General features: G+C 52.3%; 51 protein-coding genes and 1 rRNA gene (1 of these 52 only partly in view). 29 read left to right on the top strand and 23 right to left on the bottom strand.

Annotated features, from left to right (window positions below; genetic code table 11):
* The 18 genes in view from ACSBQN_RS15075 to ACSBQN_RS15160 are tightly spaced (at most 31 nt apart) and all read left to right on the top strand, a layout consistent with a single transcriptional unit that may run on beyond the window.
* Positions 1-356 carry the 3' portion of a cobalt-precorrin-7 (C(5))-methyltransferase gene (locus ACSBQN_RS15075; RefSeq protein WP_024472822.1) on the top strand. 256 nt of this gene lie to the left of the window's left edge, so only the last 356 of its 612 coding nucleotides appear in the window; its start codon lies beyond the left edge, outside the window; it ends in the stop codon at positions 354-356.
* Positions 356-925, top strand: coding sequence for a decarboxylating cobalt-precorrin-6B (C(15))-methyltransferase (locus ACSBQN_RS15080; protein WP_337137288.1), 570 nt, complete (start codon positions 356-358; stop codon positions 923-925). The genes ACSBQN_RS15075 and ACSBQN_RS15080 overlap by 1 nt, the downstream gene beginning before the upstream one ends.
* Entirely contained in the window at positions 918-1697 is a 780-nt protein-coding gene (locus ACSBQN_RS15085; RefSeq protein ID WP_024472824.1) for a cobalt-precorrin-4 methyltransferase, read from the top strand. The genes ACSBQN_RS15080 and ACSBQN_RS15085 overlap by 8 nt, the downstream gene beginning before the upstream one ends.
* Positions 1672-2739, top strand: coding sequence for a cobalt-precorrin 5A hydrolase (locus ACSBQN_RS15090; RefSeq protein WP_004236152.1), 1068 nt, complete (start codon positions 1672-1674; stop codon positions 2737-2739). The genes ACSBQN_RS15085 and ACSBQN_RS15090 overlap by 26 nt, the downstream gene beginning before the upstream one ends.
* Positions 2733-3458, top strand: a complete 726-nt coding sequence (locus ACSBQN_RS15095) for a precorrin-3B C(17)-methyltransferase (protein ID WP_024472826.1) — start codon at positions 2733-2735, stop codon at positions 3456-3458. Before ACSBQN_RS15090 ends, ACSBQN_RS15095 begins: the two co-directional genes overlap by 7 nt.
* On the top strand, positions 3455-4243 hold the full coding sequence (locus ACSBQN_RS15100) for a cobalt-precorrin-6A reductase (RefSeq protein ID WP_024472827.1): 789 nt from the start codon (positions 3455-3457) through the stop codon (positions 4241-4243). The genes ACSBQN_RS15095 and ACSBQN_RS15100 overlap by 4 nt, the downstream gene beginning before the upstream one ends.
* Before the next feature lie 17 nt (positions 4244-4260).
* Positions 4261-5043, top strand: a complete 783-nt coding sequence (gene cbiK, locus ACSBQN_RS15105) for a sirohydrochlorin cobaltochelatase (RefSeq protein WP_024472828.1) — start codon at positions 4261-4263, stop codon at positions 5041-5043.
* A gap of 9 nt (positions 5044-5052) precedes the next feature.
* Entirely contained in the window at positions 5053-5778 is a 726-nt protein-coding gene (locus ACSBQN_RS15110) for a cobalt-factor II C(20)-methyltransferase (RefSeq protein ID WP_024472829.1), read from the top strand.
* Between the two features lie 15 nt (positions 5779-5793).
* On the top strand, positions 5794-6528 hold the full coding sequence (locus tag ACSBQN_RS15115; protein ID WP_036408521.1) for an energy-coupling factor ABC transporter permease: 735 nt from the start codon (positions 5794-5796) through the stop codon (positions 6526-6528).
* Positions 6525-6803 (top strand): energy-coupling factor ABC transporter substrate-binding protein, encoded by a 279-nt coding sequence (locus ACSBQN_RS15120; RefSeq protein WP_024472830.1) that lies wholly within the window; start codon positions 6525-6527, stop codon positions 6801-6803. The genes ACSBQN_RS15115 and ACSBQN_RS15120 overlap by 4 nt, the downstream gene beginning before the upstream one ends.
* Positions 6790-7467: an energy-coupling factor ABC transporter transmembrane protein gene (locus ACSBQN_RS15125; protein ID WP_024472831.1), complete on the top strand. Its 678-nt coding sequence runs from the start codon at positions 6790-6792 to the stop codon at positions 7465-7467. Before ACSBQN_RS15120 ends, ACSBQN_RS15125 begins: the two co-directional genes overlap by 14 nt.
* Positions 7464-8312 (top strand): ATP-binding cassette domain-containing protein, encoded by an 849-nt coding sequence (locus ACSBQN_RS15130; protein ID WP_024472832.1) that lies wholly within the window; start codon positions 7464-7466, stop codon positions 8310-8312. The genes ACSBQN_RS15125 and ACSBQN_RS15130 overlap by 4 nt, the downstream gene beginning before the upstream one ends.
* Positions 8309-9844: a cobyric acid synthase gene (locus ACSBQN_RS15135; protein WP_354632944.1), complete on the top strand. Its 1536-nt coding sequence runs from the start codon at positions 8309-8311 to the stop codon at positions 9842-9844. The genes ACSBQN_RS15130 and ACSBQN_RS15135 overlap by 4 nt, the downstream gene beginning before the upstream one ends.
* Positions 9841-10386 carry a bifunctional adenosylcobinamide kinase/adenosylcobinamide-phosphate guanylyltransferase gene (gene cobU / locus ACSBQN_RS15140; protein WP_024472834.1) on the top strand — a complete coding sequence of 182 codons (546 nt, stop codon included), beginning with the start codon at positions 9841-9843 and terminating at the stop codon, positions 10384-10386. The genes ACSBQN_RS15135 and cobU overlap by 4 nt, the downstream gene beginning before the upstream one ends.
* Complete coding sequence (gene cobS / locus ACSBQN_RS15145) at positions 10383-11150, top strand: adenosylcobinamide-GDP ribazoletransferase (protein WP_024472835.1); 768 nt, start codon at positions 10383-10385, stop codon at positions 11148-11150. The genes cobU and cobS overlap by 4 nt, the downstream gene beginning before the upstream one ends.
* Positions 11151-11154: 4 nt before the next feature.
* Positions 11155-11781 (top strand): alpha-ribazole phosphatase, encoded by a 627-nt coding sequence (gene cobC, locus ACSBQN_RS15150; RefSeq protein WP_024472836.1) that lies wholly within the window; start codon positions 11155-11157, stop codon positions 11779-11781.
* 30 nt (positions 11782-11811) lie between these two features.
* Positions 11812-12873: a nicotinate-nucleotide--dimethylbenzimidazole phosphoribosyltransferase gene (gene cobT / locus ACSBQN_RS15155; RefSeq protein WP_024472837.1), complete on the top strand. Its 1062-nt coding sequence runs from the start codon at positions 11812-11814 to the stop codon at positions 12871-12873.
* Positions 12874-12904: 31 nt separating this feature from the next.
* The gene (locus tag ACSBQN_RS15160; protein WP_004236170.1) at positions 12905-13816 is read left to right on the top strand and encodes a LysR substrate-binding domain-containing protein; all 912 of its coding nucleotides are present in this window, start codon (positions 12905-12907) and stop codon (positions 13814-13816) included.
* A 42-nt stretch (positions 13817-13858) separates the two neighbouring features.
* On the opposite strand, the gene ACSBQN_RS15165 is transcribed toward ACSBQN_RS15160, so the two are convergent.
* The 5 genes from ACSBQN_RS15165 to ACSBQN_RS15185 form a co-directional block, all read right to left on the bottom strand.
* Positions 13859-14611: a M48 family metalloprotease gene (locus ACSBQN_RS15165; protein WP_214177367.1), complete on the bottom strand. Its 753-nt coding sequence runs from the start codon at positions 14609-14611 to the stop codon at positions 13859-13861.
* A gap of 179 nt (positions 14612-14790) precedes the next feature.
* Positions 14791-15381, bottom strand: coding sequence for a cob(I)yrinic acid a,c-diamide adenosyltransferase (cobO, locus tag ACSBQN_RS15170; RefSeq protein WP_024472838.1), 591 nt, complete (start codon positions 15379-15381; stop codon positions 14791-14793).
* Between the two features lie 26 nt (positions 15382-15407).
* Positions 15408-17066, bottom strand: coding sequence for a fumarate hydratase (locus ACSBQN_RS15175; protein ID WP_004236173.1), 1659 nt, complete (start codon positions 17064-17066; stop codon positions 15408-15410).
* Positions 17067-17511: 445 nt separating this feature from the next.
* A complete protein-coding gene (locus tag ACSBQN_RS15180) occupies positions 17512-18810 on the bottom strand; it encodes a dicarboxylate/amino acid:cation symporter (protein WP_024472839.1) in 1299 nt (432 codons plus the stop codon).
* A gap of 512 nt (positions 18811-19322) precedes the next feature.
* Entirely contained in the window at positions 19323-20216 is an 894-nt protein-coding gene (locus tag ACSBQN_RS15185; protein WP_036408796.1) for a hypothetical protein, read from the bottom strand.
* 389 nt (positions 20217-20605) lie between these two features.
* Here ACSBQN_RS15185 and ACSBQN_RS15190 point away from each other — a divergent pair, with 389 nt between their 5' ends.
* Positions 20606-21256 carry a LysE family translocator gene (locus ACSBQN_RS15190; RefSeq protein WP_036408511.1) on the top strand — a complete coding sequence of 217 codons (651 nt, stop codon included), beginning with the start codon at positions 20606-20608 and terminating at the stop codon, positions 21254-21256.
* 18 nt (positions 21257-21274) lie between these two features.
* Complete coding sequence (locus ACSBQN_RS15195; protein ID WP_024472842.1) at positions 21275-22216, top strand: alpha/beta hydrolase; 942 nt, start codon at positions 21275-21277, stop codon at positions 22214-22216.
* Between the two features lie 24 nt (positions 22217-22240).
* Here the strand turns inward: ACSBQN_RS15195 and ACSBQN_RS15200 are convergent, their stop codons facing one another.
* Positions 22241-22837, bottom strand: coding sequence for a TetR/AcrR family transcriptional regulator (locus ACSBQN_RS15200; protein ID WP_024472843.1), 597 nt, complete (start codon positions 22835-22837; stop codon positions 22241-22243).
* Between the two features lie 79 nt (positions 22838-22916).
* Between ACSBQN_RS15200 and ACSBQN_RS15205 the strand changes: the two genes are divergently transcribed.
* The 4 genes from ACSBQN_RS15205 to ACSBQN_RS15220 all read left to right on the top strand — a co-directional run bounded on the left by ACSBQN_RS15205 (position 22917) and on the right by ACSBQN_RS15220 (position 26623).
* Positions 22917-23855: a helix-turn-helix domain-containing protein gene (locus ACSBQN_RS15205; protein WP_036408509.1), complete on the top strand. Its 939-nt coding sequence runs from the start codon at positions 22917-22919 to the stop codon at positions 23853-23855.
* Between the two features lie 192 nt (positions 23856-24047).
* On the top strand, positions 24048-25520 hold the full coding sequence (locus ACSBQN_RS15210; RefSeq protein WP_354632946.1) for an anion permease: 1473 nt from the start codon (positions 24048-24050) through the stop codon (positions 25518-25520).
* 115 nt (positions 25521-25635) lie between these two features.
* Positions 25636-25971 carry a hypothetical protein gene (locus ACSBQN_RS15215; RefSeq protein WP_227989136.1) on the top strand — a complete coding sequence of 112 codons (336 nt, stop codon included), beginning with the start codon at positions 25636-25638 and terminating at the stop codon, positions 25969-25971.
* A 172-nt stretch (positions 25972-26143) separates the two neighbouring features.
* Complete coding sequence (locus ACSBQN_RS15220) at positions 26144-26623, top strand: GNAT family N-acetyltransferase (protein WP_024472846.1); 480 nt, start codon at positions 26144-26146, stop codon at positions 26621-26623.
* On the opposite strand, the gene ACSBQN_RS15225 is transcribed toward ACSBQN_RS15220, so the two are convergent.
* The 3 genes from ACSBQN_RS15225 to ACSBQN_RS15235 are packed head-to-tail and all read right to left on the bottom strand — an operon-like array spanning position 26603 to position 29891.
* The gene (locus ACSBQN_RS15225; protein ID WP_152697050.1) at positions 26603-27754 is read right to left on the bottom strand and encodes a DUF4056 domain-containing protein; all 1152 of its coding nucleotides are present in this window, start codon (positions 27752-27754) and stop codon (positions 26603-26605) included. The two genes, ACSBQN_RS15220 and ACSBQN_RS15225, sit on opposite strands and share 21 nt — an antisense overlap.
* Positions 27754-28896, bottom strand: a complete 1143-nt coding sequence (locus tag ACSBQN_RS15230; RefSeq protein WP_152697049.1) for a BamA/TamA family outer membrane protein — start codon at positions 28894-28896, stop codon at positions 27754-27756. Before ACSBQN_RS15230 ends, ACSBQN_RS15225 begins: the two co-directional genes overlap by 1 nt.
* Complete coding sequence (locus ACSBQN_RS15235) at positions 28896-29891, bottom strand: hypothetical protein (RefSeq protein ID WP_024472849.1); 996 nt, start codon at positions 29889-29891, stop codon at positions 28896-28898. Before ACSBQN_RS15235 ends, ACSBQN_RS15230 begins: the two co-directional genes overlap by 1 nt.
* 343 nt (positions 29892-30234) lie before the next feature.
* Here ACSBQN_RS15235 and ACSBQN_RS15240 point away from each other — a divergent pair, with 343 nt between their 5' ends.
* Both ACSBQN_RS15240 and mutS read left to right on the top strand, forming a co-directional pair.
* Positions 30235-30687, top strand: a complete 453-nt coding sequence (locus tag ACSBQN_RS15240) for a hypothetical protein (protein WP_354632947.1) — start codon at positions 30235-30237, stop codon at positions 30685-30687.
* A 381-nt stretch (positions 30688-31068) separates the two neighbouring features.
* The gene (gene mutS, locus ACSBQN_RS15245) at positions 31069-33630 is read left to right on the top strand and encodes a DNA mismatch repair protein MutS (protein WP_214177363.1); all 2562 of its coding nucleotides are present in this window, start codon (positions 31069-31071) and stop codon (positions 33628-33630) included.
* Between the two features lie 90 nt (positions 33631-33720).
* Here the strand turns inward: mutS and rpoS are convergent, their stop codons facing one another.
* From rpoS to surE, 4 genes are all read right to left on the bottom strand, one after another.
* Positions 33721-34713: an RNA polymerase sigma factor RpoS gene (gene rpoS, locus ACSBQN_RS15250; RefSeq protein ID WP_024472852.1), complete on the bottom strand. Its 993-nt coding sequence runs from the start codon at positions 34711-34713 to the stop codon at positions 33721-33723.
* A gap of 49 nt (positions 34714-34762) precedes the next feature.
* Positions 34763-35884 carry a murein hydrolase activator NlpD gene (gene nlpD, locus ACSBQN_RS15255; protein ID WP_337137287.1) on the bottom strand — a complete coding sequence of 374 codons (1122 nt, stop codon included), beginning with the start codon at positions 35882-35884 and terminating at the stop codon, positions 34763-34765.
* A 141-nt stretch (positions 35885-36025) separates the two neighbouring features.
* Positions 36026-36652: a protein-L-isoaspartate(D-aspartate) O-methyltransferase gene (locus ACSBQN_RS15260; RefSeq protein ID WP_004236198.1), complete on the bottom strand. Its 627-nt coding sequence runs from the start codon at positions 36650-36652 to the stop codon at positions 36026-36028.
* Positions 36649-37410 carry a 5'/3'-nucleotidase SurE gene (gene surE / locus ACSBQN_RS15265; protein WP_201893417.1) on the bottom strand — a complete coding sequence of 254 codons (762 nt, stop codon included), beginning with the start codon at positions 37408-37410 and terminating at the stop codon, positions 36649-36651. The genes ACSBQN_RS15260 and surE overlap by 4 nt, the downstream gene beginning before the upstream one ends.
* Positions 37411-37572: 162 nt before the next feature.
* Between surE and ACSBQN_RS15270 the strand changes: the two genes are divergently transcribed.
* Positions 37573-37968: a DUF5329 domain-containing protein gene (locus ACSBQN_RS15270; protein ID WP_354632948.1), complete on the top strand. Its 396-nt coding sequence runs from the start codon at positions 37573-37575 to the stop codon at positions 37966-37968.
* 64 nt (positions 37969-38032) lie between these two features.
* Here the strand turns inward: ACSBQN_RS15270 and truD are convergent, their stop codons facing one another.
* The 5 genes from truD to ACSBQN_RS15295 form a co-directional block, all read right to left on the bottom strand.
* Entirely contained in the window at positions 38033-39079 is a 1047-nt protein-coding gene (truD, locus tag ACSBQN_RS15275; protein WP_024472855.1) for a tRNA pseudouridine(13) synthase TruD, read from the bottom strand.
* Positions 39076-39555, bottom strand: a complete 480-nt coding sequence (ispF, locus tag ACSBQN_RS15280) for a 2-C-methyl-D-erythritol 2,4-cyclodiphosphate synthase (RefSeq protein WP_024472856.1) — start codon at positions 39553-39555, stop codon at positions 39076-39078. The genes truD and ispF overlap by 4 nt, the downstream gene beginning before the upstream one ends.
* Positions 39555-40331: a 2-C-methyl-D-erythritol 4-phosphate cytidylyltransferase gene (ispD, locus tag ACSBQN_RS15285; protein ID WP_052116642.1), complete on the bottom strand. Its 777-nt coding sequence runs from the start codon at positions 40329-40331 to the stop codon at positions 39555-39557. The genes ispF and ispD overlap by 1 nt, the downstream gene beginning before the upstream one ends.
* Before the next feature lie 26 nt (positions 40332-40357).
* The gene (ftsB, locus tag ACSBQN_RS15290; protein WP_024472858.1) at positions 40358-40672 is read right to left on the bottom strand and encodes a cell division protein FtsB; all 315 of its coding nucleotides are present in this window, start codon (positions 40670-40672) and stop codon (positions 40358-40360) included.
* An 81-nt stretch (positions 40673-40753) separates the two neighbouring features.
* Entirely contained in the window at positions 40754-42532 is a 1779-nt protein-coding gene (locus ACSBQN_RS15295) for a diflavin oxidoreductase (RefSeq protein ID WP_318668555.1), read from the bottom strand.
* Between the two features lie 197 nt (positions 42533-42729).
* Between ACSBQN_RS15295 and queD the strand changes: the two genes are divergently transcribed.
* A complete protein-coding gene (gene queD / locus ACSBQN_RS15300; protein WP_024472860.1) occupies positions 42730-43092 on the top strand; it encodes a 6-carboxytetrahydropterin synthase QueD in 363 nt (120 codons plus the stop codon).
* Here queD and queE read toward each other — a convergent pair whose 3' ends face one another.
* On the bottom strand, positions 43093-43764 hold the full coding sequence (queE, locus tag ACSBQN_RS15305; protein ID WP_036408493.1) for a 7-carboxy-7-deazaguanine synthase QueE: 672 nt from the start codon (positions 43762-43764) through the stop codon (positions 43093-43095).
* Between the two features lie 149 nt (positions 43765-43913).
* Here queE and ACSBQN_RS15310 point away from each other — a divergent pair, with 149 nt between their 5' ends.
* Positions 43914-45275 carry an amino acid permease gene (locus ACSBQN_RS15310; protein ID WP_024472862.1) on the top strand — a complete coding sequence of 454 codons (1362 nt, stop codon included), beginning with the start codon at positions 43914-43916 and terminating at the stop codon, positions 45273-45275.
* Between the two features lie 69 nt (positions 45276-45344).
* On the opposite strand, the gene ACSBQN_RS15315 is transcribed toward ACSBQN_RS15310, so the two are convergent.
* The 4 genes from ACSBQN_RS15315 to rrf form a co-directional block, all read right to left on the bottom strand.
* Entirely contained in the window at positions 45345-45740 is a 396-nt protein-coding gene (locus ACSBQN_RS15315) for a hypothetical protein (RefSeq protein WP_036408489.1), read from the bottom strand.
* A gap of 14 nt (positions 45741-45754) precedes the next feature.
* Positions 45755-46942, bottom strand: coding sequence for an NAD(P)/FAD-dependent oxidoreductase (locus tag ACSBQN_RS15320; protein WP_004236210.1), 1188 nt, complete (start codon positions 46940-46942; stop codon positions 45755-45757).
* A gap of 140 nt (positions 46943-47082) precedes the next feature.
* Positions 47083-47868: an endonuclease/exonuclease/phosphatase family protein gene (locus ACSBQN_RS15325; RefSeq protein ID WP_024472864.1), complete on the bottom strand. Its 786-nt coding sequence runs from the start codon at positions 47866-47868 to the stop codon at positions 47083-47085.
* A 158-nt stretch (positions 47869-48026) separates the two neighbouring features.
* Positions 48027-48104 (bottom strand): 5S ribosomal RNA (gene rrf / locus ACSBQN_RS15330); the annotation flags it as partial.

Raw genomic sequence — 48104 nt, forward strand, 5'->3', positions numbered from 1 at the left:
GCGAAACCTTCGCGCCGGAGCAGGTTCAGATAGTGCCGGGCATCAGTTCCGTACAATACCTGTGTTCCCGGGCGGGAATGGATATGAATGATATTTATCTCACCAGCAGCCACAACCGCAGCCCGGATTTTGACTGGCTGCTCGCCCATGAGCGTATCGGTATGGTGACGGACAGTAAGATCGGCCCGAAAGAAATTGCCGCCGAAATCCTTCAGCGCGGCCAGACCCGGCGGATGATCATCGGAGAAAACCTCTCCGGCCGTAATGAACGGATCACTATCCTCAATGCGGACGATGTCAGCGGGGATTACGACATGAATGTGGTGTTAATTGATAAACAAGGCAGTGTGGCCTGATGAAAGACGAACTGTTTCTGCGCGGACAACAGATCCCGATGACCAAAGAGCCGGTACGGGCACTCGCCCTGTCACGGCTGGATTTACAGGGTGCGCAGTGCCTGATTGATGTGGGTGCGGGCACCGGCAGTGTTTCAATTGAAGCGGCACTCAGCCACCCGGCGCTTGAGATTATTGCCATCGAGAAAAAACCGGAAGCCATTGCGCTTATCAAAGAGAACTGCCGTCACTTCCGCTGCCCGCAGATCCGCGTGATTGACGCATATGCGCCGGTGGAACTGGCTGAAAAAGCAGATGCCGTGTTTGTCGGCGGTACCGGCGGAAATCTCACGGAGATTATCGACTGGTCTCTCGATCATCTGCACAGCGACGGCACCCTGGTGATGACCTTTATCCTGCTGGATAACCTGACACAAGCCATTGCGCACCTGAAACAGTGTGCGGTGAGCGAACTGGACTGCTGTGAATTACAGGCCGGAAATATGACCGCGCTCGGACACAGTTATTATTTTAAACCGAATAATCCTACCTATCTTATTTCCTGCCGTAAGGAGGCGCGTTGTGGCTGAACAGTTTGACCGTCAGAAAGTCTGGTTTGTCGGAGCCGGTCCCGGGGATATCAGTCTTATCACCCTGAAAGGCTACCGTATTTTACAACAGGCTGACATCGTCATTTATGCCGGTTCGCTTATCAATACTGATCTGCTGGACTACTGCAAAGACGGCGTCGAAAGCTACGACAGCGCCGCCATGACCCTCGACGACATCATCACCGTGATGGTTGACGGCGTGAAAAGCCACAAACTGGTGGTGCGTCTGCAAACCGGCGACCTCTCCCTGTACGGCTCTATCCGTGAACAGGGCGAAGTGCTGGCAGAACACAATATCGGCTTCAGCGCGATCCCGGGCGTCAGTTCCTTCCTCGGTGCCGCAGCCGAACTGGGTGTGGAATACACCGTACCGGAAGTGTCCCAGAGCCTGATTATCACCCGTATCGAAGGGCGCACACCGATGCCGCCGAAAGAGAGTCTGCGCAGCTTTGCCGCTCACCAGACCTCAATGGCGATTTTCCTGTCAGTTCAGGATATCAAAGGCGTGGTGGAGCAACTGACCGAAGGCGGTTATCCGGAAACCACCCCGGTTGCCGTGGTATATAAGGCGACCTGGCCGGATTGTCAGGTGCTGCGCAGCACACTGGCGGAAATCACCGTCGCCGTGCGCGAAGCAAAAATCCGCAAAACCGCACTGATTCTGGTCGGTCCGTTCCTCGGCGACGAGTATCACTATTCAAAACTGTATGATGCAGGCTTCAGCCATGAGTACCGCAAAGCCTCGCGGTAAGCGCATTGCGCTGTTTTGCCTGACACCGGGCGGCAAAGCGCTGGCGGAAAAAATCCGCCCGCTGCTGCCGGTGACCTGTTACACCAGCGAAAAACTGGTGTCGGATGGCTTTGAGCCGTTCCGTGACGGCTTTGCCGCCACCTTACAGCAGGCATTTGCAGAGAATGACGCCCTGATTGTCATCGGCGCGACCGGCATTACCGTACGGGTACTGGCACCGGTGATTCAGGACAAAATGAGTGACCCGGCCGTGATCGTGATGGATGAGAAAGGACAGCATGTGATCAGTCTGCTCTCCGGCCATCTCGGCGGTGCCAATGAGCTGGCCACCTGGCTGGCGGGCCGGATCGGCGGACAGGCGGTGATCACCACCGCAACCGATGTCAATCAGGTCACCAGTTTTGATCTGCTGGCGCAGGAGATGAATGCCACGTTCACCGATTTCCGCGCCACCGTCAAAACCCTGAACCAGATGATGGTCAGCGGGGATCGTATCGGCATCTGGTGGCATCCTGATATGGCGGCGGAGCAGGATAAATATGCCTTACCGGGGCTTATCCCGGTGGCGGATCTGCGCACTCTGCCGGAACTGGATGCGCTGGTGTGTGTCAGTTACCGCCGCGAGGAAGTTATGCTGCCGGTGCCGGTGTATAAACTGATCCCGCGCCGGATTATTGCCGGTATGGGCTGCCGCAGAGATACCGGGGCAGACGAGGTTCAGCAGCTGTTTGCTGAACAGCTGGCTGAGAACAATCTGCTGCCGGAAGCCGTCCGCGCTATCGGCAGTATTACCCTGAAAGCACAGGAGCCCGCCCTGCTGGCGCTCGCTGCCCGCTATCAGGTGCCGTTTACCGTATTCAGTGCTGAGGAGCTTGCCCCTGTGGCGGCACAGTTCCCCGAATCAGAATTTGTTAAAAAAACCACGGGTGTCGGGAGTGTATCCCGGCCGGTCGCCTGGCTGATGAGCAAAGGCTGTCTGATAGGGCAAACCTGTAAGACCCGGGGGATCACCATTACGTTAGGAGCAGAAACAGTATGTTAACCGTTATAGGCATTGGCCCCGGCAGTGAAGCCATGATGACCGAAGAAGCCGTCACCGCACTGAAAGAAGCGGAAGTGGTCGTCGGGTATAAAACCTATACCCATCTGGTGAAACCTCTGGTGGGCGACAAAGAAGTGATCAAAACCGGCATGCGCAAAGAGATCGAACGCTGCCATCTGGCCATTGAGCTTGCACAGGAAGGGAAAAACGTCGCGATGGTGTGCAGCGGTGACGCCGGGATTTACGGCATGGCCGGGCTTATCCTCGAAATCGTCACCAAAGAGAAGCGCGATATTCAGGTGCGTGTGGTACCGGGTATTACCGCCAGTATCGCCGCCGCGTCTCTGCTCGGTGCGCCACTGATGCACGACTTCTGCCATATCAGCCTGAGCGACCTGCTCACGCCGTGGGAGGTGATTGAGAAACGCATCAAAGCCGCCGCCGAAGCCGATTTTGTTATCTGTTTCTATAATCCGCGCAGCCTGGGCCGCGAAGGTCATCTGGCCCGTGCCTTTGAACTGATGGCACCGTTCAAAGCCGCCACCACCCCGATCGGCGTGGTAAAAGCTGCTGCCCGTAAGAAAGAAGAGAAATGGATCACCACCTTCGGTGAGATGGAATATGACCGTGTGGACATGACCAGCCTGGTGATTGTCGGCAATAAATCCACCTATATCAGTGATGACCTGATGATCACACCACGGGGATACAAACTGTGAATGACGGCAGACTGCTGATTTTCGGCGGGACCAGTGATGCCCGCCTGCTTTGTGAGCGCCTAGATGCACAGGGGGTCCGTTACCGGCTCTCGGTCGCCACCGCCGCAGGCCGTCAGCAGGCAGCCGGATTACAGGGTGAGATCCGGGAAGGCCGGATGGATGCACAGGCGATGGCGGAATACTGCCGCTGTCACGGGATCCGCCTGCTGGCGGATCTCTCGCATCCTTACGCCGCCGTGCTCAGCGACACTATTTTGCAGGTGCAGCGTGAGCTGGGTATTCCGCTGGTGCGTTATAACCGCCCGAGTGATATTGACGCGGTTGATAACCCACTGATTTACAAAACGGACTCCATTGACAATGCCTGTGAGATTGCCATGACACTCGGTCAGCGGATTTTGCTGACAACCGGCAGCAAACAGTTGGCGGATTATATTGCCCGTCTGCCGGGAAAAACCGTGCTGGCGCGGGTACTGCCGACACAGGAGGTGCTGGCGCAGTGCGAATCTTACGGGATGACCATTGACCAGATTTTTGCCCTCAAAGGGCCGTTTTCGGCGGAGTTTAATGAAGCGTTTTACCGCTACTGCGGTGCGGATGTGGTGATCACCAAAGAGTCCGGCACACAGGGCGGATTCAGTGAGAAAGTCGCCCCCTGTCTGGCACTGGGAATTCCCTGCATTGTCGTGGTACGCCCGCAGACCCGGGTGTCCGGTGATGTGACTGAATTGCAGGATCTTTGCGGGGTAGAGCAGTATCTGACATCCCGTTTTTCTGTCTGTTGATTTACTGAGGTTATGAGATGAAAAAAGCGTTATTAGTGATTAGTTTCGGCACCAGTTACGCGGAAACCCGTGAAAAAAATATCGAAAGCTGTGAAAAGCAGCTTGCGGCAGCGTTCCCCGGCCGTGATTTTTTCCGCGCCTTCACCTCCGGCATGATTATCCGCAAATTAAAAGAGCGCGATAACCTGCATATCAATAACCCTGAAGAGGCATTACGCCATCTGCACGAGCAGGGTTATGAGGATGTGGCTATCCAGTCACTGCATGTGATTAACGGGGACGAATACGAAAAGATTGTCGGCCAGGTTGAAAAATACCGTCCGTTTTTCCGCTATCTGCGCGTGGGCAAACCGCTGCTGAGCAGTTTTGAGGATTATTCCCTCCTGATTGATGCCCTGCACTCTCAGATGCCGGAACTGAAAGAAGATGAGCGCGTGGTCTTTATGGGTCACGGTGCCACTCACCATGCCTTCTCCGCTTATGCCTGCCTGGATCACATGATGACCGGCAGCGGCTTCCCGGCACGTGTCGGCGCGGTGGAAAGCTATCCGGAAATCGACCTGATTATTAAAGGCCTGAAAGCAGAAAATGTCCGCAAAGTGCATCTGATGCCGCTGATGCTGGTCGCCGGTGACCATGCCATCAATGATATGGCCTCCGATGAGGAAGACTCCTGGAAAACACAGCTGGAACAGGCCGGAATCGAGGCTACCGCATGGTTACAGGGCATGGGTGAGAACAATATGATCCGTCAGATGTTTGTCGAACACCTGGCGCAGACAATGGATAACGGGGAGTAATATCCGCACATGAGTCAGCAAACAGAAAAACCACAGGGCAGACTTTACGCTATCGGCACCGGTCCCGGTGCCAGTGACCTTATCACGGTACGCGGCGCACGGATTATCAGCGAGCTGGATATCCTGTATGCCCCGGCCGGTAAGAAAGATGCCCCGAGCCTGGCACATACCATTGTCGCCCCGTATATCACCGGTAACACCACGGTGAAAACCTATCACTTCCTGATGAAAGCACCTCAGGAAGCGAAAGAAGCAGTCTGGGATGATGTCGCGAAAGCGATTCAGGAGGATGTGGCTGACGGTAAAAAAGTCGGCTTTATCACCCTGGGGGATTCCATGCTGTTCAGTACCTGGGTTTCCCTGCTGGAGCGTATCGGCAATCAGCCATGGCTGGAAGTGATTCCGGGCGTGACCTCGTTTGCGGCTATCGCGTCACGGGCCGTTGTCCCGCTGGCAATGGAAAACCAGAGCCTTGCTGTCATGTCGTGTACCGCATCTCCCGAAGAGCTGGAGCATGCGATCACGCATCATGAATGCATTGTTTTAATGAAAGTCTATGGTCGTTTACAACAGGTACGCGATCTGCTCCGCCGCCATGATTTGTTTGATCATGCCATCCTGATGGCCGATGCCACACTGGAAACTGAACAGTGCTGGCGGCGCCTGGATGAGATCGACGACGAACAGACACTGCCTTATTTCTCAACGGTATTAATTAATAAAACCCGGAAATAATTCGGTGAGGTTGTTATGCAACAGAAACTCACGCAGTTCTCGTTAACCGGTGCCGCCGTCACTATTCTGCTGATGATTGCACCCCAGGAAGCCTTTGCCATGCATATCATGGAAGGCTTTTTACCGCCGATGTGGGCGATTGCCTGGTGGCTGATTTTCCTGCCGTTCCTCGGCGCGGGGATTGTCCGCCTAAAAGCGATTGTTCAGGAAGATGCCAACCAGAAAGTTCTGCTGGCACTGTGCGGCGCCTTTATCTTTGTGCTTTCCGCGCTGAAGATCCCGTCGGTGACCGGCAGCTGCTCTCACCCTACCGGGGTGGCGCTGGCGGTGATCCTGTTCGGACCATCCGTGGTGGCCGTGCTCGGCTCCATCGTGCTGCTGTTCCAGGCATTGCTGCTGGCACACGGCGGCCTGACCACCCTCGGTGCCAACGGCATGTCGATGGCGGTTATCGGACCGATTGTCGGTTATCTGGTCTGGCGTTTCACCATCAAACTGGGCTGGCGTAAGGATGTCTGCGTCTTCCTTGTCGCGGTGATAGCGGATTTAACCACCTATTTTGTCACCTCGGTGCAGCTCGGTGTTGCTTTCCCGGATCCGCAGATGGGGATGGGTGCGGCGATCCTGAAATTCATGGGTATCTTCTGTCTGACCCAGGTACCGATTGCGATTGCGGAAGGTCTGCTGACGGTACTGGTCTACGATCAGCTGGTGAAACGTAACCTGGTGGGTAACGAGGTGCGGGCATGAAAAAGACACTGATTTTACTGTTTCTGACTGTTGCGATTTTTATCATCCCGTTCTTTATCGATCATGGCGGTGAATACGGCGGTTCAGACGATCAGGCTGAGCAGCAGATCCTGGCCATCGCGCCGGATTATGAGCCCTGGTTTGAGTCTCTGTACGAACCGGCCAGTGGTGAAATCGAAAGTCTGCTGTTTACATTACAGGGCTGTCTGGGCACTGCAGTGATTTTCTACGTGCTCGGTTACTACCGCAGCGGCCGGAAAAATGCAAAGCCTTGATGCGCTGAGTTATCAAAGCCGCTGGCGTCAGCGTGACCCGGGGATGAAGTTTGTCTTCTGGGTCGTGATGATGGTTCTGGCCATGAGCCTGCCGCCGGCAGGCCAGGCGGCTTTATTGCTGTGTATTGCGGCGTTTACCTGCTGGTTACTGCGGGTATCGCCGCTCCGCTATCTTAAATGGCTGCTGATCCCGTTCAGTTTTCTGGCGGTGGGTCTGGTGGCCATTATTATCTCATTTGCCCGCACACCGGACACTCTGCTGTGGGGCATTCAGATTGGTCAGTACTGGGTTGGCCTTGATCCCGCCGGTCTGACAACTGCCAATCAGACCTTCTGGCGCAGCATGGCGGCTCTCGCTGCCACCTTCTGGTTTATGCTCAATATGCCGTTTGAGCAGCTGATTAAACTGATGAAACGCGGCCACCTGCCGCTGGTGCTGATCGAGCAGATCCTGCTGACCTGGCGCTTTATCTTTATCTTTCTGGAAGAAGCCGCCACCATTTATCACGCACAATCCCTGCGCTTCGGCTACCGCAACCTGCGCACCGGCTACCGCTCACTGGCGATGCTGGTCACCATGCTGTTTTCCCGCGTGATGATGCGCTATCAGCAAATGTCCGTCGCACTGAATGTGAAGCTCTATCGGGGAGATTTCCATCTATGAATCATCATCCGCAATTATCGGTCAGCGGTCTCACATTCCGCTATCAGGACGATAATATCCTGAAAAACCTGACGATGGATTTCGGCGCACACCAGGTCACCGGGATTATCGGTGCCAACGGCTGCGGAAAATCCACCCTGTTTATGAACCTGTCCGGTATTCTGAAACCACAGGACGGTCAGGTGAACTGGCGGGGTAATCCGCTGAAATACGACAAAAAATCCCTGCTGGAATTGCGTCAGCATGTGGTGACCGTTTTTCAGGATCCGGATATGCAGATTTTCTACACAGATGTGGACAGTGATATCGCTTTCGCCCTGCGTAATCTCGGCGTGGAAGAGGATGAAATCAAACGCCGCACTGATGAGGCACTGCGTCTGGTGGATGCGCTCGCCTTCCGAGACAAACCGGTGCAGCATCTGAGCTTCGGCCAGAAAAAACGCGTGGCGATCGCCGGGGCGCTGGTGATGCAGTCAGATTATCTGCTGCTCGATGAACCGACGGCCGGGCTGGATCCTGCCGGACGTCAGCAGATGATCGACCTGCTGGCCCGTATTGCCGCCGCCGGTAAACACATTGTGATTTCCAGCCATGACATTGATCTGATTTATCAGGTCTGTGATGGTATTTACGTGATGTCGCACGGCGAAGTGTGCGGCCACGGCACGCCGGAGTCCGTTTTCCTGCAAAAAGAGATGATCACCGCCGCCGGGCTGGAACAGCCGTGGCTGGTCAAACTCCACTGCGAAACCGGACTGCCGCTGTGCAAAACTGAACAGGCGCTGTTTGCACAATTGCAGCAGCAGACAACTCCCGCCGCCGGAACACACGAGGTAATGGCATGACATTTTCACTGATGATCCAGGGTACTGCTTCCGATGTCGGAAAAAGTGTATTAGTTGCCGGATTCTGCCGGATTTTTTCTCAGGACGGCTATCACTGCGCGCCGTTCAAATCACAGAATATGGCACTGAACTCGGGGATCACCCGTGACGGCAAAGAGATGGGCCGGGCGCAGATCTTTCAGGCGGAAGCTGCCGGTACCGAACCGGATGTGCGCATGAACCCGGTTCTGCTCAAACCGACCTCTGACCGCAAATCCCAGGTTATCCTGATGGGGAAAGTCGCGCAGAATATGGATGCGGCGGAGTATCACCTCTACAAACCACAGCTGAAAGCCATGATCCGCGATGTTTACAATGACCTGGCTTCTGAGCACGACATCATTGTGCTGGAAGGTGCGGGCAGCCCGGCGGAGATCAATCTGCGCGACGGCGACATTGTGAATATGGGCATGGCGGAGATGATAGACGCACCGGTGATCCTGGTGGCGGATATCGATCGCGGTGGTGTGTTCGCCTCGATTTACGGCACACTCGCCCTGCTGACAGACGACGAACGCGCCAGGGTGATCGGTGTGATCATCAATAAATTCCGCGGTGATGTCGCCCTGCTGATGCCGGGCATTAAACAAATCGAAGATCTGACCAACGTTCCGGTGCTCGGCGTGCTGCCGTGGCTGGATGTGGATCTGGAAGATGAGGACGGCGTGGCGTTACAGGTCGGCAAATATGACGGCAAAACGGAGGAAGTGCTGGATATTGTGGTGGTTCAGCTGCCGCACATTGCCAACTTCACCGATTTCAATGCCCTTGCCGCCCAGCCGGATGTCCGTCTGCGTTATGAATCAGACCCGCTGCTGGTCGGTGAACCGGATCTGCTGATTATCCCGGGCAGTAAAAATACCCTCGGTGACCTGCTGTGGCTGCGTCAGAAAGGAATGGATAAAGCCATTCTCACCCGCCATGCACAGGGTACACCGGTTGCCGGGATCTGCGGCGGCTATCAGATCCTCGGTAAACATATTTATGATGATGTCGAATCCGGATTATCTGATCTGCCGGGACTGGGGCTGCTCGATATCACCACCCGCTTTTCACCGGAAAAAAATACCACCCAAACCGCCGGAACCGTGTGCGGCGCACTGCCGGGGATCTGGTCTGTCTGTCAGGGTGAACCAATCAGCGGCTATGAGATCCACATGGGTGTATCCGAAACCGGTGCGGATGCCATCCCGTTTGCGCAGATGCATGAGAAAAACCGCGAGCCGTGCAACCATGCTGACGGCGCGGTCAGCCCGGATGGCAGTGTGATGGGCTCTTATCTGCACGGCATTTTTGACCGCAACAATTTCACCCGTCCGCTGCTCAATCAGCTGCGGAAAAAGAAAGGGCTGGAGCCGCTGCCGGAAAGCACGTTTGACTATACGCTGCATAAAGAACAGCAGTTTAATATTCTGGCGCAGCAGATGCGGGAACACCTCAATATTGATGAAATCTGCCGTCTGATGCGTGCACACAAGGAGAAAACAGCATGATTTTAATTACCGGCGGCGCCCGCAGCGGTAAAAGCAGTTTTGCTGAAGAACTGGTGGATAACCGCTGTCACAGTGCGCTCTATATCGCTACCTCAGTGGTGACGGATGATGAAATGGCCGCCCGCGTGGCACGCCATAAGGCCGATCGCCCGCAGCACTGGCGTACGTGGGAAGGTTTTAAAAACATTGCCCGTGCTATCCGTTATGAACGCAAACCGGGCGAGGGAGTGATGCTGGAATGTATCACTACGCTGATTGCCAATCTGCTTTATGATGCCTCGGGCGGCGCGGATCCGGACACGCTCGATTACGCGCAGCTGGAGATCGGTATCAACAGCGAAATCGATCATATTATTGATGCCTGCAAAGAGAGTGAGTGCCCGGTGTATATCGTCACCAACGAACTGGGCATGAGCATCACACCGGAAAACCGGCTGGCGCGTCATTTTGTCGATATCGCCGGACGTATTAATCAGAAACTCGCCCGTCAGGCCGAACAGGTCTGGCTGGTGGTCTCCGGGATCGGAGTTCAGATCAAATGAACCTGAAATACCTGTGGGCGACACTCCAGTTTATTACCCGCATTCCGGTGCCGCAGCGCTGGAGTGAAGGCACGGAGTTTCAGCAGTACGGCCGCGGTGTTCCGTTTTTTCCGGTGGTCGGACTGATTGCCGGGATCATTGCGGTGCTGCTGACGGTGTGGATTGCGCAGGCGGCTCACAGTCCGCTGATCGCCGCGCTGGGCTATGTGCTGGCACTGATCCTGATCACCGGCGGTTTTCACCTCGATGGTCTGGCAGATACCTGTGACGGTATTTTCTCCGCCCGCAAACGCGAAAGAATGCTGGAGATCATGCGCGACAGCCGCATCGGTACGCATGGCTGTCTGGCACTGATTTTTGCCCTGATGGCAAAATCCGCTGCCGCGTATGAGCTTCTCGCCTCCTCTTCCCTTTCCCTGACCGCCGCTGCCGGATTGCTGATTTGCGCTCCGGTCGCAGGCCGCACCTGTATGTCACTGGTAATGTACAACCAGCGCTACGCCCGCGAAGGGGAAGGCATGGGCAATATTTATATCGGCCGTATCACTCTGCGCCAGTTTGTCATCACCCTCGCCACCGGCGCGGTGATTGTCACAGTAGCGGGCGGAATGAAAGCCCTCGGCGCACTGATTATCACCGCCTTTATTATTTACGGGCTGGGGCGTTATTTCCGCCATCACCTCGGCGGACAAACCGGAGACACACTCGGTGCCGCTGAAGAGTGCGGGGAAATTATCTTCCTGCTCGCGCTGTTCTGGGTGTAAGCGGATGAGTATCAGCCGCTTTATTCTTGTCCGCCACGGGGAAACCGCCGGGAACAAAGACGGTTTGTTCTACGGCAGCACCGATTTACCGCTGACGGAACACGGCCACCGCCAGGCCGCCAGCGTGGCCGCTTATCTGCGTGATATTCAGATAGATACTATACTGATCAGTGAATTGCAGCGGGCAAAACAGACGGCGGAATATATCCGTGCCCCGGAAACTCATCACTATCACTGCGACCCGCGCCTCAATGAAATGCACTTCGGCGAGTGGGAAATGCAGCATTACAGTGAGATTGCCGCCCGTTACCCGGCAGACTGGGAGACCTGGATGAATGACTGGCTGCATGCCGCACCGACCGGCGGCGAGCCGTTCCCGCAGTTTGCGGCGAGGGTTCAGGCGGTGGCGGATGAACTGCGCCGGGAAGCATCAGAAACCCCGGCAACCCGGCTGATTGTCGCCCATAAGGGCGTGCTCGGGCTTATCATCACCCGCTGGTTCGGCCTGCCCGCAGAGGCCATGTGGCAGTTCCCCTGTGAACAGGACAGTTACAGTGTGGCGGAATGCCGCGACGGATTTATGACGTTAGCTGTGTTTAACGGGCGATCACGCTTTACGCCTGTTGTTTGATTATAAAAATATAATGTGAGCATAAAAACAATGACAACACTGAAAGACCTGATCCGTGCGATCCCGCCTCTGGATCACGCGGCCATGCAGGCGGCAGAGCAGCATATCAACGGATTGGCCAAGCCGCCGCGCAGTCTCGGCCGCCTGGAAGATCTGGCGGTACATCTTGCCGGAATGCCGGGGATTGACCATCCGGATAATCTGCCGAAAGAAATTATTGTGATGTGTGCGGATCACGGCGTATTTGCAGAAGGTGTCGCCGTCACCCCGCAGGAAGTCACCGCTATCCAGGCCCGCAATATCCAGAAACAGCTGACCGGTGTCTGCGCGGTTGCCCGCAGCAACGGCACCAGCGTACTGCCGGTGGATATCGGCATTGACTGCGATCCTATCGATGACATGATTTCCCTGAAACTGGCACGCGGCTGCGGCAATATCGCCAAAGGCCCGGCAATGTCTTACGCCGATGCGGAGCATCTGCTGGTCGCCAGTGCTGAGCTGGTAAAACAGCGGGTTGCCGCCGGGATCCGCGTTGTCGGCACCGGAGAACTGGGGATCGCCAATACCACCCCGGCGTCTGCGATGATCAGCGTCCTGTGCGGGCTTGATCCGCATGATACCGTCGGCATCGGTGCCAATCTGCCGCTGGATCGCGTCTCACACAAAGAAGCGATCGTCAGACAGGCTATCGCGCTGAACAAGCCGGATCCTGCTGATGCTATTGATGTGCTCGCCAAAGTCGGCGGGTATGATCTGACCGGGATGACCGGTGTGATTCTGGGTGCCGCAGCCTGCGGCATTCCTGTCGTGCTCGACGGCTTTTTATCTTACGCCTGCGCCATCGCGGCCTGCCGTCTGGCCCCTGCTGTCCGGGACTATCTGATCCCGTCCCACTTTTCCGCCGAGAAAGGCGCGGGTATCGCGCTTGAGCAGCTCGGTCTGAAACCTTTCTTATATTTGGATCTCCGGCTGGGTGAAGGCAGCGGCGCGGCATTAGCCATGTCCGTTATTAATGCCGCATGCAGCATGTATTGTCATATGGGGCATCAGGCCGGGAGTGGTTTCACTCTGCCGCCATCCCCCACCCGGTAAAATGGATTATATTTTTAGGGAGTAAAACGCCATGCGAAAGAAGATCCCGAAAACGGATTTACTGATCACCTTCGAAGCTGTTGCGCAGTATGAGAGCTACACCCGGGCAGCGGAAGAGTTATCACTGACCCAGAGTGCGGTTTTCCGTCAGATCGCCGCGCTGGAAGAATTTCTGAATGTGTCGCTGTTTCATCACGTCCGCAAACGTATTTTCCTCAGTGATGCCGGAAAGCATTACCTCGGGCTGGTGCATGACACACTGGATAAGCTGGAAAAAGACACCCAGGATATTATGTCCTGGCAGTCATCACAGCAGCTGTTTGAGCTGGCGGTAACACCGACCTTCAGCACACACTGGCTGATCCCGAACCTGCAGAGCTTCCGTGAGAAACATCCGGAAATCGCATTAAGTATCAGCGCATTAACCACACCGGCGGACTTTACCAGCCTGAAATACGATGCGGCAATCATGCGTGAGGATTTCTGTAATCCGTGGCCGGATTTTGAATATCTGTTTGAGGAAGAGCTGGTACCGGTCTGCAGCCGCATGCTGTGGCGGGATGACAGTATCAAACTCACCACCAGCCAGGTGCTGGAAGAGTTTACTCTGCTGCATCAGACCACCCGCCTCGATGCCTGGAGTGACTGGTTCCAGCTCTCGGGCATTCACAACCCGAAAACCCGGGTCGGTCCGCGCTTTGATCTGCTTTCGATGCTGATCTCCGCCATCCGCTCAAATCTCGGTGTGGCGCTGCTGCCGCGTTTTGCCATCCAGAAAGATCTGGAAAACGGCGATCTGGTGATCCCGTGCGACCTGCCGATGAGCACCGGCAACCGCTTTGTTCTCACCTATAAAGAGGACAAGAAAGGATCACTCAACCTGCGGAAATTCAGTGACTGGATCCACGAGAAATCGCGGGAAAAAGAACTGATTCTGTCTTAATAAAAAAGGTGGCTGAGCCACCTTTTTTATTATCCGGAATACTTACTGTTTATCTGCCGCGATCCGATTGCGGATATTCTCTGCGCGCTCTGCGGTCGGCGGGTGAGAATCAAATATGCTGTTCTGCCCTTTATCCATTTTCGCAAGCTTTTCAAACCCGGTGGCCAGACCTTCCGTTGAAATGCCGCGTTTTTTCAGCAGATCATAGGAATAATTGTCCGCTTCCGTTTCCTGACGCTGTGAGAACTGCGCATTAACCAGTTTGATACCCATATCAGCAAACTGAGAATTACTCAGTTCAGACGCCAGACCGCCCGCTGAACCCGCCGCGGTTTTTGCCGCCACCGCAGCATAGGCAACCTGCATTGCTTTACGGGTGTGACCCAGGCCGACGTGTCCTAATTCATGCCCCAGGACACCTTCGATTTCATTATCATTCATGATATCCATCAGACCGCTGTAAACACGGACACAACCGTTCGCCATCGCCCAGGCATTCGGTTCATTGGTCATATAGACCTTGTAATTCACTTTTGTGCCGTTCACATCGGAACCTAATGATTTGGCGATTTTATCCATGCGTGCCGCGTATTTGCCGGAGGCCGGTGCAATGTTATTTTTGGCGTCCATCTCTTTGCAGGCGCCGTCAGTCAGTTTCACCATATCCGCATCAGTCAGGGTTGCGGCCTGAAATAACTGGCCGCCGGACTGCGCCAGGGTGTCATAATTCATATTCTGGCAACCGGCCAGAACAACAGCGGATACCGCAAGGGCTGAGCTCGTCTTTAATTTCATTATCTTCGCTTCCGTTTTTTTTACTGAGTCTTTTTCCGACCAGCGAAAATATCAATTTGTGTTCATCCGCTGCCAGCAGTCTATTCCGAAAAACACAGCGCAGCGCTGCCGGACCGGCAAAAAAAATCGCCCCGTATAAACGGAGCGATTGTGATAACAGACTGTATTTACGGGATGAATTACCAGTCGATACCTTTCTGTGCCTGAATACCACTGTCAAACGCGTGTTTAACCGGACGCAGCTCACTGACGGTGTCTGCCAGATCAGTGATATCGCGGTGGCATCCCCGGCCGGTAATAATCACGCTCTGGTTTTCAGGGCGATTTTTCAGGTAACTGATAATCTCATCCAGGTCGATATAGCCGTAGCGCACCATGTAAGTCAGTTCATCCAGCACCACGAGGTCATAGGACGGATCCTGTAACATCGCTTTGCCGAACTGCCATACTTCCTGTGCCGCTTTGGTATCACCTTCTTTGTCCTGCGTGTTCCAGGTAAAACCTGTGGCCATGATATGGAACTCAACCCCCAGTTTTTCCAGCACATTGCGCTCGCCGCATTCCCACTGGCCTTTGATAAACTGCACCACGCCCACTTTCATACCGTGTCCGGCGGCGCGTGTCGCGGTACCAAAGGCCGCAGTGGATTTCCCTTTCCCGTTACCGGTGAAGACCATCAGGACCCCGCCGGTCTTCTGAGCCGCGGCAACGCGCCCGTCGACATGCTCTTTCAGTTTCTGTTGCCGTTGTTGATAACGTTCGTCGCTCATGCAAACTCCTCAGGGAAAGTGTTGGCTCAGGCAGGCTGGCCTGCCACGCATTTCTCACATTTTTTCGTCTGAACCTGTTCGAAGAAGTTATTCCCTTTGTCATCCACCAGGATAAAGGCCGGGAGCCCTTCCACTTCCATTTTCCAGACTGCTTCCATACCCAGTTCAGGGTATTCCAGAATATCCAGGCTCTTCACATATTCCTGAGCCAGAATTGCCGCAGAACCGCCGATACTGCCCAGATAGAAGCCGCCGTGTGCTTTACAGGAATCGGTCACCGCCTGACTGCGGTTTCCTTTTGCCAGCATCAGCATACTGCCGCCCTGCGACTGGAACAAGTCCACATACGGATCCATCCGGTTACCGGTGGTCGGGCCGAGAGAGCCGGAGACCAGGTCTTCCGGTTTTTTCGCCGGACCCGCATAGTACACCATATGATCTTTGAAATACTGCGGTAATCCCTGTCCGCTGTCCAGACGCTCTTTCAGTTTCATATGCGCGATATCACGGGCAATGATGAGCGGGCCGCTGAGAGAGACGCGGGTGGAGACCGGATACTTGCTCAGCTCTTTGAGGATTTCCGCCATCGGCCGGTTCAGATCGATACTGACCATGTCGCTTTCATTCTCTTTACGCATGGATTCCGGAATGTAACTTGCCGGATTGTATTCCAGTTTCTCCAGCCAGATCCCGTCTTTGGTGATCTTGCCTTTGATGTTACGGTCAGACGAACAGGACAGTGCCAGACCAATCGGGCAGGAACCGCCGTGACGCGGCAGACGGATCACACGGATATCATGGGCGAAATATTTACCGCCGAACTGGGCACCGAAACCAAACTCACGGGTGGCTTCCAGCAGCTCCTGCTCCAGCTCACGATCGCGGAAGGCGCGTCCCAGTTCATTACCGGTATCCGGCAGATTGTCATAATATTTGGTGGAGGCCAGTTTCACCGTTTTCAGGTTCATTTCCGGTGAGGTGCCGCCGATACAAAATGCAATATGGTACGGCGGGCAGGCAGTGGTACCGAGATACTTCATTTTGTCGATCAGGAATGCTTTCAGGCGATCATGTTCCAGAATGGCCTTGGTTTCCTGATACAGCGCGGTTTTATTGGCAGAGCCGCCGCCTTTGTTGATAAACAGGAAGTGATATTCCGCGCCTTCGGTGGCCAGGATATCAATCTGTGCCGGTAAGTTGGTGCCGGTATTCACTTCCGTGTACATATCCAGCGCCGCGTTCTGTGAATAACGCAGGTTTTCACGCTGGAATGTGTTGTAAATACCACGGGATAAGCATTCCGCATCGTTGACGCCGGTCCATACCTGCTGGCCTTTTTTCGCCACGATAGTCGCGGTGCCGGTATCCTGACAGTTCGGCAGAACCCCTTTGGCAGAGATTTCCGCATTGCGCAGCAGTTGCAGCGCAACATATTTGTCGTTTTCGCTGGCTTCAGGGTCGCTTAAAATCTGTGCAACCTGTTTCTGATGTGCCGGACGGAGGAAATAGGAGGCATCATGCACGGCCTGCTGAGCAATCAGCGTCAGCGCTTCAGGTTCAACCTTAAGCATCTCACGGCCTTCAAATGTCGCCGTGGAAACGTGCTCCCTGCTCAGCAGATAATAGTCCGTTTTATCTTCCGATAACGGGAATGGCTCCTGATACTCAAAAGTTTTATTTGTCATTATATTCACTCGTATTAAATCAGAAAAATGAAGAACCTATTGACTCACAATTTAAAAAATAAAATTACCTGTCCCGATTATGGTGGCTTATTATGCACGAAAACAAATGATTAAAATGAAGAAGTTGGTGAATTTCGTGAAGGAACAGACACATATCACACCATTTTAATACCATTATTAAATTCATTTAAAAACAAAGCGATAAACCATAAATTAACGATTTCAAAATGAGAAAATAACATATTATCGTTACATTTGATGATTGAATTAAATTTATAAAATAAAAAACCAAAGTTTATTTTAAAAAAAATGAGATCTTAATACGGGAATACAGAATGATGAAAATGTAAAAGTGTTAAGCGGGTCATGAGATGCAGACTGCGGATATAAAAAAACACAGGTAAAAATCCGTACCTGTGTTTTTTTCATACATAGAATAGATTCTTCAGCCTGCTTTTTTCAGCGGCTCCGGTTCTGCCATCTCAACAACCGTTACCGGCGGTTTTCCGTGACAACCTTCCCCGTAATGCTCGCCTTCCCAGCGCCCGACAATCGCCGCGCCCATCGCATTACTCATCACGTTGGTTGCGGAGCGGCCCATATCCAGGAACGGATCGACTCCCATCAGCAAAATTAGCCCGGCTTCCGGGATATTAAACTGCGTCAGTGTGGCGGCAATCACCACCAGCGAAGCACGCGGCACACCGGCCATACCTTTGGATGTCAGCATCAGGATCAGCAGCATCGTAATCTGATCCCCCATGGAAATCTCAATATTACAGGCCTGGGCGATAAAGATAACCGCAAAAGAACAGTACGCCATAGAGCCGACGAGGTTAAAGGAGTAACCAATCGGCAGCACAAAGCTGGCGATTTTATTGGAGACCCCGAACTGCTCGAGCTGCTTCAGCGTGCCCGGGAAAGCCGCTTCAGAGCTGGACGTGGTAAATGCCAGCAGTGCCGGTTCGGCGATCCCTTTGGTCAGCCGCAGAATACAACGTCCGACGATCAGAACCGCCAGACCGATTAACACCAGCCATAATGTTGCCAGCGTCAGGTAGAATTCACCCATAAAAATACCGGCTTCCAGCAGCACCACCAGCCCGCGCTCGGCGATCATACCGGAAATGGCGGCAAAAACCGTCAGCGGGGCGAACAGCATGACATAGCCGGTCAGTTTCAGCATCAGGCTGACCACGGACTCCAGCAGTGTCAGAATCGGCTTTCCTTTCTCACCGATAGCGGAAAGCGCTATCCCCATAAAAATAGAGAAAACAACAATCTGCAAAATCTCATTGCGGGCCATAGCATCAACGATACTGGTCGGGATCAGATGGGCGATAAAGTTTTTCACCGAAAACGCGGCGGTCGCCACATTGTCCACCACCGTATCCGCCGGTGCCACAAAGTTAATTCCCGCCCCCGGTTTAAGCAGGTTAACAATCACCAGCCCGAGTGTGATGGAAATAAAGGAAGCGCAGACAAATAAAAACAACGTTTTGGAGAAAACCCGGCCAAGTGTCCGCGCATCCCCCATTTTTGCAATACCCACCACCAGTGTGGAGAGGATCAGCGGCGCGATAATCATTTTAATGAGTCGCAGGAAAATATCTGTCACCACTGAGATATCAGCAGAATATTGCTGATTAAACCCGGGTGTGGCCAGTTTGTTCAGCGCAAAGCCGACAATCACCCCGATAAATAACGCAGCCACAATCCAGGTCGTTAAACTTCTTGACTTCATACTATCTCCATAATGCTGATGTACTTAATCCCCCGGAGACTTTAAAAAATCTGATTAATTTCTTCTGAGCCTGACGGCCGCAGAAAAAATCATGAGCAGAAAGTGAGGGAGTTCAGAACAAAACTGACATCTGCCTTTAACAAAATAAACAATAAAATACACCGCTATTAACATAGTGATGTGCTATTTTACCGGGCGGACCGTACATTATTCCGCCATTACTTTGTTGCAGATAAAGGATTCCGTAACAGATGTTACGTAATAAAGTGTGTTTTAAACTATTATTTACATCAGATTAACCCTGATGTTGTTTTTTTATACTACCGGCCTGTTTTCAGATGAAAAATACGGCTCTCCTGAAATCATACTCCTTTTTTATTTGATGTCCCTCTCTTTATTGTTTAATTTTTTGTTGCTGATAAAACCAGCAACTCATTATTTTTCATTAAAATTTTTAATAAAAAAGGGCCGCGTGATAATGCGGCCCTTTCAGGAACTGAATGAAAAATCACTTATTTCGGCAGAACCCCGAAGGCGCGGAAATTGCCGGTCTGCGTGATAAATGTGTTGTAATATTCATTTTCCGCCACCGTATTGGATGATGCGGACCCGGCAGACGCGGATACCAGATCCATGGTGGTCTGGTGGATCTCTTTATTCAGCTTGTCGTGAATGTCCGGATTATCAGATTCATTAATCTGCTTCAGCAGGCCGGTTAATTTCAGCGCCTGTTTCTGTGTTTCCGCATCTTTAAACTGCGGCTCCGGAATGGTGTAATCGAAAGTCATATTGACGGAATCTTTCAGCTCATCACCCGGCGCAACCGGTTGTAATTTCTCACCGTAATCCGATGCGATATAGGCGACCAGTTCTGCCTTATCAAAACATTTGGTTTTAATATTGCCGACAGACTGGCGGTTACTGGTGGTAATCTCTTCCGGGAACGCTGTACCGACAGGGTAACTGCAATTAAACAGATTGTGGTCAATCAGGGTGGCATTGCTGCTGCGCACCGGCATCTGTAAATCATGGCCGTTAATGGTGACATCATACAGAGCAGGTTTAAAGCGATCGCTCTGCCCTTCCACCGCATAGACTTCAGACAACATATAATAGACGTGATTATCCGGGTTAATAATGCCGCCGCTGTTATTGTCATACACCATAAAATTCTGTTTCTCACCTTTCGCATTCTCAATGCTGTGCATACCCGGTGATAATTTCAGTTTCGCGGCGGTACCCGGTTCGGTGGTGTATTCTTTGTCATCCACTTTAAAGGTCAGTGTGGTGTCAGTCGGGTTGCTGTACCAGAATTCATTTTTCGTGCTGTCCGGATCCAGACTGTCACAGGCGGCCATTAATAATACGGCAGAACCTAATACACTTAGTTTTATTGCGGTTTTCATAATCGGTCTCATCATATTGTTCTGAACACAGTCCCGATATTATCAATCCTTATTTACCCGGCATAGGATAAATTACCGCCAATTCCCGGCGGCTAAAAACACAATAATCAGGTAAAGCCGGAAAATAACAGAATGATGACTTATATCATCAGGAGTTATTGTGTTTTTTCCGCAGTTTCTTTTCTGTTATCGCCAATCCGCGTTATTACTGTCACAACCAGAAGAATAGTAAAAAAGCAGATTATTTTAATTCATCATTAATATTTAACTATTCGTCATCAGGCGATGTTATCGCGCATTATGTGCACCCTGACAATATTTCTGTATGACAATCCCCGGTTCAGTGATATGTTTTTTTTATTACTTCATTTCTGTGCCGGATAATCATCATGATGATTTTTTTTGCTGTGGCGCTCGCTCACTTTATCGCTCTGATAAGCCCCGGGCCTGATTTTCTGCTGATTATAAAAAGTACCCTGCGTAACAGCAGACGGGTGGCATTTGGTGTTGTCTCCGGTATTGCCACTGCCAATGCACTGTATATTGTACTCTGCCTGGCCGGTGCAGGCGCTATCCTCGCCCAGTCTGTCACGCTGATGATTCTGATTAAACTGTTCGGCGGAATATTCCTGCTCTTTATCGCATGGCAGGCATTACGGGCAAAAAAATCTGATTACCGTTTTCTGATGGCACAGGCAGCCGAAGATAAAAATACACACCCGCAGAGTACGTTCAAAAAAGAATTTCTGGTCGGTTTATCCTCCGGCCTGTTAAATCCCAAGAATTTATTATTCTATTTAAGTCTGTTTACTGTTGTGCTGGAAAGTCAGGATAATTCCGCACTATTTAAAACCGGTATTGCACTCTGGATGGTGATGGCCGTATTAATCTGGGACAGCCTGATTATGTATCTTCTGACCCGGCCCGCAGTACGTCAGCAATTTAACCGCTGTGCCTTCTGGATTGATAAAACCGCCGGTATTATTCTCGGTCTGGTCGGACTGAAAATTATTCATATGACATTTAAAAGTACGCCTTAACTTAATCAGGATATTACCGTGACTGCTGTTTTACGCCATTGTTTTACCGCCCTGCTGATTATTTTTATTTCATTGCAGACAGCTGCTGCCGGGAAAAATATCCCCGCTGAAATAAACGGCCTTAACGGCACACTGACACTGCCGGAAAACAGCACGCCGAAAGGTGTCATCCTGTTTATTGCCGGTTCCGGCCCGGTGGATCGTGATGGTAACAGCCCGGGCAGTCAGACCGATAATCTGCGGATGCTGGGCGATGCCCTGAGTGATGCCGGTTATATCACACTGCGGACCGACAAAGCCGGAACAGGTGCCGGTGCGGCAACCGTTAACCCGGCAGATATCACCTTTGCCGGTTATCTGCGGGATTATCAGGCGTGGTTCGGTTTTCTGCAAAAGCGCTATCCGGACACCCCGGTGTATCTGCTCGGCCACAGTGAAGGGGCGTTATTTGCCACCCTGATGGCACAACAGCATAAACCGGCGGGGATTATTCTGGTTTCGCCTGCGGGATATACCATCGATATTATCCTGAAAAAACAAATGCGTGCTCAGCCATTCCCCCCGGAGGCGCTGACCTATATCAACGATGTGATTGACCGGCTGAAAGCAGAGAAAACCACGGAAAATGTGCCGCCGTCTCTCAATATTCTGTTCGCCCCGGAATTACAGCGCTATTTTATGGTGTGGATGCAGTATGACCCGGCAGAAGAGCTGGCAAAAGTGACCGTTCCGGGACTGATTATTCAGGGAGGTCATGACTGTCAAATCCCTCCGGAAAACGGCGAACGGCTTATCCGTACCGCACCGGATAATCAGTATGCGGAGATAGCAACCATGAATCACGTTCTGAAAGCGACCCCTGCTGACTGTGCGGCGGCCATCGGCAGTTACAATAACCCGGCGCTGCCGCTGCACCCGGAACTGGTTCCTGCTATTACCCGGTTTTTATCCGCCCGCTGACGTTATGTCAGCGGATGTATTCCGTCAGGGTATTTTTTTCAGTGTCTGCAGGAAATTATTATAAATCTCGGTGAAATCATCTTTAAAGCCGGGGAATTCCGCGAGACTTTGAATATTCAGGGTAATATGCATCATAAAACCGTGGATCAGACTGCATAACAGATAAGAATCATATTCTTTGATTGTCTGCTCTGCTTTCAGCTGACTGATAATATTATCCACCCTGCTGCTGATATAGCGCCGGTTAATATCCTCAAATTCATACCACCCGGCGACCGGCATCACTTCCTGAACCGGAATCAGTTCCCGGTAATGCTGTTCCAGGTAATTCATAAAACAGCGGACAACAAGCCGCAGCTCTTCCCATTTATCCGCCAGAGGTTCAATATTACCGAGGACCGTACTGATTTTCTGTAATTGTATTTCATAGCAATGCAGCAGCAGGTCACTTTTACTTTTAAAGTGGTGATAAAACGCCCCTTTTGTGACCCGTGCATCACGGGCAATTTCATCAATCGAAACGGACTGATAGCCTTTTTCAATAAAAAGTCCGTGTGCCGAAATCAGTAATGCCTGCCGCGTCCGTGCTGAATTTTCCTGTTGCCTGGTCAGTGTGTTCATGGTAAAAATGCCCTGTTACATACTATCAGTATGTAATCGTATCACAGTATTTTTTGGGTGCCAACAAACGGAAATCCTTATGCTTAAACATGATAACACTGTCACGGAATCCGTTGATTCCGTACCGGTCACCGATAAAGAACAGGATGACAATGCCTTTTATCTCAGCGTGATAAAAGACATTATTTTGTGGATTGAGCATAATCTGGATAAGTCACTGCAGCTGGATGTGGTGGCTGAACGTTCCGGCTATACCAAATGGTATTTTCAGCGGATTTTTAAACGGTTTACCGATATGACGCTGGCAGGCTATATCCGCCGCCGCCGTCTGACAAAAGCCGCCACCGAATTACGGCTGACCACACAAAACATCGGTGATATCGCGCTGAAGTATCAGTTTGATTCCCAGCAATCTTTTGCCCGGCGTTTTAAGGCAGTCTTTAATATGACCCCGACAGAATACCGCCGTAATCCCAACTGGGACCTGACGACGCTGCAACCGCCGGTACAGCTGGAAATGCCGCCGCTGCCGCAGCCGGACATTATTATGCTGGACGATATCCCTGTTATGGAAAAAGGCTATCACTATCAGTCACCGCTGGATGAAATCGGCCATCTGCATGAAGAAATCCGCAGCACATTCTGGCGGGATTTTATCCGTCTGGTATCACCGGATCTTCCGTACTGCTATGTCCGCACCGCCTATGACAGCACGGCGGATAAACCAGAGTCCATTGCTATCGGCTATCATATCGGGGTGGATGATCCGGCCTTTATTGTGCAGGAAAACGAATTAACACCGGCGGTGATCAACTGCGGGAAATATGCAAAATTCCATTTTGACGGCTTATTCCGTGATTACCGGGATTTCACCTTCAATGTGTATTTATACGCGTTACCGCAGCTCGGATTATGCCGCCGTCCGGGGCTGGATATCGAAAAATATACCCGTACTGAAGCGATAACGGATAATCCGCCTGAGCATCTGTGCGTGGATTATTATATTCCGGTACTTTAGTTCCCCCGCATTTCTCCCTGTTCATGCCGGTTATTTTCTGTTACATAAAAATAACCGGCATCTGACATAATATTGATTACGGTCAGTAAATCACAGCACGGTTATTAACCTGCTGTAATATACTATACAATTATTACTCAGTATAAATACGTCACCCTCCGGCAGTTAAATACAATTACCACGGACGGACCTATGAATAAACTGACTCCGCTGAAACCTGTTCCTTCCTTAATTGCTGTTCTTATTACCTGTATTATCTGGTTTGCTGTTCCGGTACCTGATGGCGTTGATCCGAATGCCTGGCATCTGCTCGCACTGTTTGTCGGCACAATTGCCGCGATTATCGGTAAAGCGATGCCTATCGGTGCGGTTTCCATGGTGGCGATTGCCCTTGTCGCCCTGACCGGCGTGACCAATCCCGGCTCCGCAAAAGCCGCGCTCGGTGATGCCCTGAGCGGCTTTTCCAATGAGCTTATCTGGCTTATCGGGGTTTCTATTATGGTCTCCCTCAGCCTGAATAAAACCGGGCTCGGGGCACGTATCGGGTATTATTTTATTTCCCTGTTCGGCAAGAAAACACTGGGTATCGCTTATTCCCTGGCGATCGCCGAAACCGTACTGGCGCCGGTTACCCCCAGCAATACCGCACGCGGCGGCGGGATCATCCACCCGATTATGCATTCTATCGCTGACAGTTTCGGTTCAAAAGCCGATGACGGCACCAGCGGTAAAATCGGCCGCTATCTGGCGCTGGTGAATTACAATACCAACCCTATCACGTCCGCGATGTTTATCACCGCCACCGCACCTAACCCGCTGATTGTCAGCCTGATTGTACAGGAGGCCGGCAAAGGGGCGGAGCTGAGCTGGTCTATGTGGGCAGTGGCGGCGTTTTTACCGGCGCTGATCTCACTGATCACCATGCCGCTGGTGATCTATTTTCTGTATAAACCGGAGATCACCGCCACCCCGGATGCCCCGGAGTTTGCCCGTGAGCGGATCCGCGAACTCGGCCCGGTATCTCTGCCGGAAAAAATCACACTCGGGGTCTTTATCCTGCTGCTGGCACTGTGGGCCGGTGTGCCCGGCTGGCTGTTCGGCAGTGAATATAATGTGAACCCGACCACCGCCGCCTTTATCGGCCTTGCCGCCCTGTTGTGCAGCGGTGTGCTGAGCTGGGATGATGTGCTGAAAAATAAAGGAGCGTGGGATACCGTCGTCTGGTTCGCCGCGCTGGTGATGATGGCATCATTCCTCGGCAAACTCGGGCTGATAAAATGGGTCTCCCTGACGGTCGGCGGCGGTATTGACCATCTCGGGATCGGCTGGACAGGCGGGATGCTGTTGCTGGTGCTGTTTTATGTCTATTCCCACTACTTTTTTGCCAGCACCACCGCGCATATCACCGCCATGTTCGCGGCGTTTTATGCCGCCGGACTGGCACTCGGCGCACCGCCGATGCTGCTCGGGCTGACCCTGGCGTTTTCCTCCTCGCTGATGATGTCACTGACTCATTACGGCACCGGCACCGCCCCGATTATTTTCGGTTCGGGTTACACCACCCTCGGGGAATGGTGGAAAACCGGTCTGGTAATGAGCATCGTCAACCTGGTTATCTGGATTATCGCCGGCAGCCTGTGGTGGAAACTCCTCGGATACTGGTAACAGATTGACCGGCATCATCTTCCTGAACGTATTCTTTGCCGAATTAAGAATTATCGCATAAAGAATACTTATATACTGACCCCGCAGTTTTTATCAGTGATAACACGGGGGGATGATGCAAAAGGAGATTGTGCAGCCGGTATCTGCGGACACCGGTGCGATTGAGCAGTTCGCGGATAATCCGTCGCCCTGTGCGCCGCTGACCCCGTCGGCGGAAACCCGCTATCTGAAAGCGATGGAGCAGACTGATCGTTATCACTGCCGCTATAATCCGTCCTATGCTCTGCTGGATAACGCAGAGCCCGCGCCGGTCATTCCCGCAGCGGGTGTCCGGCCACGCACTCATTCTGTCAGATGCGTCTGCAATGGCTGGCGGCCACCTGCGCCATTGATACCTCTGCAGAACATGCCCTCAGCGACTCACATTGGTACGCGGCACAGCGGCTACTGATTATTGATAACGGCCATAATCCGCTGACCACGGCAGAGCTGGTCATCGCCGCTTATATCACCGGTACAAAATGACATCCGCCTGCGCTGAAATAACACACAGCCGGCTTACGCAGCCTGACATTTGATCTGCTATTATTATTCGTCTCAGCAAAATCACGGATTTGATCGTTATGACCACAGAAGCACCCGTTTTTTTACTCGCCCCGCCTCAGCGTGATGAAGCGGATTATCTGACCCGCCTGTGCCTGCGCTCAAAACAGCACTGGGGATACGATGAAACCTTTATGGCGGCCTGCCGGGATGAACTGACCATTACCTCCGCTGATTTTGACCGCTCCGGGCTGATGACCGCACGAGTCAACGGTAAAATTGCCGGTGTTGTGCAGCTGACCATCAACCGCCAGGAAGAGAACGGAAAGCTCTCCAAACTCTTTGTGCATCCGGATTATCTGCATCAGGGGATAGGCAGCGCACTGTACCAGTGGGCGGTTTCCTCCGCCCGGACACAGTGTATCAGCGCCCTCCTGGTGGATGCTGATCCCAACGCGGAAGCATTTTATATCCGCCAGGGGGCTATCCGCATCGGGGAAACGCCGTCGGAATCCCTGCCCGGCCGGGTTCTCCCGCTGTTACTGATTTCGCTGCACTGACACCGGCGCTGTTTTTTTATCCTCAGCCGCCGCATGTGCTGTCAGTGCCGGAAAATCCTTTTCGGTAAACGGCAGTGCGGTCACCGGCAGATTTCCGGGATTGTTTGTCCGCCACAGTTCAAATGACGCCAAATCCGCCAGAGACCAGCCCCGGTAGTACTGAAGTAGTGCCAGCCGCGCCCCGGCGGCGGTTTCCTGCTCTGGCTGTGACGGCAGCCGGTCATCACTCACACTGTAATCCCGGCGCAGCACCAGAAACTTCTCCGGCACCCGCTGCCGCTTATCCCACCAGAGCCCGTCAATACTGTCAAACATCTGCCGGGTAACGGCTGCGGGCTGTGCATCCAGTTGTGCCAGCGCCTGCGGAAGAATACCCTCCATTCCCCGGTTAAAATCAGCCACTGACCCGCCGTGCCCCTGTAACAGCAATGTGATGGCAAGGCGCGCCCCCAGCAGATTGGAATAGAGATCTTCCGGGGTAAATGCCGAAATTTCTTCCGGAAAACCGGGAACTGAATGATAACCATACCACTGGGCAATTTCATGCCATGCCGCCAGGCGAAACGCGAGCCGCGCGGCCAGATACACACTCAGGGTATAGCGCTCTGCCGGATCCTGCGGCGGGATAAAATGGCGGAACTGAATACGGCGGGAAAACAGTTCATCCGACAGTATCAGCATCCGGGCATTACCAAGATGCGGATAGATTTGTGTGAACAGGTAATAAGTGTAATCAGCAGTATCCCGCACATGGGCGATATCAATAAATCCGCCGTGGCGGGAATAGATGAGTCCGAGGTTTTCATTACTCAGGCCGATAACTTCCGCCGCGCCAAACCAGAAGCTGTCATTGTAGACATGCTCCCCCAAATCAGCGGCAGTCAGCACATTACCGATGGTGTAAAACGGCACCGGAACCGGTCCCAGTTTTACCCGCAGATCATAACCAAATGCACAGCAGGGACGCAGCCCGTCAGGCGCCCCCACCTTATCAGCAACCGGAAATGCCTGAGCTGCCGTTTCCGTGGTCTGCGGAGAAAGATCGGCGCGTATAACCGGCACATCCGCCTTCCGGCTCTGACAGCCGGATAACAGTACCATCATGATAATTGCGCTGATAAATACCCGCATCAGAAGGCTTCCCCGACCTGGAAATAAAAGCCGCTGCTCTGTTTCCCGACACCAAAATCGAGCCGCACATTCATCCGTGGTTTGAATTCAAAACGATATCCCACACCGACGTTCGGCAGCCAGTGTCCCCCGCCGAGATGACGCGCACTCTCACTCATCGTCCCGCCGCCGGCCCAGAGCACAATACCGTGCCGCCAGTCCAGCTTGCGCCGGTACTCCACCTGTGAGGCAAAGACATGATTATCCTGATAGCGACCGTCATAATATCCGCGCATCTGCCGCCCGTTACCCAGCCGGGAATACTGCTCCCACGGTACATCTCCGGATGCAAAGCGCGCGTAGTTATCAAACGCCAGCACGGTTTTATCATCCAGCGGATAATAATAGTTGTACTGAATCTCTGTGGTATTAAACCGCGTATCACTGCCAAGTGACGGCGCATACCAGGTATAACGCAGATCCAGTGCCTGCCCCTGACGGGCATTCGGCAGGAAATCCCGGCTGTCATAACTGAAGGTGGCACTGACTCCGGAACTGACCGCATGCCGGTCATAATCATGCTCATCCATATAGCGGCTGAACGGCTTATCCGGCGAGGCAACATTCAGTGTACTGAAATCCCAGCCTAACCCGAGATAGGTATTATCTGCCACCCGGCGCAGCAGTGACGGCGTCAGCCGCAGTTGCTGTGACTTATACTCACCGAAATGATCTTTGATGCGCCCGGCCTGATACCCTTTTCCCCAGTAATCCGTCGGTACATTATTGATTGTGCCGCTGAGATAAAAACGCCAGTTATCATTATCCAGATACGTGTAATTATTCAGATTCAGCCCGAAAGCCCCGGTTGAGGAGGCAAAACCACTGAGGGATAAGGTGGATATTTTACTGTCAGGATCACTATCCGCCTGATACATGCCGACCAGAGCCACCCCGATACCGGCTTCCAGTTCAGGGGTATAAAACGGCCCGGGTAATACCCCCCAGTCGATGATTTTACTGCGGTCAAACTGATTATTACTGCCCAGTCCGGATAGTGCATCATCAATTTGTTCCCGTGAGGGCAAATAACCGGCCTTTGCTGTGTGAACTGCCACCAGACCGGTAAATGCCAGACCGGCAGCACAATAACGAAATATCATTAAAAACGGAATTCTCCGGAAATAAAGAAACTGTTACGGTTATTAAAGCCCACCTCTGAGATTATATTGAAATTACGGGTCACTTCTAACCGGGCACCGACCAGGTTGCTCCATTTATGAGCAAGATGCTGTTCAACATCAAATTTCATTCCCGGATCATCCAGCGCATTCACAAAATCCTGGAATTGTCCCGGTAAACTCAGTCCGCTGATATCCCCTTTAAAACGCTGAGTAATATCCTGATACATTGCCCCTGTCCAGACCTGTAATTTGGTATTTCCCTGACCGGCAATTAATGGCGAAAATACAAATTCATAACCGACACGCGGAGAAATTACCAGTGCTTTAATATCCCCGTCGAGAATATCCAGATTGGTTTTAGTGTAGTTAAGATCAACTGTTCCGAAAAACTGGTTATATCCGCCGGCCAGTGTCATACCGGCACCATAAGTTTTACCTTCGAAATCCAAATCGAACGGCTGTCCTTCCAGGAATTCCAGCGGCAGTTTTGTAAACCCGAGGTCAAAGGCCCCGCCATTCAGAATAGTGTGAGATTTCCCTTTGGTTTTTCCGTATAAACCGTACACATTCATAAACGGAAAAATCCAGGAATCCACTTTCAGCATATGGGTTTCACTTTTTTCCCGGGTATGACCGGCATCGACGGATAATGCACTCGCCGTCGCGGGGTTTTTCGGCATAATAAAACCAATCTTATCCACAACAATATCCTGCCGCAGATTCATGTAGTTATAACCGACACCAAACGGCTCGGGAAGATCATAACCCCGGGCGCGGGCTTCATCGCCCCAGATAGGCAGAATACGGGATTTGGATTCAGAAGGACGGGTGGCATCAGGAGAGCCATCGTCATTTTGTGCAGAGCCGCCGGACTGGCTGACACTTAACGACAGAGTCGGGCCGTCAGCATAAGAAAAAGCGCTCAGGCTCAGTGAGCCGGTAATAATCAGAGTATGAAGTATCGGGCGTAACATAATATAAGCCGGTTTTGTTTAATTAAATGGTGATGAATTCTAACGGCTAATCCCCTCTGATTACGAGCTTTCTGTGCGATAATTAGTAATAATTGCTATGTGCGTAACGTTATTGTCATTTATAGTAATAATAACTTAACATTATCATAATAAAATACACAGTAAATATGTAACCTGAAATATAGAACATTAATATCCATATAATCACATCGTATATTTTATATTAGATGCAATAATTTAAATAATAAGATCATTAACTTTCAATATTGCGGACATTACGCCATTTCCTTATAACTATAGCCGCACCACATCGGAGTGCATTTAATGTAAAAGGAGTAATATTATGGCTCGTAAAATAAAATTATCAATGGTTGATAAAGGTGAGTTAGGTCATATTCATCCGCAGACAGTTATCTATAATGTTGGCAATAAAATCTTTCTTCTGGCGGAAGATGAAAGCGGAAATTACCTGATCAAACCTGTCTATAAAAACGGTACACTGGGCGAAACTATCCTCAGTAAAAACTTTGGTCGTTATTATGATATTGTTCAGGCAGCGTATGATGATGTTACTGCTACCACTTATATTTGTATGGTTGACTTAGCCGGAAAAAATATGGAAGTTTATTCAACCACAACACTCGGACTGATCAGTACATTTGAATTTGAATATGCTATCGATGATCGTAAAAACTTTAACTTCTTCTTTATCGAAGGACGCCTGTATTATTACCATGGTGGTGAAGACGCAAATGGTAAATATACCGTAATGTCTGTTAAAGTGACCGAAGAATAATAAAAAAACAACTCAGAATCACTTATTGAATTTAACCGGATAAAACCCGGATTTTAATTAGTCTTTGAAATATAATTCAATAAAGTACGTTAAGTTCTAAGCAGTATCTGTTTGTACAAACCTGACGTGATTGTTCAGGGAACAGAACAACACAGAGTGGTGAAGCCGCGTAAACGTATATTGCGCGGCTTTTCGCGTGACTTTCGCATCTTTCCCCCGTTTTTGCGATCTTCCTCCACCCTTTTCAATAATTCACCGCTGTGCAGGAAGGAATCCCCTCTTTCATCATAATCTGTGTTATTTTAGGCACATTAATGAAGACTGTACCCGGGGCGGACAGTTGATAAACCGCAACTTTTTCAGTGTGTTAACAGAATCCCTATGACTGACAACCAAAACTTCGACTCCCATACACCCATGATGCAACAGTACTTCCGGCTCAAGGCACAGCATCCGGATATTCTGATGTTTTACCGGATGGGTGACTTCTATGAACTGTTCTTTGATGATGCCAAACGGGCAGCACAGTTACTGGATATTTCACTGACCAAACGCGGCCAGACCGCCGGTCAGCCGATCCCGATGGCCGGTGTGCCGCATCATGCGGTTGAGGGATACCTGGCAAAACTGGTTCAGCTCGGGGAATCCGTTGCCATCTGTGAGCAAATCGGCGATCCGGCCACCAGCAAAGGCCCGGTGGAGCGCAAAGTGATCCGTATCGTCACGCCCGGAACGGTCAGTGATGAAGCGCTGTTACAGGAGCGTCAGGATAACCTGCTCGCCGCTGTCTGGCAGGATGCGCGCGGGTTTGGTTACGCCACTCTGGATATCACATCCGGCCGTTTCCGTATCCTCCAGTTAGAGGATAAAGACGCGATGGCCGCTGAATTACAGCGTACCCGCCCGGCAGAACTGCTCTATCCGGAAGATATGGCGGATTTCGCCATTATTCAGAATCAGAAAGGGCTGCGACGCCGCCCGTTATGGGAATTTGAACTCGAAACGGCCCGTCAGCAGCTGACATTGCAGTTCGGCACCCGGGATTTGCACGGCTTCGGCGTGGAAAATGCTCCGCTGGCCTTACAGGCCGCCGGATGTCTTCTGCAATATGTCAAAGATACCCAGCGCACCTCGCTGCCGCATATCCGCAGTGTGACCCTGGAGAATCTGCAGGAAAATGTGATTCTGGATGCGGCCACGCGCCGCAATCTGGAAATTACCCAGAACCTCAGCGGCGGCACCGAAAATACTCTGTCGTCCGTACTGGATCTGTGTGTAACCCCGATGGGCAGCCGGATGCTCAAGCGCTGGCTGCACTCCCCGCTGCGTGACAGATCCGTGCTCGCCAACCGCCAGCAGGCGATTGCCGCGCTGATGGAAATCAGCCCGGATTTACAGCCGGTTCTGCGTCAGATTGGCGATCTGGAACGGGTACTGGCACGCCTGGCACTGCGCACCGCCCGTCCGCGTGACCTGGCGCGGATGCGCCATGCTTTTTCACAGTATCCGGATATTCAGGCACAGCTGAGTGCGGTATCTGATCCGTATATTCAGACACTGCAACAGCGTATTGGTCAGTTTGATGAATTACAGGCTCTGCTGGAGCGGGCCGTTGTTGAAGCGCCGCCGGTACTGGTGCGTGACGGCGGTGTGATTGCCCCGGGCTACAATGAAGAACTGGATGAGTGGCGAGCCCTGGCGGACGGCGCCAGTGATTATCTCGACAAACTGGAAATCCGCGAGCGGGAAAAACTCGGCATCGATACACTGAAAGTCGGGTTTAATGGTGTCCACGGTTACTATATTCAGGTCAGCCGCGGACAGAGCCATCTGGTGCCGATCCATTACGTCCGCCGCCAGACGCTGAAAAACGCCGAGCGCTACATCATCCCGGAACTAAAAGAGTATGAAGATAAGGTTCTGACCTCCAAGAGCAAAGCGCTGGCGATTGAAAAAGCCCTTTATGATGAGCTGTTTGATTTATTGCTCCCGCACCTGGAAGCCCTGCAGCTCAGCTCGGACACTCTTGCGGAGCTGGATGTGCTCACCAACCTGGCCGAGCGCGCGGAAACCCTCAATTACACCTGCCCGCAACTGACGGATAAAGTCGGTATTCAGATCACCGGCGGTCGCCATCCTGTTGTCGAGCATGTGCTGACAGAGCCGTTTATCGCCAACCCGCTGACAATGTCACCACAGCGCCGCCTGCTAATCATCACCGGCCCGAACATGGGCGGTAAAAGTACCTATATGCGCCAGACGGCGCTTATCGCGCTGCTCGCGTATATCGGCAGTTTTGTGCCGGCAGAAAAAGCAGTTATCGGCCCGGTGGATCGGATTTTCACCCGCGTCGGAGCATCGGATGATCTGGCTTCCGGCCGCTCCACCTTTATGGTGGAAATGACCGAAACCGCCAATATCCTGCATAACGCCACAGAGCAGAGCCTGGTACTGATGGATGAAATCGGGCGCGGCACATCCACCTATGATGGTTTATCTCTGGCCTGGGCCTGTGCGGAAAGCCTGGCAAACCGAATCAAAGCACTGACACTGTTCGCCACCCACTATTTCGAGCTGACCACGCTGCCGGAAAAACTGGAAGGCGTGGCCAATATCCATCTGGATGCAGTTGAGCACGGCGACACCATTGCCTTTATGCACAGCGTGCAGGATGGCGCAGCCAGTAAAAGTTACGGCCTTGCGGTCGCACTGCTCGCCGGGGTACCGCGTGATGTGATTAAACGCGCGAAACAGAAGTTGCGCGAGCTGGAATCGCTCTCACTGAATGCGACGGCAAGCCATGTGGAAACACCGCAAATGAATCTGCTGGATGCGCCGGAGGAGCTGTCTCCGGCACTGGATGCGCTGGCGGGAATTAACCCGGATTCACTGACACCGCGTCAGGCACTGGACTGGCTCTACCGCCTGAAAGAGATGCTCTGACAGCCGGACAAAAGAAAAAGGGGGAATAAATTCCCCCTTTTGCATGAATAATATTTATAACTGCTCAGAGAACACTGTTTTACGGATCACTCAGTTAAACAGCGAATTCTCACACAATCCGTGGTTGTGCAGGATATCTTTCAGGCGGCGTAAACCTTCCACCTGAATCTGCCGCACACGTTCGCGGGTTAAACCAATTTCACGTCCGACATCTTCCAGTGTTTCCGCCTCATAGCCGAGCAAACCAAAACGACGCGCCAGCACCTCCCGCTGCTTCGGATTCAGCTCATACAGCCATTTCACAATGCTCTGCTGCATGTTGTTATCCTGCAACCGGTTTTCCGGTGTGACATCATTTTCGTCAGACAGAATATCCAGCAGTGCTTTATCTGAATCCGCACCCACCGGAACATCCACTGAAGTGATGCGCTCATTCAGACGCAGCATACGGCTGACATCATCCACCGGTTTATCCAGCTGTTCGGCAATTTCTTCCGCTGTCGGCTCATGATCCAGCTTTTGTGCCAGCTCACGGGCGGTGCGCAGATAGACATTCAGTTCTTTGACAATATGGATAGGGAGACGGATGGTGCGGGTCTGGTTCATGATAGCCCGTTCAATAGTCTGACGGATCCACCATGTTGCATAGGTAGAAAAACGGAAGCCTTTCTCCGGATCAAATTTCTCCACCGCGCGGATCAGCCCGAGGTTCCCCTCTTCGATCAGATCAAGCAGCGCCAGCCCGCGATTACTGTAGCGGCGGGAGATTTTAACCACCAGACGGAGGTTACTTTCAATCATACGCTGGCGCGCTGCAGTATCACCCCGCAGGGCGCGCCGTGCAAAAAAGACTTCTTCTTCTGCGCTGAGCAGCGGTGAAAAGCCTATCTCACCAAGATAAAGCTGAGTAGCATCCAGGACACGCTGGCTGACACTCTGCACGAACTCAATGTCCGGGCCGGGATCGTCAGATTCGCTCTCCTCTGCCAGCTGTTTCTCATCAAACAGCTCTTCATCTTCATCCTGCCCGGCGGCAAAATCTTCGTCGTATAACTCGTTAGCGTTCAGTGGATTACGGCTCATCAGCTTGCTCCTACCCCGATAATTCAGGCAGAACAAGCTGTTCTGCCGTTTATCGCTGCGGTAAGTACTGCAGCGGGTTGACTGATTTTCCCTTGTAACGAATTTCAAAGTGTAATCTTACAGATGTGGTTCCGCTGCTGCCCATCGTGGCAATTTTCTGACCAGCTGCGACGTCCTGCTGATCTTTAACCAGGATGGAATCGTTATGCGCGTAGGCTGTCAGGAAATCATCATTGTGCTTGATGATGACCAGATTACCGTAGCCGCGTAACGCATTACCGGTATACACCACTTTACCCGGCGCTGAAGCAAAAACAGGCTGTCCACGTGTACCACCGATATCAATACCCCGGTTACCGCTGGTAGGTCCTGTGTAGTTGGAAATGACTTTGCCTTCCGCTGGCCAGCCCCATTTAAAGGAACCACTATTTACGGCGACAGGCGCGCTGGTTGTTGTTGCCGGAGCGGTAACGGCTGCGGTTGTTGCCGCTGTGGCGGCGGCAGTGCCGTTATTCGCTTTTGCCTGTGCGGTGACCTGAGATGAGAGCATCTTACCGCCGGCCGGTTTAGCGCCTGAAGATTCAGAATACGCATTAGTTGGTTGAGAATCAACCACCCCGTTTTGCGGAGTATTCCTATTTGTTGCGACCTGAGTGCCGCTGCTGACCGGTGCAACATTGTTGCCGCCGCCGTTGCTTAACCGAATCACCTGCCCTTCGTTCAGGCTGTACGGCTCAGGAATATTGTTCTGTGATGCCAGTTCGCGGAAGTCAGATCCGGAGATATAAGCGATGTAAAATAATGTATCACCGCGCTGAACCGTATAGGTATTTCCGCTGTAACTGCCTTTCGGGATCGCATCATAATTACGGTTGTACTGAATCCGGCCATCGCTGCTGGTCTGCACATTGGCAGAGCGCGGCTGCTGCACACTCCGGCTGACCGGCTGTGTGTTATTGGCGGAACTGAGCTGAGGACGTACCGGCATCGGTGTGGACACAGATGTACTGTTGTTATCATTGCCTGCTGTCATTACCGGTGCACTGCTGCTTTCGTCCACACTGCTGATTGGTGCGGCATGATACGGCGTTGAGCATCCGGCCAGAACCGTGCTCATCAGTGACCCAATTACAACCCATCGTATTGTTTTCATAGGGTTTCTTGAGTTCATATTCCTTCTCCCGAAACTGGAAATAGTGCGAAAACTGACAATCAGAAAGTCACCACGCGGCCGCAGGCCACATGGCAGGATTGTATTATTAAAACAGATACTAAGCGAAATGAAAAAGTCTTGTTACCAAAATAGCCATTTTTATCCCAGATCGCCGTGAATCAGGGGAACAAACCGGACTGTTCCGATCGATTGGGTATGAAAATCATTGCCCCGGCGGCGGATCAGTTTGAGCATCTGCTGCTGTTCCCCCACCGGTATCACCATCCGGCCGTTATCCGCCAGCTGACTGAGCAGCGCCGGCGGGATATCACTGGCGGCGGCGGTGACAATAATGCCGTCAAACGGACCACGGGACGGCCAGCCTTCCCAGCCGTCACCGTGACGGGTGGAAATATTATGCAGATCAAGCTGTTTAAAGCGGCGTTTGGCATGCCACTGCAGTCCCTTAACCCGCTCAACAGAGTAAACATGCGCCGCAAGGTGTGCGAGGATCGCCGTCTGATAGCCGGAGCCGGTGCCGATTTCCAGCACATGCGCCTGCGGAGCCGGATCCAGCAGTTCTGTCATCTTAGCCACCATAAACGGCTGGGAGATGGTCTGCCCGTAGCCAATCGGCAGCGCGGTATTGTCGTAAGCTTTGTGTGTCAGCGCCTCATCGACAAAATTCTCCCGCGGGACAGCCGCCATCGCCTGTAACAGACGTTCATCGCGGATCCCGGCCTGACGTAACTGTGTAATCAGATCCTGTACCACCCGGCGGATCATTCCTGTATCACCCCTGCTTTTTGTAACCAGTCTTCTAATTTTTCCTGCACTCTGTAGGCGGTCAGATCAACATGCAGCGGCGTGACAGAGACATAACCTGCATCCACCGCCGCGAAATCGGTATCCGGCCCGGTGTCCAGTTTTTCCCCCGGAGGGCCGAGCCAGTACAGCGGATTTCCTTTCGGATCCATCTGTGTGTAGACCACATCCGGTGCCCGGCGCGTTCCGCAGCGGGTCACTTTCATTCCTTTGATCTCACTGAGCGGAACATCCGGCACATTCACGTTCAGAATATTACCGGCTCGTAACGGCACTTGCTGCAGCATGGTCAGCAGACGGCAGGTAATTTCCGCTGCTGTATCATAATGGGTTTCGCCGTTCAGGGAGACCGCAATCGCCGGTAATCCCAGGTGACGTCCTTCCATTGCCGCAGCAACCGTACCGGAGTAGATCACATCATCCCCGAGGTTCGGGCCGCAGTTAATCCCGGAAACCACAATTTCCGGGCGCGGGCGCATCAGCAGATTAGCACCGATATAGACACAATCCGTCGGCGTGCCTTCCACCAGCGCAATATCGCCGTTCTCATGCACTACCGTGCGCAGCGGACGATCGAGTGTCAGCGCGTTGGATGCCCCGCTGCGGTTGCGATCAGGTGCAACCACCTGCACATGGTAAGTACGCCGCAGCGCCTCAGACAATGTCCGGATCCCCGGCGCACTGACGCCGTCATCATTACTCACCAGAATTCGCAGCACAACGGTATCCTTTTTTATCAGTAACAGCTCGTTTATCACGACAGAAAACTATTTTATCAAGTTAGCCGCGATAAAAAAGGGTTATAACAGATTTAGTCTGATTGCTTTTTTCATATTCAGTTGCATGATACTTGTATTATTTATGACTGAAAGGATTTCTGCATGGCTATCTGTAAACGAATCACAGCTACCCTGTTCACCGCACTGACTGCCGGACTGCTTCTGGTATCAGAGGCATTCGCGCTGTCACCTCAGGAAGAGACCAGAGTGGAAAACCTGCTGACCGCTGTCGGGAAGCAGGAACAGCTGATTTTTATCCGCAACGGCAGTGAGCATAATGCCGCCGACGCGGAATCACATCTGCGCCTGAAATTAAGCAAAACGAAAAAACGTCTGAGCACCGCAGAACAGTTTGTGGATAAAGTGGCATCCGGCTCCTCCATCAGCGGTAAGCCGTATCAGGTAAAACTGCCGGGCAAAGATCCGGTAGATGCCAAAGTGTATCTGACTGAATTGCTGGCGGAAACAGACAAAACCGCCGCAGCAAAACCTGAATAAAAAAACAGAACAAAAAAGGGGCGGAAATTATTCCGCCCCTTTTTTATGTTAATCAGTCAGTTGATTATTCACTGAATTCCGCGGCCTGATCCGCTTCCAGCTCAATAATTTCGCGGATAACACTGGTGGCAAAACTGCCGGCCGGCAGGAAGAAGGATAAACGGACGGTTTCATCATCCATCCATTCAGATGTGAAATGCTCCGGATACAGCATCAGCGCACGGCGGGCATTATCCGCCCCCTCTTTTGCCGCCAGCTGCCACAGAGAGTGCCACGGTGCCAGTTGCTTTGTTTCAAAGGTCAGTGCCGCATCCTGAGAGCCCAAATCGCCCTTACCCGGTAACGGCGCTGTAATGCGCAGTTCACGGTTATCCAGACGCTGCTGCACATCCGCCAGTTCATCTGCCTGAACCGCAAACCAGCTGCCGCGCCCGGCGAGCTGTACCGCATCACCCTGCAATGCGGTTGCCTGAAGCTGCTGTGTCAGGCGGGCATCTGCCACCGCATTAAACATCGCACTGCGGGCAGCGGAGAGATAAAAACCGCGTTTGCTGCGCTCTTTCACACTGATTTCGCCGTCAGCCCAGCGCTGTGCGAAATGCAGGTTCTGACCGTTGCGTCCGAAACGCTGCTCACCGAAATAATTCGGCACCCCGGACTGTGCAATCTGCTGCAGACGCTGTTCTGTCGCAGCGCGATCGCTGATCCGGCGCAGCACAATAGTAAACTGATTACCTTTCAGTGCGCCGATCCGCAATTTGCGCTTCTGGCGGTTAACCGCCAGAACTTCGCAGCCTTCAAGCGACATCTGTGTGAAATCCGGTGTTTCTTTTCCCGGCATCTGCAGGCAGAACCATTGTTCGGTGACCGCATGGCGATCTTTCAGCCCGGCGTAGCTGACAGCACGGGCAGCGATTTTCGCAAATTTGGCCAGTTCTTCCGCCACAAACCGCGTGTTACAGCCGGTTTTGCGGATACGGACCATCACATGCTCGCCGTCACCGTCAGGTTCAAACCCCAAATCTTCCTGCACCAGAAAATCTTCCGGCTGTGCTTTCAGCACCCCGGTGGCTGCCGGTTTACCGTGGAAATAACTGACCGGGAGACTCATGCTTCAGCCTTCACAAGCAGCGCCACCGCCTCACAGGCGATCCCTTCTTTTCGGCCGGTGAAACCGAGTTTCTCGGTGGTAGTGGCTTTCACATTGATATCATCCATATGACACTGCAAATCTTCTGCCAGATTCACCCGCATCTGCGGGATATGCGGCAGCATTTTCGGTGCCTGGGCGATAATGGTGACATCCAGGTTGCCCAGTCTGTAGCCTTTTTCCTGAATACGGCGGAATGCCTCACGCAGCAGCACACGGCTGTCCGCGCCTTTATAGGCCGGATCAGTATCAGGGAATAATTTGCCGATATCCCCCAGCGCCGCCGCACCCAGCAATGCATCGGTGGCCGCATGCAGGGCGACATCACCGTCGGAATGCGCCAGTAATCCCTGTTCGTAAGGAATGCGGACGCCCGCAATCACAATCGGGCCTTCGCCGCCGAAGGCATGAACATCAAAACCGTGTCCGATTCTCATCATGTTGTCTGTTCCTTATTGTTATTGGACAGGTAGAACCCGGCAAGTGCGAGATCTTCCGGCTGTGTGACTTTAATATTGTCCGCGCGGCCGGGCACCAGCAACGGCTGATAGCCGCAAAACTCCAGCGCGGAAGCTTCATCAGTGATCACCGCCTGCTGAGACAGTGCCTGCTGCAGACAGGTGCGCAGCAGATGAAGCGGGAAAAATTGCGGGGTCAGGGCGTGCCACAACTGTGTGCGCTCAACAGTGTGATCAATACCGGTATATCCGGCAGATGCCACACCCCGCTTCATGGTGTCGCGCACCGGTGAGGCCAGAATCGCCCCCTGCACGCGGTTACCGGTTTGCGTGTCTGACATCACGGCCAGCAGCCGGTTCAGATCCGTCAGCTGCAGACAGGGACGCGCAGCGTCATGTACCAGCACCCAGCTGTTTTCCGGAGTATGATCAGCGAGATAATCGAGACCGGCCAGGACAGAATATGCCCGCTCACCACCGCCGGTGACAGTGCGGATACGGGGATGCCGCGCGACCGGTAATGTACTGAAAACCGTATCCTGCGGATGCAGCGCCACGACTACCTGTGTGATGCGCGGGTGTTCCAGCAGAATAGCGAGGGTATGTTCCAGAATGGTTTTTCCGGCAATGATCAGGTATTGCTTGGGGCATTCGCACTGCATGCGGGTACCGATTCCGGCGGCCGGGATCAGCGCCGTGACCGGAGCATCATCAGAAATACCGGATAAGTCCGGTGCCGGTTGTGCGCCGGTCATTGCGGAAGAAAGTATTGTCATAGAGATTAGTTACTGCGACTTTGTGACTGCACATTCTGCTGTGTCCGTTTTTCGGACAGGACCCGGTAAAAGCTTTCGCCGGGCTTGATCATTCCTAATTCACTGCGTCCGCGCTCTTCGATGGCCTCAAGCCCGTCGTTCAGATCGCCGATCTCAGCAAACAGCTGTTCGTTACGGGCTTTGAGCTTCGCATTTACCTGTTCTGATGCAGCAACATCTTCACTGACCTGTACATAGTCGTGAATACCGTTTTTCCCTAACCACAATGAATATTGCAGCCAGCCCAGAATAACTAAAAGTAATAGCGTCAGTTTGCCCATCACCGCCCCCGAAAAGATCGGCTAATCTTCCCATAAGATCGGCACAGATGCTACTGTTCCGTCCGTTATTCGGACAGAAGATCAGTAAACATCCCGCTGATAACGTTTTGCTGTCCGTAATCCGTTCAGAAAAACCTGTGCCTCTTCTGCGGACATCGCCCCTTCACTGCGGATAATATCCAGTAATGCGGCATCCGTGTCTTTTGCCATCCGGAAAGCATCCCCGCACACATAAACGTACGCACCCTGCTCCAGCCAGCGCCAGACGGTTTCCCGCATTTCAGACAGCTTATCCTGCACATAAATCTTTTGCGGCTGATCCCGCGACCAGGCGGTTGTCAGCTCCGTCAGCACGCCCTGACGCACAAAATCTGTCAGCTCTGCCTCATACAGAAAATCGCTATTTTCATGCGGATTACCGGTAATCAGCCAGTTTTTTCCGCCGGATTGCTGAGCCGCACGCTGCTGAAGAAAAGCACGGAACGGCGCAATGCCGGTACCCGGCCCTATCATAATCACCGGTTTTTCCGGATCATCCGGCAGGCGGAAGTGGTCATTGTGTTCCACAAAACAGGCCACCGTATCCCCGGGCTGTAACTGATGCGTCAGGTAACGGGTTGCCGCACCGTAGCGGGTGCGCCCGTCAGTCCGGAACTCCACCACCCCGGCGGTCAGATGCACTTCATCCGGTGAGACCAGCGGCGACGAGGAAATGGAGTATAAACGCGGCATCAGCGGCGGCAGGCAATCCACCCAGGCCTGTGCGGAGGTCTGCACGGCAAACTCACGAACCATATCCGCCACGGGTCTGCGCTGTGCGTACGATATCAGCTGCTGCGGATCCGCAATCATATCCAGCAGTTCCGGCGCGTTACTGAGGCGGGCGTAAGCCGCCACAACCGGTGCGCTGTTGATGGTCAGCTCACACTGCGTCATCAGGGCGTCACGCAGAGAATACGATTTTCCTTTCAGCGTGACACGCTCAGTACCGTCAAACCAGAGCAGTCCCAGCAGCTCACTGACCAGCTCCGGGCTGTTTTCCGGATACACACCCAGCGCATCACCGGTCTGATAATGTAACCCGGTGCCGCGGATATCCAGCACAATCTGACAGACATGCTTTTCCGATTCCGGTGCGGTCAGGCGTACCGCGCGGCGCAGAACCGCAGACTGTGGTTTATCACGCTGATGCGGCTGTGAATCAATCTGCACCACCGTATTGTGAGTGAGACGGCTGAGCCGCTCTTCATCTGCCGGTGGTGTCAGGGTCAGCAACTCAGGGAGTAACTGAGAGATCCAGTTATCTGCAGTGGCCTGATAATCACTGTCTGCTTCCGCACGCGCCAGGATCCGCTGCGCCCCAAGGGCATGCAGGCGGTTATCAAAATTCTTTCCTGCCTGACAAAACTGCGGATACGCCCGGTTACCCAGCGCCAGCACCGCGTAACGGATTTTTGTCAGCGAAGGTGCCTGCACAGAATGAAGGAAATGAAACAGCGGCAGGGCTTCTTCCGGCGCATCACCATCTCCGGTGGTGGCACAGATAAGCACCACCAGCGGTGATTCCGGAAATTCAGTCAGTGAGAGGTCACCGGCATTCACCAGACGCACCGCCCGCTGTGCACTGAACAACTGATCCCGCAGGGATTCCGCCACACGCCGGGCGTTACCGGTCTGGGACGCGGCGATCAGCAAAATATCCGCCGGTTCCCGTTCCGCCGCAGACGGCGTTGCCGCCGCCCGTTCCCGGCACCAGGCCGATAACCAATTCAGCTGTTGCGGTGTCAGTCTGTCAAGTAAGGGTTGCAGGTGCTGCCAGTCAGGCGCGGAGAGCGGAGAAGTTGTGGTCGGCGATATCATAGTAAACCCGGTAAATGAGTGTATTCGTTATTATTCTGACGTTCCAACATAGAGAAAAGCACCGGTTTTGTCGATGAAAAACAGCCGGACACTTCTGTTATTTATTCGCCACTTTGCTGTTTTTGGTAACATTTTCACTGAATATTGCGTAAAATGACGCTTTTATTATGCCATACCGTCATTATCCGGAGAGAGTTATGAGCACCACGATTTTTAAAGAGTTCCAGTTCGAAGCCGCCCACCGCCTGCCGCATGTCCCGGAAGGCCATAAATGCGGGCGTCTGCACGGGCATTCCTTTCTTGTCCGTCTGGAGCTGAGTGGTGAGGTGGATGCGCATACCGGCTGGCTGATCGATTTTGCTGAGGTCAAACAGGTATTTAAACCAATTTATGACCGTCTGGATCATCACTATCTCAATGAGATCCCGGGGCTGGAAAACCCGACCAGTGAAGTACTGGCGGAGTGGATCTGGCAGCAGACCAAACCGCTGCTGCCGATGCTGAGTGCCGTGCTGGTCAAAGAGACCTGTACCGCAGGCTGTATTTACCGCGGTGAATAATCAGGCAATATTAAGATATTTATGAGTCTGCATCGAGAAACGCCAGTTACGCGCGATGCAGGTCTCAATACAGAGAGCAGTGGCAGCCGGTTTCTGACTGATCGGCTGCAACGCCACCACCGGCTGTTTATCCCCCGGCAGTTTCGCCAGCAGTAAATCCAGTTCGTCAATATCCCGCTGCCGCCCGACCGGGTGTTTCACCTCATCAGCCCGCAGCAGTGAAGGTGTCAGCACATCATAACCGCCGCGCATATTCACTTTCGGGGATACGGTAACCCAGGTTTTCTCACTGCACTGCACCGGTTGTGTGCCGCTGGTTTCAATCTGGCACTGATAACCCCGTGCTTCCAGCACCTCCGTCAGCGGCCGCAAATCATATAAACACGGTTCACCGCCGGTAATCACCACGTGCCGGGCTGTATAACCTTTCGCCTCAAACTGCATAATAATGCTGTCTGCATCCAGAGAGGCCCAGCGCTCGTCCTCCTCTGTTTTATTCATCATGTCTTCTGCTGAACAGGCTTTTTCCGGTAACTGTTCCCAGGTATGTTTGGTATCACACCAGCTGCACCCGACCGGACAGCGCTGTAAGCGGACAAAAATCGCCGGAACGCCGGTAAAAACCCCTTCGCCCTGCAATGTCTGAAAGATTTCGTTAATAGGGTATTGCATCACTCATCTGTTCCTTACGTTTAAGGCCGTATTATTGCAGATAATTATCCCGTCAGCATGACTCTTTATGTTAAAGTACCAGGTTGACTCTGACCGCGTTTCACATCAGTAAAAACGCTGCTAATCATGACAGCGACAGGATTAATTACATGAAAGAAAATAATACGGCGCTACGACGGGGGCTTACAGGGCGGCACATCCGCTTTATGGCTCTCGGATCGGCGATAGGCACCGGCCTGTTTTACGGCTCGGCGGCCTCTATTGAGCAGGCGGGTCCTGCTGTTCTGCTGGCCTACCTTATCGGGGGTGCAGCAGTCTTTATGGTGATGCGTGCGCTGGGCGAAATGGCAGTCCACCATCCGGTACCGGGTTCATTTTCACAATATGCCAGCCATTATATGGGGCCGCTCGCCGGGTTCCTCACCGGCTGGAACTATGTTTTTGAGATGCTGATTGTCTGTCTCGCGGACGTCACCGCCTTCGGCTTCTATATGAAGCTCTGGTTCCCGGATGTCGATCAGTGGATCTGGGTGCTGGGGATTGTGTGTTTCATTGGTGCGCTGAATTTATGTCACGTGAAGATATTCGGGGAGATGGAGTTCTGGCTCTCGATTGTCAAAGTGACCGCGATTATCGCCATGATTGTCGGCGGTGCCGCAATTATGCTGTTCGGCTTCGGCCAGGAAACCGCACATCCTACCGGTATCAGTAACTTATGGGAATTCGGCGGCTTTATGCCGAACGGAATAAGCGGGGTAATAGCCTCACTGGCCATTGTGATGTTTGCCTTCGGCGGCATTGAAGTGATCGGTATCACTGCCAGTGAAGCACAAAACCCGGAAAAAACCATTCCGAAAGCGATCAACGCAGTACCGCTGCGTATTCTGCTGTTCTATGTGCTGACACTGTTTATCCTGATGTGTATCTTCCCGTGGAACCAGATCGGCCATAACGGCAGCCCGTTTGTGCAGATTTTCGAGAAACTGAATATCTCCTACGCGGCTAATATTCTGAACCTGGTGGTGATCACCGCAGCCGTTTCTGCCATTAACAGTGATATCTTCGGCGCAGGCCGGATGATGTACGGCATGGCGCAGGAAGGTCAGGCACCGAAATCCTTTATGAAGCTAACCAAAAACGGTGTGCCGTGGATGACAGTTCTGGTGATGAGTGCGGTTCTGCTGGTCGGCGTGGTGCTTAACTACCTGATCCCGGAAAAAATCTTCATCATTATCGCCTCTATCGCAACCTTCGCGACCGTCTGGGTCTGGCTGATGATTCTGTTATCTCAGGTAGCAATGCGCCGTAAGATGAAGCCGGAAGAGGTCAAAACCCTGAAATTCCCTGTACCGATGTGGCCGATTGCGCCCGCTCTGACCATCGCCTTTATGGTCTTTGTGATTGCACTGCTGGGTTACTTCCCGGATACACGTGTGGCACTGATGGTGGGGATTGCCTGGGTGGTAATCCTGACTGTCGGATATTTTGCCGGTGTGAAAAAACGGGTATAAACGGACAACTCACTGTTCTGAAAACACGAAACCGGGTGAATACAACACCCGGTTTTTTTATGTCCGGTATCAGGATTCGCTGTCGATACGCTGAATACGGGAGCCCATAAGCTGTAACGTTCTGAGCACCATATTGATGCCTTTGAGCGTGTCCTGATCTTTCAGTAACTTATAGGTATTGCGGAAATTGTACTTTTCATCACTGTACATCATTTCCATTTTGGCCTTGTTCAGCGCCAGCCCGCTTTCCCACAATAACGCGATGCCCGATTCCGCATTATCCGCCAGTTTGTTGACCTCATTTTTGCCGATAATATCAACCAGATCCGAAACCAGAGACAGCAGATCAATCACATTATCAAAGCGGTTCAGCTGCATTAATACCGCCAGTTTTTCCGCGGTTTGTGCGGACAATTCAGGCTGCGGCGCAGCAGTCTGTTCATTCATCTGTTCTGTTGCAGACATTGTAGTTTCCTCTGTTATACCAGGCCGCGAACGGTTGACCAGTACAGCCCGCGGTTAAAACCGGTACGCAGCAGGCCGCCCAGTTTTGTCGCCGGTGTCGGTAACACATCATGCTTATAATCATACTGAAGCGGCATCCCTGCATTCAGCCCCATCTGGGCGACTGCCTGAACCCGCCCGTCATAAATGGCGGTGGTATAGCCGAAACGCATCTCGCCGATAATATTATCCACCACGACAGTTGACTGGTTATGGCAGCTGCCGGCCGCTTTACTGATAGGCAGATCCACCGTATCCCCGAGGACATACACGTTTTTCAGTCCGTACACCTGCAACGTTTCCGGATCTGTCGGCAGCCAGCCCTCTTCCGGGTCGCCGTCGGATAATCCGGTATTGCGTACCGATTCCACCGCAGAAATCGGCGGCGTACCTATCAGCAAATCAAACGGCTGCTCTTCCCCTTCTTTGGAATACGCAATTTTCTTTTCAGGGCAGACACGCTCCAGGGTAAAACCGCGCTGAGCCTGAATATTACGCTCCTGAAAGACCGCCGGCAGGACTTCACAGACATCTTTCTGCATAAACAGGCAGTTACGTAATAACTGAGATACTGTCGGATAGGTATAAACGATTTCGATATCCTGGCGGACACGACGCTGACGGAAATAATCATCCAGCATCAGCGTGGTTTCCATCGGTGCGATACCACACTGGTGAGGAACATTCGGGGTATTCGGGAAAGAAACCGTAATAAAAATCCGGCCTTTTTCGAATTTTGCCAGCTTTTCAGCCAACTGGCGAGCGGGTTGATACTGATAGAAATGATCGGCAGCTTCTTTCATTCCGGAGATCCGATCCGGTCTCGGCTGACAGCCGGTGGCGATCACCAGGTAGTCATATCCGTATTTGGTGCCGCTCTTTCCCTGCAGCGTCTGTGATGCAAAATCAAAATGCTCGACACGATCATGAATAAACTGAATTTCGGGGCGAAGCAGAGAGCGTTGTGACTTCCGTAATTCCTCTTTCAGATACAGATTAAAGGCCACATACATAAACGCAGGTTTATAATAGTGCCATTCACTGTCTGAAATAAGGACAACTTCCACTTTCTTCTGATAAATATCATTTAACAGCTTTCTGGTCAGAATATTTGCGACCATCGTGCCGCCGGCACCGCCGCCAACAATAACAATACGCTGCATTTAGTTTCTCCGGTTAATTACTTAACATTAAAATTAAATAAATGATACATAACATCAGCACCGGGTTAACTATAGCAGTTAGTTAATCATTCTTACTTATATAATTTATACTTATATATTATTTTTTGATACAAACCGAATTATTGAAATTCTGCAATCAAAGGATGGTGGTCAGATGCATCTGTCTGCATAACGTCCGATAAAATCAGTTTGAATCCGCGATAAAACAGGTAATCCAGCGGGTGACCAAATGCTTTAGTCCGGATATCATCCGGAAAAAGCACTTCTTTCAGGCCCTGCGCACGGGCAAAACGTTTCAGGGCATTCATACGCTGCCTGCTCCAGGCGTTAAAATCACCGCCGAGGATAACCGGCCCGATATGACAACGGATCTGAGAGCCGACCGTATTCAGCTGGCGCCGGTAAACATCCACACCAAAACTGAAATTAATAGCATGGACGTTAATCACCATCAGCTGACGGCCATCCGGCAACGGGTACACGGTAACTAATGCAGATTTGGGCAGACGCAATAAGGGCTCTTTCTGCTGTAACGGGCAGCAATAGATTGGATGAGAGGTTGCCAGTGTCATTACACCGGAAGGATGCTGCTGAAAATGCAGCGCGGGAACCTGATCAGCAACAAGCTGGTGTTTTCCGGCCAGGCTGACCAGTTCAGGAGAAGGCTGTGCTTCCTGAAGCAGCACCAACTGAGTGTCATGCAAAATGCGATCAAGGGTTTTGCGCCAGTCAGGACGCTGTTGCTTATAGATATTCCAGACCACAACACGGATAGTTTGTTCCGGTGCGGATAATGGTAAACCAACCGGTAATCCGTTACCCAGCATGTCTGCCGACATGGGGGGGATTTGTCGTGCCGGATGCCCTGCGACATACCGGACGGACCAGTTTTTTTTCTCTTTCAACGATAACCCCGATACTGTTTGCTTCTGTCCGTCACTATCTTAGCAAACTTTGATTCATGCTATCCGGTTCAGAACACGTATTCAGGTGAAAAATATTTTTTCTCTTCGTCCAAAACGCAAAAAAGCCACCCAATGGGTGGCTTCTTCACTTAATAATAACCTGGCGGTTCCCTACTCTCACATGGGGAGACCCCACACTACCATCGGCGCTACGGCGTTTCACTTCTGAGTTCGGC

Source organism: Morganella sp. B601, from assembly GCF_051172335.1.
Taxonomy (GTDB): domain Bacteria; phylum Pseudomonadota; class Gammaproteobacteria; order Enterobacterales; family Enterobacteriaceae; genus Morganella; species Morganella morganii.

What these genes read in the sequence shown, in the direction of transcription:
- ACSBQN_RS15080 (WP_337137288.1), top strand. Translation starts at nt 356, where the DNA reads ATGAAAGACGAACTGTTTCTGCGCGGACAACAGATCCCGATGACCAAA.
- ACSBQN_RS15090 (WP_004236152.1), top strand. Translation starts at nt 1,672, where the DNA reads ATGAGTACCGCAAAGCCTCGCGGTAAGCGCATTGCGCTGTTTTGCCTG.
- ACSBQN_RS15095 (WP_024472826.1), top strand. Translation starts at nt 2,733, where the DNA reads ATGTTAACCGTTATAGGCATTGGCCCCGGCAGTGAAGCCATGATGACC.
- cbiK (WP_024472828.1), top strand. Translation starts at nt 4,261, where the DNA reads ATGAAAAAAGCGTTATTAGTGATTAGTTTCGGCACCAGTTACGCGGAA.
- ACSBQN_RS15110 (WP_024472829.1), top strand. Translation starts at nt 5,053, where the DNA reads ATGAGTCAGCAAACAGAAAAACCACAGGGCAGACTTTACGCTATCGGC.
- ACSBQN_RS15115 (WP_036408521.1), top strand. Translation starts at nt 5,794, where the DNA reads ATGCAACAGAAACTCACGCAGTTCTCGTTAACCGGTGCCGCCGTCACT.
- ACSBQN_RS15120 (WP_024472830.1), top strand. Translation starts at nt 6,525, where the DNA reads ATGAAAAAGACACTGATTTTACTGTTTCTGACTGTTGCGATTTTTATC.
- ACSBQN_RS15125 (WP_024472831.1), top strand. Translation starts at nt 6,790, where the DNA reads ATGCAAAGCCTTGATGCGCTGAGTTATCAAAGCCGCTGGCGTCAGCGT.
- ACSBQN_RS15130 (WP_024472832.1), top strand. Translation starts at nt 7,464, where the DNA reads ATGAATCATCATCCGCAATTATCGGTCAGCGGTCTCACATTCCGCTAT.
- ACSBQN_RS15135 (WP_354632944.1), top strand. Translation starts at nt 8,309, where the DNA reads ATGACATTTTCACTGATGATCCAGGGTACTGCTTCCGATGTCGGAAAA.
- cobU (WP_024472834.1), top strand. Translation starts at nt 9,841, where the DNA reads ATGATTTTAATTACCGGCGGCGCCCGCAGCGGTAAAAGCAGTTTTGCT.
- cobS (WP_024472835.1), top strand. Translation starts at nt 10,383, where the DNA reads ATGAACCTGAAATACCTGTGGGCGACACTCCAGTTTATTACCCGCATT.
- cobC (WP_024472836.1), top strand. Translation starts at nt 11,155, where the DNA reads ATGAGTATCAGCCGCTTTATTCTTGTCCGCCACGGGGAAACCGCCGGG.
- cobT (WP_024472837.1), top strand. Translation starts at nt 11,812, where the DNA reads ATGACAACACTGAAAGACCTGATCCGTGCGATCCCGCCTCTGGATCAC.
- ACSBQN_RS15160 (WP_004236170.1), top strand. Translation starts at nt 12,905, where the DNA reads ATGCGAAAGAAGATCCCGAAAACGGATTTACTGATCACCTTCGAAGCT.
- ACSBQN_RS15165 (WP_214177367.1), bottom strand. Translation starts at nt 14,611, where the DNA reads ATGAAATTAAAGACGAGCTCAGCCCTTGCGGTATCCGCTGTTGTTCTG.
- cobO (WP_024472838.1), bottom strand. Translation starts at nt 15,381, where the DNA reads ATGAGCGACGAACGTTATCAACAACGGCAACAGAAACTGAAAGAGCAT.
- ACSBQN_RS15175 (WP_004236173.1), bottom strand. Translation starts at nt 17,066, where the DNA reads ATGACAAATAAAACTTTTGAGTATCAGGAGCCATTCCCGTTATCGGAA.
- ACSBQN_RS15180 (WP_024472839.1), bottom strand. Translation starts at nt 18,810, where the DNA reads ATGAAGTCAAGAAGTTTAACGACCTGGATTGTGGCTGCGTTATTTATC.
- ACSBQN_RS15185 (WP_036408796.1), bottom strand. Translation starts at nt 20,216, where the DNA reads ATGAAAACCGCAATAAAACTAAGTGTATTAGGTTCTGCCGTATTATTA.
- ACSBQN_RS15190 (WP_036408511.1), top strand. Translation starts at nt 20,606, where the DNA reads ATGATGATTTTTTTTGCTGTGGCGCTCGCTCACTTTATCGCTCTGATA.
- ACSBQN_RS15200 (WP_024472843.1), bottom strand. Translation starts at nt 22,837, where the DNA reads ATGAACACACTGACCAGGCAACAGGAAAATTCAGCACGGACGCGGCAG.
- ACSBQN_RS15205 (WP_036408509.1), top strand. Translation starts at nt 22,917, where the DNA reads ATGCTTAAACATGATAACACTGTCACGGAATCCGTTGATTCCGTACCG.
- ACSBQN_RS15210 (WP_354632946.1), top strand. Translation starts at nt 24,048, where the DNA reads ATGAATAAACTGACTCCGCTGAAACCTGTTCCTTCCTTAATTGCTGTT.
- ACSBQN_RS15215 (WP_227989136.1), top strand. Translation starts at nt 25,636, where the DNA reads ATGCAAAAGGAGATTGTGCAGCCGGTATCTGCGGACACCGGTGCGATT.
- ACSBQN_RS15220 (WP_024472846.1), top strand. Translation starts at nt 26,144, where the DNA reads ATGACCACAGAAGCACCCGTTTTTTTACTCGCCCCGCCTCAGCGTGAT.
- ACSBQN_RS15225 (WP_152697050.1), bottom strand. Translation starts at nt 27,754, where the DNA reads ATGCGGGTATTTATCAGCGCAATTATCATGATGGTACTGTTATCCGGC.
- ACSBQN_RS15230 (WP_152697049.1), bottom strand. Translation starts at nt 28,896, where the DNA reads ATGATATTTCGTTATTGTGCTGCCGGTCTGGCATTTACCGGTCTGGTG.
- ACSBQN_RS15235 (WP_024472849.1), bottom strand. Translation starts at nt 29,891, where the DNA reads ATGTTACGCCCGATACTTCATACTCTGATTATTACCGGCTCACTGAGC.
- ACSBQN_RS15240 (WP_354632947.1), top strand. Translation starts at nt 30,235, where the DNA reads ATGGCTCGTAAAATAAAATTATCAATGGTTGATAAAGGTGAGTTAGGT.
- mutS (WP_214177363.1), top strand. Translation starts at nt 31,069, where the DNA reads ATGACTGACAACCAAAACTTCGACTCCCATACACCCATGATGCAACAG.
- rpoS (WP_024472852.1), bottom strand. Translation starts at nt 34,713, where the DNA reads ATGAGCCGTAATCCACTGAACGCTAACGAGTTATACGACGAAGATTTT.
- nlpD (WP_337137287.1), bottom strand. Translation starts at nt 35,884, where the DNA reads ATGAACTCAAGAAACCCTATGAAAACAATACGATGGGTTGTAATTGGG.
- ACSBQN_RS15260 (WP_004236198.1), bottom strand. Translation starts at nt 36,652, where the DNA reads ATGATCCGCCGGGTGGTACAGGATCTGATTACACAGTTACGTCAGGCC.
- ACSBQN_RS15270 (WP_354632948.1), top strand. Translation starts at nt 37,573, where the DNA reads ATGGCTATCTGTAAACGAATCACAGCTACCCTGTTCACCGCACTGACT.
- truD (WP_024472855.1), bottom strand. Translation starts at nt 39,079, where the DNA reads ATGAGTCTCCCGGTCAGTTATTTCCACGGTAAACCGGCAGCCACCGGG.
- ispF (WP_024472856.1), bottom strand. Translation starts at nt 39,555, where the DNA reads ATGAGAATCGGACACGGTTTTGATGTTCATGCCTTCGGCGGCGAAGGC.
- ispD (WP_052116642.1), bottom strand. Translation starts at nt 40,331, where the DNA reads ATGACCGGCGCACAACCGGCACCGGACTTATCCGGTATTTCTGATGAT.
- ftsB (WP_024472858.1), bottom strand. Translation starts at nt 40,672, where the DNA reads ATGGGCAAACTGACGCTATTACTTTTAGTTATTCTGGGCTGGCTGCAA.
- ACSBQN_RS15295 (WP_318668555.1), bottom strand. Translation starts at nt 42,532, where the DNA reads ATGATATCGCCGACCACAACTTCTCCGCTCTCCGCGCCTGACTGGCAG.
- queD (WP_024472860.1), top strand. Translation starts at nt 42,730, where the DNA reads ATGAGCACCACGATTTTTAAAGAGTTCCAGTTCGAAGCCGCCCACCGC.
- queE (WP_036408493.1), bottom strand. Translation starts at nt 43,764, where the DNA reads ATGCAATACCCTATTAACGAAATCTTTCAGACATTGCAGGGCGAAGGG.
- ACSBQN_RS15310 (WP_024472862.1), top strand. Translation starts at nt 43,914, where the DNA reads ATGAAAGAAAATAATACGGCGCTACGACGGGGGCTTACAGGGCGGCAC.
- ACSBQN_RS15315 (WP_036408489.1), bottom strand. Translation starts at nt 45,740, where the DNA reads ATGTCTGCAACAGAACAGATGAATGAACAGACTGCTGCGCCGCAGCCT.
- ACSBQN_RS15320 (WP_004236210.1), bottom strand. Translation starts at nt 46,942, where the DNA reads ATGCAGCGTATTGTTATTGTTGGCGGCGGTGCCGGCGGCACGATGGTC.